At 73.5% G+C, this 55,924-nt stretch carries 53 protein-coding genes (2 of these 53 running past the window's edge); 29 read left to right on the top strand and 24 right to left on the bottom strand.

The window, feature by feature from the left end:
• Positions 1-613: the 3' portion of a DUF6159 family protein gene (locus tag KB893_RS12985; protein WP_211925986.1), read on the top strand. 224 nt of this gene lie to the left of the window's left edge; only the last 613 of its 837 coding nucleotides appear in the window; the start codon falls outside the window, past its left edge; it ends in the stop codon at positions 611-613.
• 1 nt (position 614) lies between these two features.
• On the opposite strand, the gene KB893_RS12980 is transcribed toward KB893_RS12985, so the two are convergent.
• The gene (locus KB893_RS12980; protein WP_211925985.1) at positions 615-1,283 is read right to left on the bottom strand and encodes a hypothetical protein; all 669 of its coding nucleotides are present in this window, start codon (positions 1,281-1,283) and stop codon (positions 615-617) included.
• 120 nt (positions 1,284-1,403) lie between these two features.
• Between KB893_RS12980 and KB893_RS12975 the strand changes: the two genes are divergently transcribed.
• Together KB893_RS12975 and KB893_RS12970 are read left to right on the top strand one after the other, a co-directional pair.
• Positions 1,404-2,585, top strand: a complete 1,182-nt coding sequence (locus KB893_RS12975; RefSeq protein WP_211925984.1) for a class I SAM-dependent methyltransferase — start codon at positions 1,404-1,406, stop codon at positions 2,583-2,585.
• Positions 2,585-2,974, top strand: a complete 390-nt coding sequence (locus KB893_RS12970) for a VanZ family protein (RefSeq protein WP_211925983.1) — start codon at positions 2,585-2,587, stop codon at positions 2,972-2,974. Before KB893_RS12975 ends, KB893_RS12970 begins: the two co-directional genes overlap by 1 nt.
• 1 nt (position 2,975) lies before the next feature.
• Here KB893_RS12970 and KB893_RS12965 read toward each other — a convergent pair whose 3' ends face one another.
• The 4 genes from KB893_RS12965 to KB893_RS12950 form a co-directional block, all read right to left on the bottom strand.
• Positions 2,976-4,205 (bottom strand): multifunctional CCA addition/repair protein, encoded by a 1,230-nt coding sequence (locus KB893_RS12965; RefSeq protein WP_211925982.1) that lies wholly within the window; start codon positions 4,203-4,205, stop codon positions 2,976-2,978.
• 5 nt (positions 4,206-4,210) lie between these two features.
• A complete protein-coding gene (locus tag KB893_RS12960) occupies positions 4,211-4,597 on the bottom strand; it encodes a hypothetical protein (RefSeq protein WP_211925981.1) in 387 nt (128 codons plus the stop codon).
• Between the two features lie 23 nt (positions 4,598-4,620).
• Complete coding sequence (locus tag KB893_RS12955; protein ID WP_211925980.1) at positions 4,621-5,577, bottom strand: complex I NDUFA9 subunit family protein; 957 nt, start codon at positions 5,575-5,577, stop codon at positions 4,621-4,623.
• Positions 5,578-5,649: 72 nt separating this feature from the next.
• Complete coding sequence (locus KB893_RS12950) at positions 5,650-7,623, bottom strand: lytic transglycosylase domain-containing protein (protein WP_246505638.1); 1,974 nt, start codon at positions 7,621-7,623, stop codon at positions 5,650-5,652.
• 60 nt (positions 7,624-7,683) lie between these two features.
• Here KB893_RS12950 and KB893_RS12945 point away from each other — a divergent pair, with 60 nt between their 5' ends.
• Together KB893_RS12945 and KB893_RS12940 are read left to right on the top strand one after the other, a co-directional pair.
• Positions 7,684-8,481 (top strand): sulfite exporter TauE/SafE family protein, encoded by a 798-nt coding sequence (locus tag KB893_RS12945; RefSeq protein WP_338026950.1) that lies wholly within the window; start codon positions 7,684-7,686, stop codon positions 8,479-8,481.
• 119 nt (positions 8,482-8,600) lie between these two features.
• A complete protein-coding gene (locus KB893_RS12940; protein ID WP_211925977.1) occupies positions 8,601-11,525 on the top strand; it encodes a TonB-dependent receptor plug domain-containing protein in 2,925 nt (974 codons plus the stop codon).
• A gap of 34 nt (positions 11,526-11,559) precedes the next feature.
• Here the strand turns inward: KB893_RS12940 and KB893_RS12935 are convergent, their stop codons facing one another.
• The 4 genes from KB893_RS12935 to KB893_RS12920 all read right to left on the bottom strand — a co-directional run bounded on the left by KB893_RS12935 (position 11,560) and on the right by KB893_RS12920 (position 14,976).
• On the bottom strand, positions 11,560-11,922 hold the full coding sequence (locus KB893_RS12935; protein ID WP_211925976.1) for a helix-turn-helix transcriptional regulator: 363 nt from the start codon (positions 11,920-11,922) through the stop codon (positions 11,560-11,562).
• Positions 11,923-12,008: 86 nt separating this feature from the next.
• Complete coding sequence (locus KB893_RS12930) at positions 12,009-12,836, bottom strand: endonuclease/exonuclease/phosphatase family protein (RefSeq protein ID WP_211925975.1); 828 nt, start codon at positions 12,834-12,836, stop codon at positions 12,009-12,011.
• Between the two features lie 204 nt (positions 12,837-13,040).
• Entirely contained in the window at positions 13,041-13,874 is an 834-nt protein-coding gene (locus KB893_RS12925) for a thiol:disulfide interchange protein DsbA/DsbL (protein ID WP_213173776.1), read from the bottom strand.
• A gap of 46 nt (positions 13,875-13,920) precedes the next feature.
• The gene (locus KB893_RS12920) at positions 13,921-14,976 is read right to left on the bottom strand and encodes a c-type cytochrome (RefSeq protein ID WP_246505637.1); all 1,056 of its coding nucleotides are present in this window, start codon (positions 14,974-14,976) and stop codon (positions 13,921-13,923) included.
• Positions 14,977-15,157: 181 nt separating this feature from the next.
• Here KB893_RS12920 and yihA point away from each other — a divergent pair, with 181 nt between their 5' ends.
• From yihA to KB893_RS12905, 3 genes are all read left to right on the top strand, one after another.
• The gene (yihA, locus tag KB893_RS12915) at positions 15,158-15,787 is read left to right on the top strand and encodes a ribosome biogenesis GTP-binding protein YihA/YsxC (RefSeq protein ID WP_211927836.1); all 630 of its coding nucleotides are present in this window, start codon (positions 15,158-15,160) and stop codon (positions 15,785-15,787) included.
• A 115-nt stretch (positions 15,788-15,902) separates the two neighbouring features.
• Complete coding sequence (locus KB893_RS12910; protein WP_211927837.1) at positions 15,903-17,267, top strand: glutamate--cysteine ligase; 1,365 nt, start codon at positions 15,903-15,905, stop codon at positions 17,265-17,267.
• Between the two features lie 10 nt (positions 17,268-17,277).
• Positions 17,278-18,063 carry a UPF0149 family protein gene (locus KB893_RS12905; RefSeq protein WP_211927835.1) on the top strand — a complete coding sequence of 262 codons (786 nt, stop codon included), beginning with the start codon at positions 17,278-17,280 and terminating at the stop codon, positions 18,061-18,063.
• A gap of 23 nt (positions 18,064-18,086) precedes the next feature.
• Here the strand turns inward: KB893_RS12905 and KB893_RS12900 are convergent, their stop codons facing one another.
• Positions 18,087-19,817, bottom strand: coding sequence for a hypothetical protein (locus KB893_RS12900; protein ID WP_213173775.1), 1,731 nt, complete (start codon positions 19,815-19,817; stop codon positions 18,087-18,089).
• A gap of 159 nt (positions 19,818-19,976) precedes the next feature.
• On the opposite strand from KB893_RS12900, the gene ppc reads away from it, so the two are divergent.
• A complete protein-coding gene (ppc, locus tag KB893_RS12895) occupies positions 19,977-22,715 on the top strand; it encodes a phosphoenolpyruvate carboxylase (RefSeq protein WP_211927847.1) in 2,739 nt (912 codons plus the stop codon).
• 81 nt (positions 22,716-22,796) lie between these two features.
• On the top strand, positions 22,797-23,921 hold the full coding sequence (locus KB893_RS12890) for a glycerophosphodiester phosphodiesterase (protein WP_213173774.1): 1,125 nt from the start codon (positions 22,797-22,799) through the stop codon (positions 23,919-23,921).
• Here KB893_RS12890 and KB893_RS12885 read toward each other — a convergent pair whose 3' ends face one another.
• Positions 23,922-24,266 carry a hypothetical protein gene (locus tag KB893_RS12885; RefSeq protein WP_213173773.1) on the bottom strand — a complete coding sequence of 115 codons (345 nt, stop codon included), beginning with the start codon at positions 24,264-24,266 and terminating at the stop codon, positions 23,922-23,924.
• 75 nt (positions 24,267-24,341) lie between these two features.
• Positions 24,342-26,516 carry a malate synthase G gene (locus tag KB893_RS12880; protein ID WP_211927781.1) on the bottom strand — a complete coding sequence of 725 codons (2,175 nt, stop codon included), beginning with the start codon at positions 26,514-26,516 and terminating at the stop codon, positions 24,342-24,344.
• A gap of 216 nt (positions 26,517-26,732) precedes the next feature.
• On the opposite strand from KB893_RS12880, the gene KB893_RS12875 reads away from it, so the two are divergent.
• The gene (locus KB893_RS12875; RefSeq protein ID WP_211927782.1) at positions 26,733-27,260 is read left to right on the top strand and encodes a DUF3887 domain-containing protein; all 528 of its coding nucleotides are present in this window, start codon (positions 26,733-26,735) and stop codon (positions 27,258-27,260) included.
• A 7-nt stretch (positions 27,261-27,267) separates the two neighbouring features.
• On the opposite strand, the gene KB893_RS12870 is transcribed toward KB893_RS12875, so the two are convergent.
• From KB893_RS12870 to KB893_RS12840, 7 genes are all read right to left on the bottom strand, one after another.
• The gene (locus KB893_RS12870; RefSeq protein ID WP_211927783.1) at positions 27,268-27,903 is read right to left on the bottom strand and encodes a 2-hydroxychromene-2-carboxylate isomerase; all 636 of its coding nucleotides are present in this window, start codon (positions 27,901-27,903) and stop codon (positions 27,268-27,270) included.
• Positions 27,904-27,966: 63 nt separating this feature from the next.
• Positions 27,967-28,470, bottom strand: a complete 504-nt coding sequence (locus KB893_RS12865; protein WP_211927784.1) for a periplasmic heavy metal sensor — start codon at positions 28,468-28,470, stop codon at positions 27,967-27,969.
• Positions 28,467-28,910, bottom strand: coding sequence for a hypothetical protein (locus tag KB893_RS12860; protein ID WP_211927785.1), 444 nt, complete (start codon positions 28,908-28,910; stop codon positions 28,467-28,469). The genes KB893_RS12865 and KB893_RS12860 overlap by 4 nt, the downstream gene beginning before the upstream one ends.
• Complete coding sequence (locus KB893_RS12855) at positions 28,907-29,500, bottom strand: RNA polymerase sigma factor (protein WP_211927786.1); 594 nt, start codon at positions 29,498-29,500, stop codon at positions 28,907-28,909. Before KB893_RS12855 ends, KB893_RS12860 begins: the two co-directional genes overlap by 4 nt.
• A 47-nt stretch (positions 29,501-29,547) precedes the next feature.
• Positions 29,548-29,994, bottom strand: coding sequence for an EF-hand domain-containing protein (locus KB893_RS12850; protein WP_213173772.1), 447 nt, complete (start codon positions 29,992-29,994; stop codon positions 29,548-29,550).
• 287 nt (positions 29,995-30,281) lie between these two features.
• Entirely contained in the window at positions 30,282-31,583 is a 1,302-nt protein-coding gene (locus KB893_RS12845) for an amidohydrolase family protein (RefSeq protein ID WP_211926278.1), read from the bottom strand.
• Positions 31,580-32,953 carry an amidohydrolase gene (locus KB893_RS12840; RefSeq protein WP_211926277.1) on the bottom strand — a complete coding sequence of 458 codons (1,374 nt, stop codon included), beginning with the start codon at positions 32,951-32,953 and terminating at the stop codon, positions 31,580-31,582. Before KB893_RS12840 ends, KB893_RS12845 begins: the two co-directional genes overlap by 4 nt.
• Positions 32,954-33,170: 217 nt before the next feature.
• Between KB893_RS12840 and KB893_RS12835 the strand changes: the two genes are divergently transcribed.
• The 8 genes from KB893_RS12835 to KB893_RS12800 all read left to right on the top strand — a co-directional run bounded on the left by KB893_RS12835 (position 33,171) and on the right by KB893_RS12800 (position 41,412).
• Positions 33,171-33,947, top strand: a complete 777-nt coding sequence (locus KB893_RS12835; RefSeq protein WP_211926276.1) for an AMP nucleosidase — start codon at positions 33,171-33,173, stop codon at positions 33,945-33,947.
• Between the two features lie 56 nt (positions 33,948-34,003).
• Entirely contained in the window at positions 34,004-34,447 is a 444-nt protein-coding gene (locus KB893_RS12830) for a DMT family transporter (protein ID WP_211926275.1), read from the top strand.
• 169 nt (positions 34,448-34,616) lie between these two features.
• Positions 34,617-35,141 (top strand): type IV pilus modification protein PilV, encoded by a 525-nt coding sequence (pilV, locus tag KB893_RS12825; RefSeq protein ID WP_211926274.1) that lies wholly within the window; start codon positions 34,617-34,619, stop codon positions 35,139-35,141.
• The gene (locus KB893_RS12820; RefSeq protein WP_338026949.1) at positions 35,138-35,692 is read left to right on the top strand and encodes a GspH/FimT family pseudopilin; all 555 of its coding nucleotides are present in this window, start codon (positions 35,138-35,140) and stop codon (positions 35,690-35,692) included. The genes pilV and KB893_RS12820 overlap by 4 nt, the downstream gene beginning before the upstream one ends.
• Positions 35,689-36,678 (top strand): PilW family protein, encoded by a 990-nt coding sequence (locus KB893_RS12815; protein ID WP_338026948.1) that lies wholly within the window; start codon positions 35,689-35,691, stop codon positions 36,676-36,678. The genes KB893_RS12820 and KB893_RS12815 overlap by 4 nt, the downstream gene beginning before the upstream one ends.
• Positions 36,675-37,205, top strand: a complete 531-nt coding sequence (locus tag KB893_RS12810; RefSeq protein WP_211926273.1) for a pilus assembly PilX family protein — start codon at positions 36,675-36,677, stop codon at positions 37,203-37,205. Before KB893_RS12815 ends, KB893_RS12810 begins: the two co-directional genes overlap by 4 nt.
• A 2-nt stretch (positions 37,206-37,207) precedes the next feature.
• Positions 37,208-40,996 (top strand): PilC/PilY family type IV pilus protein, encoded by a 3,789-nt coding sequence (locus KB893_RS12805; RefSeq protein WP_213173771.1) that lies wholly within the window; start codon positions 37,208-37,210, stop codon positions 40,994-40,996.
• A 2-nt stretch (positions 40,997-40,998) separates the two neighbouring features.
• Positions 40,999-41,412 carry a type IV pilin protein gene (locus KB893_RS12800; protein WP_211926280.1) on the top strand — a complete coding sequence of 138 codons (414 nt, stop codon included), beginning with the start codon at positions 40,999-41,001 and terminating at the stop codon, positions 41,410-41,412.
• 1 nt (position 41,413) lies between these two features.
• Here the strand turns inward: KB893_RS12800 and dinB are convergent, their stop codons facing one another.
• Positions 41,414-42,484 (bottom strand): DNA polymerase IV, encoded by a 1,071-nt coding sequence (gene dinB / locus KB893_RS12795; RefSeq protein ID WP_211926272.1) that lies wholly within the window; start codon positions 42,482-42,484, stop codon positions 41,414-41,416.
• 167 nt (positions 42,485-42,651) lie between these two features.
• Between dinB and KB893_RS12790 the strand changes: the two genes are divergently transcribed.
• The 4 genes from KB893_RS12790 (at position 42,652) to KB893_RS12775 (ending at position 45,021) form a co-directional block, all read left to right on the top strand.
• Entirely contained in the window at positions 42,652-43,089 is a 438-nt protein-coding gene (locus KB893_RS12790; RefSeq protein ID WP_211926271.1) for a PepSY domain-containing protein, read from the top strand.
• A gap of 116 nt (positions 43,090-43,205) precedes the next feature.
• Positions 43,206-43,616 (top strand): VOC family protein, encoded by a 411-nt coding sequence (locus KB893_RS12785; protein ID WP_213173770.1) that lies wholly within the window; start codon positions 43,206-43,208, stop codon positions 43,614-43,616.
• Positions 43,613-44,245, top strand: a complete 633-nt coding sequence (locus KB893_RS12780; RefSeq protein ID WP_211926269.1) for a DUF924 family protein — start codon at positions 43,613-43,615, stop codon at positions 44,243-44,245. The genes KB893_RS12785 and KB893_RS12780 overlap by 4 nt, the downstream gene beginning before the upstream one ends.
• A gap of 5 nt (positions 44,246-44,250) precedes the next feature.
• The gene (locus KB893_RS12775; RefSeq protein ID WP_211926268.1) at positions 44,251-45,021 is read left to right on the top strand and encodes an NRDE family protein; all 771 of its coding nucleotides are present in this window, start codon (positions 44,251-44,253) and stop codon (positions 45,019-45,021) included.
• A gap of 54 nt (positions 45,022-45,075) precedes the next feature.
• Here KB893_RS12775 and KB893_RS12770 read toward each other — a convergent pair whose 3' ends face one another.
• Positions 45,076-45,888, bottom strand: coding sequence for a hypothetical protein (locus tag KB893_RS12770; RefSeq protein ID WP_211926267.1), 813 nt, complete (start codon positions 45,886-45,888; stop codon positions 45,076-45,078).
• 46 nt (positions 45,889-45,934) lie between these two features.
• Here KB893_RS12770 and KB893_RS12765 point away from each other — a divergent pair, with 46 nt between their 5' ends.
• Positions 45,935-46,381, top strand: coding sequence for a hypothetical protein (locus KB893_RS12765; protein WP_211926266.1), 447 nt, complete (start codon positions 45,935-45,937; stop codon positions 46,379-46,381).
• 4 nt (positions 46,382-46,385) lie between these two features.
• Here the strand turns inward: KB893_RS12765 and KB893_RS12760 are convergent, their stop codons facing one another.
• Entirely contained in the window at positions 46,386-47,144 is a 759-nt protein-coding gene (locus KB893_RS12760; RefSeq protein ID WP_211926265.1) for a hypothetical protein, read from the bottom strand.
• A 141-nt stretch (positions 47,145-47,285) separates the two neighbouring features.
• Here KB893_RS12760 and KB893_RS12755 point away from each other — a divergent pair, with 141 nt between their 5' ends.
• Complete coding sequence (locus KB893_RS12755; protein WP_211926264.1) at positions 47,286-48,059, top strand: DUF2884 family protein; 774 nt, start codon at positions 47,286-47,288, stop codon at positions 48,057-48,059.
• Between the two features lie 76 nt (positions 48,060-48,135).
• Here the strand turns inward: KB893_RS12755 and KB893_RS12750 are convergent, their stop codons facing one another.
• The gene (locus KB893_RS12750; protein ID WP_211926263.1) at positions 48,136-48,789 is read right to left on the bottom strand and encodes an OmpW/AlkL family protein; all 654 of its coding nucleotides are present in this window, start codon (positions 48,787-48,789) and stop codon (positions 48,136-48,138) included.
• Between the two features lie 281 nt (positions 48,790-49,070).
• On the opposite strand from KB893_RS12750, the gene KB893_RS12745 reads away from it, so the two are divergent.
• From KB893_RS12745 to lpdA, 4 genes are all read left to right on the top strand, one after another.
• Positions 49,071-49,862, top strand: coding sequence for a DUF2884 family protein (locus KB893_RS12745; protein WP_211926262.1), 792 nt, complete (start codon positions 49,071-49,073; stop codon positions 49,860-49,862).
• 142 nt (positions 49,863-50,004) lie between these two features.
• Positions 50,005-51,708 carry a dihydrolipoyllysine-residue acetyltransferase gene (gene aceF / locus KB893_RS12740; RefSeq protein ID WP_213173769.1) on the top strand — a complete coding sequence of 568 codons (1,704 nt, stop codon included), beginning with the start codon at positions 50,005-50,007 and terminating at the stop codon, positions 51,706-51,708.
• A 70-nt stretch (positions 51,709-51,778) separates the two neighbouring features.
• Complete coding sequence (locus tag KB893_RS12735) at positions 51,779-53,362, top strand: bifunctional GNAT family N-acetyltransferase/carbon-nitrogen hydrolase family protein (protein WP_213173768.1); 1,584 nt, start codon at positions 51,779-51,781, stop codon at positions 53,360-53,362.
• Between the two features lie 65 nt (positions 53,363-53,427).
• The gene (gene lpdA, locus KB893_RS12730; RefSeq protein WP_213173767.1) at positions 53,428-55,233 is read left to right on the top strand and encodes a dihydrolipoyl dehydrogenase; all 1,806 of its coding nucleotides are present in this window, start codon (positions 53,428-53,430) and stop codon (positions 55,231-55,233) included.
• 101 nt (positions 55,234-55,334) lie between these two features.
• Here the strand turns inward: lpdA and KB893_RS12725 are convergent, their stop codons facing one another.
• Positions 55,335-55,924, bottom strand: the 3' portion of a protein-coding gene (locus KB893_RS12725; protein WP_211928153.1) for a TonB-dependent receptor. Its footprint extends 373 nt past the window's final position; only the last 590 of its 963 coding nucleotides appear in the window; its start codon lies off the right edge, out of view — the gene reads right to left on this strand; it ends in the stop codon at positions 55,335-55,337.

Genomic DNA, 55,924 nt, shown 5'->3' with positions numbered 1-55,924 from the left:
GTACTTCGTGATGTTCTTCTTCAACTGCGCGCTGGTGGGCGCGGCGATGATCCGTCTCGACGGCGGCGATCCGACCGTGCGCGACGGCCTGGCCATCGCCTGGAGCAGGGTCGGCGCGATCCTGGGCTACGCCGCGGTGGCGGCGACCGTCGGCCTGCTGCTGCGTGCGCTGGAGGAACGTCTCGGGCTCGTCGGGCGCATCGTCACCGGCCTGCTCGGCGCGGCGTGGACGGTGGCGACCTTCCTCACGGTGCCGGTCCTGGTCGCGCGCGACCTCGGCCCGCTGGACGCGATCCGCGAGAGCACGCAGCTGCTGCGCCGCAGCTGGGGCGAGAACCTGATCGGCAACGGCGGGATCGGCCTCGCCTTCGGCCTGCTCACGGTCCTGGCCGGCATCGGCCTGATCGGCGGCGGCGTGGTCCTGATGGCGTCGGTGTCGACCGGCGCGGGCCTCGCGCTGATCGTCCTCGGCGTCCTGGCGACGGGCCTGCTCGCCCTGGTGCAGACCGCGCTGTCGGGCATCTATTCCGCCGCGCTGTACCGCTTCGCCACCGGTGCGGAAGGGGGCGCCTTCGACGAGGCCCTGCTCGCCGACGCCTTCCGCGGGCGCTGAGTCAGCCGCCCTGCCCGTCGGCGAGGGCCTCGCGCTCCTCGTCGCCGGCCTGGGCGAACAGCTCCATCGCGGTGCGCGCGACCTCGCGCGTGTCGTACCAGGCGTAGGTGCCGACGCCGACCGCGCCGAGCACCGGCATCCAGCGCGAGACGCCGCGGGTCAGCGCGCGCCGCGACAGGTGCACGCCGACGTGGCGCACCGCGCGCGTCAGCACCTCCTGGGTAGCGCCCTGGACGAGCCAGCGCTGCCCGGCGCGCACGGCGAAGTCGCGGAACGCCTGCGCCGCGGTGTGGCGGAACAGGCAGAACAGCATCTGCTCGCGACCCAGGCGCCAGTGCTGGCCGTAGGTCGCGGCGATGTCGGCGACCATCTGCGCCTGGATGGTCCAGATCGCGTAGAGCTCGGGCAGCACCGTCATCCAGCCCAGCGGGCCCGGCGGCAGCGCCAGCGAGCCGGCGACCACGCCGGCGCGGCGCGCGGCGGCGTCGGCGATCTCCTGCGCGCGCAGGTGCGGCGTCGGGCTGCGGTCCTCGTCGCTGCCGGGCGTGCGCCCGAGCAGGCCGCTGACCGCGTCGGTGATGCGGGTGGACAGGTCGCTCCCGCTGCGCAGGCGGCGGGCCTGGATCTCGATCGGCAGCCCGCGCAGGCGGCGGGTGGGCGGCTTGCTCATGGCGACGACTCTCGACGGGCGACGGTGAACCGCGGGCGAAGCCTGCGCGTGCGCTGCGCTGGAGGAGGCGGGGTCCCGCGGCGGCCGCTGCTATCCTGCCCGGTCCAGCGCGAGGATCCGATGACAGTCTCCCTGCCCGAACCCGATGCCGACCAGCGTGCGCACAGCGAGCGCCTGGCGGCGCTGATCCGCGCACAGATCGCCGAGGCCGGCGGCAGCATCCCGTTCTCGCGCTACATGGAGCTGGCGTTGTACGCGCCGGGGCTGGGCTACTACAGCGCCGGCTCCAGCAAGCTCGGCGCCGAGGGCGACTTCGTCACCGCACCGGAGCTGGGGCCGACCTTCGCCCGCTGCACCGCCAACGCGCTCGCGCCGGTGTTGCGGGAGATCGGGCCGCAGGCGCAGTTCGTCGAGCTGGGCGGCGGCACCGGCGCCTTCGCCTTCGACGCGCTGCTGCGCCTGGCCGAACTCGACGCCCTGCCCGCGCACTACGCGCTCCTGGAGCCGAGCGCCGACTTGCGCGAGCGCCAGCGCGCGCGTCTGGCCGAGCTGCCCGCCGGCATCGCCGCGCGCCTGCGCTGGCTGGATGCGCCGCCGCAGGCGCCGTGGCAGGGCGTGCTGTTCGCCAACGAGGTGCTCGACGCGCTGCCGACCACCCGCTTCGAGGTCCGCGGCGGCGAGGCCTGGGAGCAGCACGTGGTGGTCGACGCACACGGGCGCTTCGCGTTCGAGGCGCGGCCGGCCGACGCGCTGGTCGCCGGCGCGGTCGCGCACCTGCAGCGCCGGCTGGACGCGCCGCTACCCGAGGGCTACGCCTCGGAGACGCTGCCGCAGCTGCCGTACTGGATCCAGGCGGTGGCGGGCACGCTCGGGCGCGGCGCGATGCTGTTCGTCGACTACGGCTATCCGCGCCGCGAGTACTACCTGCCCGAGCGCGGCGACGGCACCCTGGTCTGCCATTACCGGCATCGTGCGCACGCCGATCCCTTCCACCTGCCCGGGCTGCAGGACCTGACCGCCTTCGTCGACTTCACCGCGCTGGTGGAGAGCGGCACCCACGCCGGCTTCGACTTCGCCGGCTACTGCTCGCAGGCCTCGTTCCTGATCGGCAACGGGCTGGCCGGCGAGCTGGCCGCGATCGAGCGCATCGAGGACGTGGTCCTGCGCCAGCGCCGGCTGCAGCAGGTCAAGCGCCTGACCCTGCCGGGCGAGATGGGCGAACGCTTCCAGGCCATGGGCTTCGTCCGCGAGGTCGACCTCGAGCACGCCTTCGCCGAGGGCGACCTGAGCCGCCGGCTCTGATGCGCGATTTCGCGCATCCGCGGCTGTGGCTGGCGGTCTGGATCGCGGGGCTGGCCGGCACCGTCGCCGTCTGCCTGCTGCCGGCGCCGTACATGGCGCAGACGCCCAGCGGCACCGACAAGGTCGTGCATGCGGCCGGCTACGCGCTGCTCGCGGTCTGGGCGGTCTGGCTGTTCGCGACCCGCCGGGCGCAGTGGCGCGCGGTGGCGGGACTCGTGGCGCTGGGCGTCGCGATCGAGATCCTGCAGGGCAGCCTGGTGCCGGAGACGCGGTCGATGGACGCACGCGACGTCGTGGCCAACACGCTCGGCGCCCTCGCCGGCGCCTGCGTGCGCTTCACTCCGCTGGCCGGCCTGCTGCAGCAGGTCGACCGCCTGCTGGCGCGCTGAGTCAGCAGGCGGCGTCGCGCGCGGCGGCGATCGCGGCGATGCGCGCGCGGCGGATGCGTTCGCCGACGGCGGGGCCGGCAAGGCCTTCGAGATCGAGATCGCGCGGCTTCACCGCCAGCGCCGCGGCGTGCAGGCGCCCGAGCAGGGCGCGCTGCGGGTAGTCGGCCTCGGCGTGGCCACCGCGGCCGCGCGCGTCGGCCTCGCAGACCAGGCCGAGCCAGGCGATGCGCTCCGGCTTGCGGAAGCCGTCGCAGCGGGCGATGAGGTCGTGCACGGTCGCCGCCTTGAGCTCGCGCAGGCGGTGCACGTTGAGGTGTTCGCGGCAGCAGACCTCGGCCAGCTGGCGATGTTCGCCCGGCACCTTCAGCCGCTCGCACAGCGCGGCCAGCGGCGCCAGCCCGGCGTGCTCGTGGCCGATGTGGCGCGGCAGCATCTCGGCGGGGGTGCGTGCCTTGCCGAGGTCGTGGGTCAGCGCGGCGAAGCCGATCCGCGCGTCTCCCGACGCCAGCCGTGCGGCCATGTCGCAGACCAGCTCCAGGTGCCGACCGCAGTCGACCTCCGGATGATGGTCGGCGCGCTGCGGCACGCCGTAGAGCGCATCCACCTCCGGCAGCACGCGCGCGAGCGCGCCGCAGGCGCGCAGGGTGGCGACGAAGGCCGACGGCTGCGGTTCGGCGAGCGCACGCACCAGCTCCTGCCAGACCCGCTCGGGCACGAGGTGGTCGGCCTCGCCGTCGTCGACCATGGCCCGCATCAGCGCCATCGTCTCCCCGGCGACGCGGAAGCCCAGCGGGGCGAAGCGCGCCATGAAGCGCGCCGCGCGCAGGATCCGCACCGGGTCCTCGGCGAAGGCCGGCGACACGTGGCGCAGCAGGCGGCGTTCGAGGTCGGCGGCACCGCCGTAGGGATCGACCAGCGCCCCGGCTTCGTCCTGCGCCATCGCGTTGATGGTGAAGTCGCGGCGGCGCAGGTCGTCCTCCAGCGTCACCGTGGGATCGGCATCGACCACGAAGCCGCGGTAACCGCGGCCGGACTTGCGCTCGGTGCGTGCGAGCGCGTGCTCCTCGTGCGTCTCCGGATGCAGGAACACCGGGAAGTCGCGACCGACCGGGCGGAAGCCCGCGGCCTCCATCTCCGCCTGGGTCGCGCCGACCACCACCCAGTCGCGGTCGCCGTGGCCGCGGCCGAGCAGCGCATCGCGGACCGCCCCGCCGACCAGATAGACGCGCATGCGCCTCAGTCGATGCAGAGGCTGGGGCCGGCCACGCCGTCGGTCACCCGCGTGTGGCAGCCGAACAGCTTGTCGCTGGCATGGCAGGTGCCGGCGGTCGGCGTGCCGTCCTCGACGCCCTCCGGAGCGATGCAGGCGGTCTCGCAGTCGCTGCCGTCGCGGCACATGCGGCCGGCGTCCGCGGTCGGCCGCGCGCAGCTCATGACCGCGAGGCGGCCGTGCTGCGCCCAGGTGCCGCCGTCGGCCAGGCAGGCGGCTTCGCTGTCGGCGCCGCCGGCAGCGGGGGCGGCGTCCGGCGACGGCTCGTCGCGCGCCTCCGGTGCGGAACAGGCGGCCAGGGCGAGCAGCAGCGATGCGCCCAGGGCGCGCAGGAGATCGTGGGAGCGGATCACATCGGGTCCTTATCGGGGGGGGATCAGCGGGTGCGGTAGCGTTGCAGCCGTTCGTTGCGGCTGTCGACGCCCTCGAACAGGCGCGGCAGCACCGCGTCGATCGGCGTGGCCTCGATGCCGAGGCGGTGCAGTCCGTCGACGCCGCCGACCGAGTCGATGGCCAGCGAGCGGAAGTTGTCGCGCGAGATCGGCTTGCCCGGCAGCCATTCGCCGACCTCGGCCTGCACCCGCCCGAGCGCGTCCGGCAGCGGCACGAGCAGCCGCCTCAATCCCAGCGTGCGCGCGGTGCGGCGCACGATCTCCGCCAGCGTGACCACCTCCGGCCCGTACAGCTCGTAGGTCTGGCGCCGCGTGCGCGGATCGCCCAGCGCGCGGCGGAAGGCCTCGACCACGTCGCCCACGTACACCGGCGCGAACTTGGCGTCGGCGCGCCCCAGCGGCAGCACCGGGGACGCCTGCAGCAGGCGCGCGAAGCGGCAGAACAGGCCGTCGCCGCGGCCGAACACCACCGACGGCTGGAACAGCGTCCACGCCAGCGGCGACGCCTTGACGATGGCCTCGGCCTCGCCGCGGCTGGCGAGGTAGTGGCTCTGCCTGCGACCGGCGTTGAGCGCGCTCATCTGCAGCAGGCGGCGCGCGCCGGCCTCGGCGCAGGCCTCGACCACCCGCCGCGTCAGCTCCACGTGCGCGCGGGAGAAGCCGCGGCCGGAATCGCGCTCGAGCGGGCCGCCGAACTCGTTCAGCACGCCCACCAGGTTGACCACCGCATCGGCACCGGCGAAGCGGCGCACCAGCGCCTGCGCGTCGTACACGTCGCAGCGCTGCAGCGACACGCCGGGTGGGATGTGGCGGTCGGGATGCGCCGCCGGGTTGCGGCTCAGCACGACCACGCCGTGGCCATCCGCGGCGAGGCGCGCGACCAGGTGGCGGCCGATGAATCCGGTGCCGCCGAGGATGACGATGCGCAGGGATCGGCTCATGCGGGTCGGCGCTCCTTTGCGTGGCGGCATGCTCGGCACCGCCGGGTTAAGCCGGCGAGACCGTCGCCGCGCTCAGCGCGCCTGCACCGCCGGGCAGGCGAAGGGCCGGGTGCGCGCGGTGGGCGCCATCGTCGAGCGCATGCGCTCGGTCACCGACACCGCACGCCCTTCCAGCCGCCAGTCGTAGATCACGCTGAAGGCCAGCACGCGGGCGACGTAGTCGCGGGTCTCGCGGTAGGTCATGGTCTCGATCCAGAAATCGGGATCGAATCCCGGCCGCTGCGCGTTCCAGCGCGCCACCGGACCGGGTCCGGCATTGTAGGCGGCGATGGCCATGTAGGGCAGGCCCTGCTTGTCGAGCTCGTAGCGCAGGTGGGCGGTGCCGAGGGTGAGGTTGGTGTCGGGATCGAACAGGCTCTGGCGCCCGCGCCAGGGCAGGCCGATCCGCCGCGCGGTGGCCTCGGCGGTGGACGGCAGCAGCTGCATCAGGCCGAGCGCGTCGGCGCCGGAGCGCGCGCGCGGCATCCATGCGCTTTCGGCACGGATGTCGGCGGCCACCAGCGCCGGGTCGAGCCCGTTGCGCCTGGCCTGTTCGCGCAGGGTGCGCTCGTGGTGCAGCGGGAAGCGCAGCGAGTACAGGCGCAGGGCGTCGGGATGCTCGCCCAGCGAGAACACCGCACGGTCGTACCAGTCCGCATCGCGCTGGGCCAGCTCGATGGCGACGAAGCGGCGGGCGTCGTCGAAGCGCGCCATCGCGCCGCGCCACTCGCGCGTCGCCCAGGCGGTGCGGTCCATGCGGTAAAGGGCCAGCGCGCGCTGCAGGCCCGGATCGTTCTCCACCTCGTGGACCAGGGCCACGGGCGCCTCGGGTTCCCACGGGCACAGCGCATAGGGGGCGTCGATGCGGTCGGCGGCGAGGAAGCCGTGGAAGGTCGACGCGGTGGCGGCCCAGGCATAGGCCTCGCGCGCTTCGGCGGCGCGACCGAGCCGCTCCAGCAGCCGCGCCTGGAAGTAGCGCCAGCGCGAGTCGTCGCGCTGCGCCTGCGGCATCGCCGCGATCGCGGCCAGCGCGGCGCGGTCGTCGCCGCGCGCCAGCGCCTCGCGCACGCGCCATTCGTACAGGCGCTCGTCGTAGGCCGCGGCCGGTACCCGCGCGAGGCGTTCGGCGGCGCCGGGGTGGTAGGACGCGACCGTCCACAACGCGATCTGGTACAGCGCCGGCGCCTGCTCGGGCTCGCTCATGCCCAGCGCGGCGGCGAGGCGGGCGAGGCGGGCCTCGGCCGCGTCCGGATCCTTGCGCGCCTGCAGCGCGAGCCCCTGCGCGGCGATGCGGCGGCTGCGTTCGCTGCGCGGCCAGCCGGCGGCGCGGTCGTGGGGCTCGGCGACGAAGGCCGCGTAGTCCTCGGCCAGTGCGCGGTCGGCGTCGGCGAGGCCGGCCGCGGCGGCCCGCATCACGCCGGGATTGCCGGCCTCGGCGGCGAGGTCGAGCCGCGCCCAGCGCAGCTCGGGGGTCAGGCGCCCCGCCGCGGCGGCGGTCGCGAACGGTCCGTCGCAGAGGTCGGGCATGGAGCGGCCGACCCGCCAGGCCGACTCGAGGTCGGCCCACCAGGCCGCGTCGAGGGTGCCGGTGGCCTGGCGGGCGACGAGGCTGGCACAGGCCAGGGTGTCGCTGGGGGCGGCGTCGGCGGGCGCCACGTAGAATGCCCGGAACGCGCTCCAGTCCCTGCGCCGGACCAGCTCGGCGACCCACGCATCGCGCAGCAGCTCGGCGACCGGCTCGCCCGGATGGCGCTCGAGGAAGGCGCCGATGCGCTCGGCCGTGGCGTGCCGCAGTTCGCGGCGCAGGGCGGCGTATTCGACCCAGCGATACAGCGGATGGTCGGCCAGCGACGCGGCGGTACGCACGTCGAGGGCGCCGCGCTCCGCCGCCTCGATGGCGGCGCGGACCTCGCCCTGGCGGGGGTCGACCGCGACGGCGGCCAGGGCGGTTCCGGAAAGGAGGAGAAGGATGCAGGCGACGAGGGCGGACAGGGGTCGGATCGGCATGCGCGGAGTCTATGCGATGGTCCGTCAGGCGTCGTTTCACGCCCCGGGAGGGACGCGACCGTGAGCGTCTGGGCGGCGCTGCCCGTGTTCCTCGTGCTCGGCCTGGCCGCGGGCGTCTTCGCCGGCCTGCTCGGCATCGGCGGCGGACTGGTGCTGGTCGCGGCGCTGGCCGCGCTGTTGCCGCACCTAGGGGTGCCGCCCGAGGCGGCCATGCACGCCGCGCTGGCGACCGCGCTGGCGACGGTGATGTTCACCGCGACCGCCTCGGCGCGTGCGCATCACCGGCGCGGCAGCGTGCTCTGGCCGGCGGTGCGGGTGCTGGTGCCGGGCATGGTCGCCGGCGGCATCGCCGGCAGCCTGATCGCCACCGCCGTGCCCGGCGAGGCGTTGCGCTGGTTCGTGGCCGGCTACTGCGTGCTGGCCGCGGCGCAGCTCACCTTCGGGCGGCAGAAGGTCGCCACCGGCGGCGACACCGTGCCGCGCGGGCCGCTGCTGTGGGTGGCCAGCGTGGTGATCGGCGCGGTCTCGGCGGTGGTCGGCATCGGCGGCGGCAGCATGACCGTGCCGCTGCTGGTCGGCCGCGGCGTCGCGCCGGTGCGCGCGGTGGGCACCTCCAGCGCCTGCGGCGTGTTCATCGGCATCAGCGCGGCTGCGGGCTATGCGCTCAACGGACCGGAGGGCGCGCTGCCGGCCGGCGGCATCGGCTACGTCTACCTGCCCGCGGCGGCCTGCATCGCCGCGGCCTCGGTGCTTGCGGCGCCCTGGGGCACGCGGCTGGCGCACCGCGTCAGCCCGCTGATGCTGCGCCGGATCTTCGCCGTGTTCCTGCTGCTGGTGGCGGTGTCGCTGGCGGTCTGAGCGGCGCGGCCGTCGGACCGGGCTTGCCGGCGCTTTACGTTTTCCTTACAACCGGCGCATTCCCACCGACGAACAGGGGCGGCGGCGGGTCCCCGTTGTCCACCAGCAGGGAATCGCGCATGACCACGTCCCGTTCCGGCCGGCCCGCGCCGGCTCCGCAGTCCGCTGTCGCCGTTCCGTCCCGTCTGCCGCAGGCCATCGGCCTGGCGGTGCTGTGCCTGGCCGCCCCGCACCAGGGCCGCGCGCAGGCCGCCGGCGACGATGCCACCCGCCTCGACCGCATCGAGGTCACCGGCACCCGCATCAAGCGCGCCGAGCTGGAGGACCAGGTCCCGGTACAGACGCTCAGCCGCGAGGACATCGAGCGCACCGGCCTGACCTCGATCAGCGACGTGGTGCAGCAGATCACCGCGTCCGGCTCGGCGCTCAACACCAGGTTCAACTCGTCGGGCAACTTCGGCTTCCCGCCCGACGGCAGCGGCGTCGGCGCCGGTTCGGCGACCGTGGACCTGCGCCACCTCGGCTCCAAGCGCGTGCTGGTGCTGGTCGACGGCCTGCGCTGGGTCAACGAGGCCTCGGCCTCCGGCGTCGGCGCGGCCACCGACCTCAACACCATCCCGCTGGCGATCGTCGAGCGCATCGACATCCTCGAGGACGGCGCGTCGTCCCTCTACGGCTCCGACGCGATCGCCGGCGTGGTCAACATCATCACCCGCAAGGAGTTCGACGGCGCGCGCGTCACCGTCGACTACGGCGAGTACGAGGAGGGCGACGGCGCGTCGAGGAAGGTCGACTTCGCCTGGGGCGGGCGCAGCGAGCGCGCGCGCTGGTTCCTCGGTGCGAGCTGGACCGACCAGGACGGGATCGGCGCCGGCAGCCGAGAACTCTCGCGCCTGCCGACGCCCGGCACTGGGCTGGCCTTCGGCAGCTCGGGCACGCCGGACGGGCGCTTCATCTTCGTTGACCCCAACACCGGCATCACCCAGGACATCACGCCCAACGCCGGCGACGGCGCGGGCCTTCCCGCCTACGACGGCAGCGACGCGTGCGCGCGCAGCGACGACTACCACTGCTTCGCCACGCCCGACCGCTTCAACTTCGCGCCCTACAACCTCCTGCTGACGCCGTCCGAGCGCAAGGGCCTGTTCGGCCAGTTCCGCTTCGACATCAGCCCGTCGACGACCTGGTACGCGAAGGCGCTCTACAACCGCCGCGAGTCCGCCAACCGCGCCGCGCCCGAGCCGATCTTCCTCGGCCCCGATGCCGGCACCGGCAATCCGCAGGCGGACAACATCTTCATTTCCGGCGCCAATCCCTACAACCCGTTCGGCTTCGACCTCGACTCGGCCTCCAACCTGATCCTCATCGGCCGGCGCCCGGTCGAGGGCGGGCCGCGGCTGTACGAGCAGGAGGTCGACACCTGGTACGTGGCCACCGGGCTCGAGGGCGCCTTCGACCTCGGCGACCGTGGCTGGTTCTGGGACCTGAACCTGGTGCGCAGCGAGAACGAGGCCGAGCAGGTCAACACCGGCAGCTACAACATCCGCCACATCGCCAACGCGCTGGGCGATCCGGCCGTCTGCGCGACCATCGCCGGCTGCGTGCCGCTGGACATCTTCGGCGGCGCCGGCTCCATCACCCCGGAGATGCTGGCCTACATCCAGCCGGTGGTCCGCGACCGCAGCGACAACACGCTGAGCCTGGCCTCGGCCAACGCCTCGGGCGACCTGTTCGACCTGCCGGCCGGGCCGCTGTCGATGGCCGCCGGCTACGAGTACCGCAAGTACGAGGGGAGCTACCAGCCCGACGCGCTCACCGTCGCCGGCGACTACAACGGCGTGCCCTCGCTGCCCACCTCGGGCGAGTACGACGTCAACGAAGTGTTCGCCGAGTTCAGCGTGCCGCTGCTGTCCGACTCCCCCTGGGCCGAGGCGCTCGACCTCAGCATCGCCGGGCGCTACTCCGACTACTCCACCTTCGGCGGCGAATTCACCCCGAAGTACGGCCTGCGCTGGCAGCTGGTCGACGAGTTCCTGATCCGCGCGACCTTCGCCGAGGGCTTCCGCGCGCCCTCGATCGGCGAACTCTACGGCTCGGCCAGCCGCTTCGACGCCACGCTCAGCGATCCCTGCTCGACCGGGCCCAACGGCGAACCGCCGCGCGGCGCGGCAGGCAACTGCGCCGCGCTCGGCGTGCCGGCCGGCTACCAGCAGCCCAACCCGCAGATCTCGGTCACCACCGGCGGCAACGAGGCGCTGGATCCGGAGACCTCCGACAGCTTCAGCGCCGGCTTCGTGTGGAGCCCGTCGTTCCTCGAGAACTCGGCGGTGGCCGAGCGGGTGGACCTGGAGGTGACCTTCTACAGGCACGAGGTCGAGGGCGCGATCCAGGCCATCGACGCACAGACCCAGCTCGACCTCTGCGTCGACACCCTCGATCCGACCTACTGCGACGGCATCACCCGCGCCTCCACCGGCGGCATCAACGGCTTCAACAACCGCCTCACCAACCTCGGCGTGATCAAGACCGACGGCTGGGACGCCGACCTCTTCTGGACCCTGCGCGAGACCGATGCCGGCCGGTTCGCGATCACCTGGCGCAACACCTGGGTCGGCCGCTACGAGGCGATCGGCGCCGACGGTGCGCTGCAGCCGCGCCAGGTCGGCGTGGAGGTGAACGACGGCGCGATCCCGCAGTGGACCTCCAACCTCGCCCTCGACTGGCGGCGCGGACCGTGGTCGGCGAGCTGGACCCTGCGCTTCATCGACGAGCTGGTGGAGGAGTGCGGCGACGCCACCGGCTTCGCGATCTGCAGCGATCCGGAGGAGGGCACCAACCGCCTGCCGAGCACCACCTACCACGACGCGCAGCTGGCCTACCGGCTGGACGTGCTCGACGGCCTCGAGCTGGCTGCCGGCGGCATCAACGTGTTCGGCAAGGAGCCGCCGGCCTGCCTGTCGTGCTCGCTCAACGGCTACGACCCCTCGACCTACGACATTCCGGGCGGGGCGTACTGGTACGTGCGTGCGGACCTGAGCTTCTGAGGCGCGGACGGGGCGGCCGCGCACGGCGGCCGCCCTAGCGCCGGGTGAGGATTTCGATCATCGACACCAGCGGCTCGCGCTGGCGCCGCGGGACCTTGCGGAAGGCCTCGAGCAGGCGCGCCTCGAGGTGGTCGTGGGCATAGTCCTCGAGCACCACCGCCGCCGTCGCCTCGGCCGGGTCGATGCGGACCGGTCCGCGGCCGGTGGCCAGCCATTCGAAGCAGGCGCCGGTGACCACCGCGATGCGCAGCATGTGCTTGACGCTCGGCGCGGTGCCGTCCTCCTGTTCCCATTGCGCAACGGCGCTGCGCTGCACGCCGACCTGGCGCGCCAGCTCCGCCTGCGTCATCGGCCCGAAGCCGCGCGCCTGGCGGATGCGATTGGACAGCGAATACAACGGCGGAGCCTCCGTGACGATCCGCGCGGGCGGACCCGCACGTTAGTCGCCGCGGCGGTCGCTGTCGATCACGGAACCTTCGCGGCTCAGCCGGCGGCGTTGGCCGCGACGCGCTGCGGACCCAACGCCGCTTCCGGCACGTCCAGGTCGATCGCGATGGCGAGATGGTCGGAACGGCCGGCAATGAGTGTGCGCAGGCCGGCGCATTCGATGCCGCCGATGAGGATGTGGTCGATGCAGCGTGCCGGGCGCCAGCTCGGGAAGGTCAGGTGGGTGCAGGTCGGCGGCTGCAGCCGCGTGCGCCGGTAGAGCACCTGCATCTCCGGCGCGTCGTGCGGCGTGTTGAAGTCGCCCATCAGCACCGCGTGCCGCGCGTCGCCGAGCAGTTCGGCGACGAAGGCCAGCTGCGCCTTGCGCGATTGCGCGCCGAGGGACAGGTGCGCGACCGCCACCGTGAGTCCGTCGTCGCCGCCGTAGCGCGCCATCAGCACGCCGCGGCCGGGGATGCGCCCCGGCAGCGGGTAGTCGAGCACCTCGGTCGGCGGCAGTCGGCTCAGCAGCCCGTTGGCGCTGCCGGCAACGCGGGCGACGCTGCGGTTGGGCTGGTGGCTCCAGTACGGGAAGCCCGCCGCGTCGGCTACCACGCGCGTCTGGTTGTTGAAGCCGGAGCGCAGGCTGCCCGGGTCGGATTCCTGCAGCCCCACGATGTCGAAGGGCTGCACCGCCTGGGCGATCGCGGCCAGGTTGTCGCGCTTGCCGACCGGCAGCACGTGCGACCAGCTGCGCCAGATGTACTCGCGATAGGCCTGGGTGCTGGAGCCGGCCTGGATGTTGGCGCTGAGCACCGACAGCCGGCGGGTCGCGGCGGGGGGAGAGGAGGCTCGATCCACGCGGGCGATGGTGGCGGAAGACATCTGACCTGGGACTGACACCGCGTCGCTACGGCGGCGCAGACGCTGCACGAGGCGCCGTCACGTGCGCGTGGTCGCCGGTGGCGTGAGCACCGCGTCAGCGCGGCGGCGACGGCCGGGCGTTCGTCGGTCGCGGTCGCGTGCGGTGGCGTTGCACCACGGAAAAGGGCCGCACCGCGGCCCTCGTTCCGACGCAGCGCGGCGGGCTCACTCGCCCGCGCGGCGCTCCTGGTCGATCAGGTAGTCGACCGTCTGCAGCATGCGCTCGAAGCCTTCGCGCGTGGTCATCACGCGGTACTTGCCATCGACCACGATCGACGGGGTGCCCTCGATGCCCCACTGCTGCGCGAGCTGGTTGGAGCGCGCGAGCTTGGCGTTGATGGCGAAGGAGTCCATGGTCGAGGCGAAGGCCTCGGCATCGGCGCCGTGCTGGCCGTACCACTCGGCGATCTGCGGAGCGGCCTGCGGGCTCACCGGCAGCGCGCGCTCGACGTGGATCGCCTGGAACATCGCGTTGTGGGTCGCGTCCACCAGGCCCAGGGTCTCGGCGGCGAAGAAGGCGCGGGCGTAAGGCACCCAGTAGCCGCCGAAGGCCGCCGGCAGGTAGCGGAACTCGACGTCGGCCGGCAGGTCGGCCTTCCAGTTGTCGAGCACCGGCTCCAGCGCCGCGCAGTGCGGACAGGTATAGCCGAACATCTCGACCACCTCGATCTTGCCCGGGGTCGGTGCGAGCTCGACCGGCTGCGCGATGCGCACGTAGTGCGTGCCCTCGACCGGCACCGGGCCATCGTAGGGCGCGGCCTCGACCTGCGGCGCCGCCTCGGCGGCGTCGGCAGTGCCGCTACCGGCCGCATCCGCGGACTGTTCCGTGACGGGCGTATCGCCGGGCCCCGGGGCCGCGGCGGCGGCCGTCTCGTCCGCCGGCTGCGCCGGTGCCGTCGCCGCCTGGGGTGCCGCGGGGTCCCCGTTCTGCTCGGCGTTGCAGGCCATCATCGGGAGGGTCGTGCACAGCAGCACGGCGAGGAGGCGGGGCTTGAGCATGGTCACTCCGGGGCTGGGGACGGCTGGGGGCGTGGCGCTGGCGCGATCAGTTGCCTTCCGGACCCGGCTCGGCGTCCTCGGCGTCCTCGCGCGCCTCTTCCTGGTTCTCGCGGACTTCCTCGGCGGCGGCGTCGCTGGTCTGCGCACCGGTGAAGTCGGTCTCTGGGGTGGCTTCGCTGATGCCGGTGCCGCCGGCCGGCGCGGCGGCGGCCTCGATCTGCGGCTCGTCGCTCGCCGGCGCCTCGTCGGCCACCGCATGCAGGCCCTCGACGTAGGTCGCCAGCGACTGGATCTCCTCGTCGGTGAGGTTGGCGGCGACCTGGACCATCACCAGGTTCTCGCTCTCGCCTTCGCCGTAGCCGTCGCCGTCGCGGAACATCTGCAGCTTGGTCGCGGTGTACTGGGCGTGCTGGCCAGCCAGCGACGGATACGCGGGGCCGGGGTTGCCGGCGCCGTCGGGGCCGTGGCAGGCCATGCAGGCGGGGATGCCGCGGGTGCGGTCGCCGGCGCGGAACAGCGTCTCGCCGACCTCGTAGAACCTCGCGCCCTCGTTCGGGCCGTCGGCGATCGCGGTGTCGTCGGCCACGCCCGGCAGCGCCTGCTGCGAGGCGAAGAAGGCGCCGATGTCTCGCATGTCCTGCGCCGAGAGCGGCGCCGCGAAGCTCTGCATGATCGGGTTGGGACGCTCGCCGGTCTTGAACAGCGCGAGCTGGCGCGCGATGTAGCGCTCCGGCATGCCGGCGAGCTTGGGGTACTGCGGATCGATGGAGTTGCCGTCGGCGCCGTGGCAGGCCGCGCACACCGCGGCCTTGCCCTGGCCGGCACTGACGTCGCCCGGATGCACCTCGACGTTGGGATCGTCCAGCGCGCTCACCGGCGCCGGCTCCTCGTCGGCCAGCGGCTGCGCCGTGGTGGCGCGGGACTCGGTGGTCACCGGCTCGGAACTGCCCGACTGCGGCTCCTCGACCACTTCCGGCCGCTTCTCCGGCTGGGGCATCGCGGCGGCGGGATCCGGATCCGGACGTTCTGCATCCTGGGTCTGGGCGAGCGCGGTGGCGGCGAACAGAAGGCCGACCAGGCCGAGGCTGCGCGGGAAGGGCATGGGCTGACTCCGGAACTCTCGAGGGCTGAAGCGGCGATGACTACGCCGCCGTGGCGCGGAACCGCGAGATTATCGCGGTGCACCGGAAGGCGGTCAACGAAGCCGGGGACGGGGCGGGCGCGCCCGGCGGACGCGCGGCCGGGATGCTATCGTCGCCGGCGCTCCTTCCCGCGGTCGCTCCATGTCCAATCCCCTCGCCAGCGCGCAGTACGTGCTCGCCGCGCACCTGCCGCGCCAGCTTCCCGCCGACGGCGGTCGCGAGGTCGCCTTCGCCGGCCGTTCCAACGCCGGCAAGTCCAGCGCGCTCAATGCGATGACCGGGCAGAACAAGCTCGCGCGCACCTCGAAGACGCCCGGGCGTACGCAGCAGCTGGTGTACTTCGGCGTGCAGCCCGATCGCTGGCTGGTCGACCTGCCGGGCTACGGCTACGCGAAGGTCCCGCCCGACCTGCGCGAGCACTGGAAGACCTTCATCAACGGTTATTTCCGCGAGCGGCAGGCGCTGGCCGGACTGGTGGTGGTGATGGACATCCGCCATCCGCTGCGCGAGTTCGACCAGCAGATGCTGGCCTACGCCGCGGCGCGCGGCCTGCCGGCGCACTGCCTGCTGACCAAGGCCGACAAGCTCTCGCGCGGCGCGCAGGGCACCACGCTGCTGCAGGTGCGTCGCGAGGTGCACGCCGAGTACGGCGAGGCGACCAGCGTGCAGCTGTTCTCGGCGCCGTCGCGGATCGGCGTCGACGAACTGCGCGGCGTGGTCGCGGGCTGGCTCGAACTCGGCGCGCCGGTCGCTCCCACCGCGCCGGCCTGACCGACCCGGTGGCACGGCGCGTCGCGCCGCGCCGCGCCCGAGTGTTCCGCCGGTCGTCTTTGCCTGCCGGCGCTTCGCGGCCATCATGGCCGCCCCCCAACGCAAGGCGGCGCGCGTGTCCGGCCCCAGCCAAGAATCAGAGATCGCGGTCACCGACCGCCGCCAGCTCGTCGACTACCTCGCCTCGGGCTGCAAGCCCCGCTCCGCCTGGCGCATCGGCACCGAGCACGAGAAGTTCGGCTTCCGCCTCGACGACCTCGCCCCGCCGCCCTACGAGGGCGATGCCGGGATCCGCGCCATGCTCGAGGGCCTGACCCGCTTCGGCTGGGAGCGCGTGGTCGAGGACGGGCGCCTGATCGCGCTGACCCGCGAGGGCGCCTCGGTGAGCCTGGAGCCCGCCGGCCAGCTCGAACTCTCCGGCGCGCCGCTGGAGACCCTGCACCAGACCTGCTCGGAGGCCGAGACCCACCTGCGCGAGGTCAAGGCCGTGGCCGGCGAGCTCGGCCTCGGCTTCCTCGGCATGGGCTTCCAGCCGAAGTGGGCGCGCGCGGACATGCCGTGGATGCCCAAGGGGCGCTACGGGATCATGCGCGCCTACATGCCGAAGGTCGGCGACCTCGGGCTGGACATGATGACCCGCACCTGCACGGTGCAGGTCAACCTCGACTTCGCCGACGAGGCGGACATGGTGAAGAAGTTCCGTGTCGCCCTCGCCCTGCAGCCGGTGGCGACCGCCCTGTTCGCCGATTCGCCGTTCACCGAGGGCCGCCCGAACGGCTACCTCAGCTACCGCTCGCACATCTGGACCGACACCGACCCGGACCGCACCGGCATGCTCGACTTCGTGTTCGAGGACGGCTTCGGCTTCGAGCGCTACGTCGACTACATGCTCGGCGTGCCGATGTACTTCGCCTACCGCGACGGGCGCTACGTCGACTGCGCCGGCCTCGACTTCCGCGACTTCCTCGCCGGCCGCCTCGCGCCCCTGCCCGGGGCGACGCCGACACTGCGCGACTGGTCGGACCATCTCACCACGGCGTTCCCCGAGGTCCGGCTGAAGAAGTTCCTGGAGATGCGCGGCGCCGACGGCGGCCCGTGGAAGCGGCTGTGCGCGCTGCCGGCGTTCTGGATCGGTCTGCTCTACGACGACGCGGCGCTCGACGCGGCCTGGGACCTGGTCAAGGACTTCAGCCGCGAGGAGCGTCACGCCCTGCGCGACGGCGTGCCGGAGCGGGCGCTGGGACTGCCGTTCCGCGGCGGCCGCGTGCAGGACCTGGCGCTGGCGGCGCTGGAGATCGCCGCCGCCGGCCTGAGCCGGCGCGCGCGGCTCAACGCCTCGGGCGACAACGAGAGCGGCTTCCTGGAGCCGCTGCTGGAGGTCGCGCGCAGCGGCCGCACCGCCGCGGACATCAAGCTCGAGCTGTTCCACGGCCGGTGGCAGGGGTCGGTGGATCCGGTGTTCCGCGAATTCGCCTACTGAGAGTGCCCGCATGAATCCCACACCCGACCTCAACGCCGCGCCGCTCGACGACGACGACCTCGACCGCCTCGACCTGCTGCTGCAGCGCTGCGCCGATCCGGAGGACGGCATCCCGGACCTGGAGATGCTCGACGGTTTCCTCTCGGCGGTGCTGGTGGGGCCGGCCGAGCTCGCGCCGGAGAGCTGGCTGCCGGCGATCTGGGGCAGCGAAGGGGCGCGCCGCGACGCGCGCCAGATGGCCGAGGCGCAAGGCCTGATCGCTCGGCTCGCGGCGCAGATCCTGCGGCGCGTGTCGATCGATCCCGACGAGCGCCCGGGCGGCCGCGACAGCGCCTTTCCGCTGCTGGGCATGCCGGCCGAGGACGAGGACGCGTCCGGGGAGGCGGGTGCCGCGGGCGCGGAGGCCGGGGAGGACGCGGCCGGCTTCCCCTTCGCCGCGGCCTGGGCGCTGGGCTTCATGCGCGCTGCGGCGCTGGACGAGGCTGCCTGGGACGGCTGGGCCGAGGACCACGAGGACATCGCCAGCGACCTGGCGGTGGTGATGCAGCTGGCCATCGTCGACGCCGAGCAGGCGCGCGATGCCGGGCTGGAGGTCGACAGCCTGCTGACCGAGGACGAACGCTTCGACCTCGCCTACGACCTGCCCGATCTGCTGCACGGCATGTTCCTGCAGCGCCTGCACGACCGCCGCCCGGCGCCCGCACGGCGCGAGGCGCTGCCCGGGCGCAACGATCCCTGCCACTGCGGCAGCGGCCGCAAGTTCAAGAAGTGCTGCGGAGCGACGGCGGCGTCCTGAGCCGGCTGGGCGGGTGAGCCGGCTCAGCGTCGCCGGTTCGTCCCGCGGCGGCGCGTGAGGCGGTGCGTCACCCACCAGGCCGCGACCGCTGCGGCCAGCCCGACCAGCAGGCTGGCGCCGCCGCCGGTGGCCGCCGCCGGCGCCAGGCCGCCCTCGCGCAGCGCCGGCAGCAGCATCAGCAGCGACAGCGCCAGGCAGCCGTAGGCGACCAGCGCCAGCACCCAGAACACCTGCTGCAGGGCGCGCTGGCGCTCGCGTTCGGGGTCGGCGTCGCGGACCAGGATCTGCGGACCGGCCAGGCCCAGCGTCACCAGCAGCCGGGTCATGGCGCCGGGCACTGTGCGCAGGCGCTGGCGCAGGCTGCGTCGCATCGGACCGTCGGCGGTGTAGGCCACCCCCGGTGGGGGCTCGCGCACCGGCGCGCGGAGGTCCGCGGTGGTCCCCTGTGCGAGCCGCGCGTCGGCGGCCCGGTCGCCTGCGGCGGGCGCGCCCGAGGCGAGCACCGTCGCGCCCGCCGCGGCCGGTGCCGCCAGGGCGGCGGACGTCGCCGTGTTGCCGGCCGCCGATGCCGACGGCTGCGCCGCCGCGTCGTGCGGAGGAGCGGGAACCTCGCCCGCACTGCGCACCGCCTGTGCCGGCACCTCGGGACGCGGGATCTGCACCGGTGGCGCCTGCTCGGCTTGCGCCGCCGCCGCGGTCGCCTGTGGCTGCGCCGCCGTCGTCTGCGGGGCGGCCATCGTCGCCGCGGTCGTCGGTGGGGTGGGTGGATGCGCGCCGGCGACCGGCTGGCGTCCCGGCGCGGCGGGATCGGCCGCGGGCGGGGCGGCGGCAGTCTGTGCCGGCGACGCCGCGACCTGCGCCTGCTGCGGCACGGCAGCCTGCGAGGCGGTGGGCGCTCCTGCGGGCGTGCCCACGGCCGACGCCAACGGCGTGGCAGCGGGCTGGGTCGCGGTGCGATCGGCGCGCGTCAACCCGAGCAGACTCCCCACCGCGTCGCCGATCGAGCGCGCGGCGCCCGCGAGCGGCCCCGGCAGGGTGGCGCCCGGCGCCGCGGCGGTCGCGACGGGCGAAGGACCCGCCGCGATGGGTGACGCCGGAGGCGCGAAGCCGGGGGCATTCCCGGTGGCGCCATTGCCTGGGATTGCGGACGCGCCCGGCGTCGCGACGCTCTGTTGTGCCTGGCCGGTCGCGGCCGGGAGCGTGGCCCCGGGTGCACCGGGCACCAGGACCGGCGACGCGGACGCGCCGCGCCCGCCGAGCAGGCCGTGCACGGCCTGGCCCAGCGACTGCAGCGCGCCGGCGACCGGGCCCGGTGTGGGTCCCGGCAGCGGCAGCGCAGGGCCGGGCGGGACAGTGGCGGTCGCCACCGCCGGGCTGCCGGGATGGGTCGCCGCCGTGTGGGGTGGCGCGACTCCTGCCGCGACGGGGATGCCGCCGCCGAGGTGCCGGGCCAGCGCCAGCCCGGGCGTGGGTGGCGCCAGTAGCGACGGAGCGCCGGCCGACGGCGCCGTCCCCGGTCCGGTCGCCACCGATGTCGGCGTGTCGGTCGGGCCCGGCGCTGCCGGCGTGGTGTAGCCGGCGCGGGTCAGCGCATCGGCGAGGTGGCTGCCGCCGAGCGCCTGCGGCCCGCCGAACTGGCGCGACAGCCCGCCCGGCAGCGGCATCTCCGCGCCACCGCGCCCCCCGCCGCGCCCGAACAGGCCGAGCGGATCGGGCAGTCCCTTGCCTCCGAGCAGCTTGTCGAGCAGCGGCATGGGCGACTCCTGCATGTGGCCCCGGCCCGCCAGCGTAGGGGCGGCGGGTGTGGAGGGAAGCTGGGGTCGACCCCAGGGTCGGCGATCCTGCTGCGCCACCCCGGTGCGTACCTCAATGCGGGTCGGCTCGTCGCCGCGACGCCCTGCTAGGCTGGCCCGATGAATGCGACCGCCTCCCCTCTCGACGCGCCGCTGCGCGAAGTCCAGCTTCCCGACACCGACCGCCCGTTGCGCGAGGACGTCAACCGCCTCGGCGCCCTGGTCGGCGAGATCCTCGCCGAGCAGGTCGGCGCCGACTTCCTCGCCGACGTCGAGGCGGTGCGCGTCGCCGCGATCCGCCGCCGCGAGTCCGGCGCCGCGGTCGACGTCCTCGCCGATCTCCTGCACGACATCCCGCTGGAGCGCGCGGAGGCGCTGGTGCGGGCCTTCGCGACCTATTTCCAGGCGGTCAACCTGGCCGAGCGTGTGCACCGCATCCGCCGCCGCCGCGACTACGAACGCGCCGAGGCCGACCCGCAGCCGGGCTCGCTGCGCCAGGTGATGCAGACGCTGCAGGCCGACGGCGTCGGCCTGGACGAGATCGCCGCGCTGCTGCCGCGGCTGCGCATCGAGCCGGTGTTCACCGCGCACCCGACCGAGGCCGTGCGCCGCGCGCTGCTGGAGAAGGAGCAGGACATCGTGCGCTGCCTGGTCGACGACCTCGACCGCAGCCTGACCCCGCCCGAGCGCGCGGTGCGCGTGGAACGCATGCGCACCGCGCTCACCGCCGGCTGGCAGACCGCGGAGACGCCGGCGCACAAGCCGAGCGTGGCCGACGAGTTCGAGCACGTGAGCTTCTATCTGTCCGACGTGCTGTACAAGGTCGCGCCGGTGTTCCAGGAGGCCTTCGTCGACGCCATGGCCGCGACCTGGGGCGAGGAGGCGCGCGCGCTGGAGCCGCAGGTGCTCGCCTTCGGCTCCTGGGTCGGCGGCGACATGGACGGCAATCCCAACGTCGGCGCGGACACCGTGGCCGCCACCCTGGCCGGGCAGCGCGAGCAGGCGCTCGCCGCCTACCGCCGCGATCTGCGCCATCTCGCCGGGCTGCTGACCCAGTCGCTGTCGCGCGTGGACGTCGATCCGCGCGTGCTCGAGCGCATCGCCGCCTATCGGCGCCTGCTGCCCAGGACCGCATCGCGGATCAAGCAGCGCTACGACGACACGCCCTACCGCGTGCTGCTGCTGCTGATGGCCGGGCGCCTCTCGGCCACCGCCGACGAGCGCACCCAGGGCTATCCCTCGGTGCGCGACTTCGTCGACGACCTCGCCCTGGTCGAGTCCAGCCTGCTCGCCCACGGCGGCGCGCACGCCGGCGCCTTCGCGCTCAGGCGCGTGCTGCGGCGGGCGCGGACCTTCGGCTTCCACCTCGCCACGCTGGACCTGCGCCAGGATTCCGGTACCCACGATGCCGCGCTCGCGGCGCTGCTCGAGGACGAGGGCTGGGCGCAGCGCCCGGTCGCCGAGCGCACGGCGCGACTGGAGCGCCTGCTCGACGGCAGCGCACCGGCACCGGCGCCGCATGCGCCCGCCGCCGCGGCGACGCTGGAGGTCCTGCGTACCGTGCACGACGCGCGCGGGCGCTACGGCGCGGCGGCGTTCGGCCCCTACATCATCAGCATGAGCCGCAGCCAGGCCGATGCCCTGGCCGTGCTGGCGCTGGCGCGGACCGCCGGCTGCGTCGAGGACGACGTGGTGCCGCTGGACGTGGCGCCGCTGTTCGAGACGGTCGACGACCTCGACGCCGCGCGCGGCGTGATGCAGGCGCTGTTCGACGACCCGCGCTACCGCGCGCACCTCGCCGCGCGCGGCGACCGCCAGATCGTGATGCTGGGCTATTCCGACAGCGCCAAGGACGGCGGCATCGTCGCCTCGCGCTGGGCGCTGCAGCGCACCCAGGTCGAGCTCACCGAACTCGCCCACGCCGCCGGCATCCGCATCGTGTTCTTCCACGGCCGCGGCGGCTCGGCCAGCCGCGGCGGCGGCAAGACCGAGCGCGCGGTGATCGCGGCGCCGCGCGGTTCGGTCGACGGCGTGCTGCGGCTGACCGAGCAGGGCGAGGTGATCCACCGCAAGTACGGCCTGCGCGCGATCGCGCTGCGCAACTTGGAGCAGGCGACCGGCGCGGTACTGCGCGCGACCCTGCGTCCGCGCCCGGCCGACGAGCGCGAGGCCGGCTGGAAGGCGATCGCCGCCGAGCTCGCCGCCGATGCCCGCGCCGCCTACCGCGCGCTGGTGCACGAGCGCAGCGACTTCCCCGAGTACTTCCGCGCGGCCACGCCGATCGACGTGATCGAGCGCCTGCGCATCGGCTCGCGCCCAAGCAAGCGCGGCGGTGCCGGCGGGGTCGAGAGCCTGCGCGCGATCCCCTGGGTGTTCGCCTGGTCCCAGAACCGCGCCGGGCTCACCGCCTGGTACGGCGTCGGCACCGCCCTGGCCGCCGCGCGCGCGCGCCACGGCGATGCGGCGCTGGCGGAGATGGCCGGCGCGTGGCCGTTCTTCGGCACCCTGCTGGAGGACGTGGAGATGGTGCTGGCGAAGTCGGACCTCGCCATCTTCGAACGCTATTCGCGCCTTGCCGGCACGCTGCACGAGGCCTACTTCGCCGACATCGAGGCGGAGTTCACGCGCACCCGCGACGGCATCCTTGCGATCCGCGGCGCCGACGAGGTGCTCGCCGCTGATGCGCGCCTGCGGCAGTCGATCCGGCTGCGCAATCCCTACGTCGACCCGATCAGCCTGCTGCAGGTCGACCTGCTGGCGCGCTGGCGCGCCGCCGACCGGCCGGAGGACGGCGACCTGTTCGAGGCGCTGGTGGCCACGGTCAACGGCATCGCCGCGGGCGTGCAGAACACCGGCTGAGGCCGGCATGCGTCCGCGGACGTCATGCGCGTGTCAGGCGCGGCAGGTGCAATCGGCGCATCACACGGGAATGGACAGGCCATGCCGCAGCACCGCTTCGCCCTCCTGCCGCGCCTCGGCGCGGCACTGTCGCTGACCGTGGCGGCCGTGTCGGGCGCCTTCGCCGCCGATGCCGCCTCCGTCGCCACGCTCACCGGCGCGCGGCCGCTGGTGGTCGCCCACCGCGGTGCGTCGGCGCAGCGTCCCGAGCACACGCTGGCGGCATACGCGCTGGCGATCGAGCAGGGCGCGGACGTGATCGAGCCGGACCTGGTGATGACCGCAGACGGCGTGCTCGTCGCCCGCCACGAGAACGAGATCGGCGACACCACCGACGTCGCCGCGCATCCCGCATTCGCCGCGCGCCGCACCACCCGCACGATCGACGGCAGCGAGGTCAGCGGCTGGTTCACCGAGGACTTCAGTCTCGCCGAACTCAGGACCCTGCGCGCGCGCGAGCGGCTGCCCGGGCTGCGCGGCAGCGCCCACGACGGCACGGAGAGCATTCCCACCTTCGCCGAGATCGTCGAGCTGGTGGCGCGCGAGGCGGCAGCGCGCGGCCGCACGATCGGCCTCATCCCCGAGATCAAGCACGGCCACTACTTCGCCGCGCGCGGCCTGGCCATGGAGGCGCCGCTGCTGGAGGCGCTCGCCGCGCACGCCTACACCCGGCAGGCGCCGGTGTGGATCCAGTCCTTCGAGGTCGCCAACCTCAAGGCGCTGCGCCGCGCACTCGGCGACGCGCGCGGCAACGTGCGCCTGCTGCAGCTCGTCGGCGATCCGGCGACGCAGCCGGCCGACGTCGCCGCGGCCGGCGGTGCGCTCACCTATGCGCGGATGCTGACGCCGGACGGCCTGCGCGAGGTGGCCGGCTACGCGGATGCGCTGGGCCCACCGACCCGGGTGCTGATGCCGCTCGCCGCCGACGGCGGCTTCGCCGCGCCGACCGGGGTGGTGCGCGATGCGCACGCGGCGGGGCTGACGGTGATGCCCTGGACCTTCCGCCCCGAGAACGCCTTCCTGCCGCCGGCGCTGCGCCGCGGCGGCGAGGGCGAGCGCAACCCGGCCGGCGCCATCGCCGAGATGCGCGCCTACCTCGCGCTCGGCATCAACGGGCTCTTCAGCGACGACACCGCGCTGGCGCGGCGCGCCGTCGACGACGGCTGATCAGGCCGCGCGCACGTCGCGCAGCTCCCAGCCGCTGCCGGCGAGCCAGCGCAGGCGCTGCTTGATGATGTCGCCGGGCAGGTCGGTGCGGATGTCGAGGTCGATGCGCAGGTCGCGCTGCGAGCCGGCCACGGTCGCATCGGCATCGGTGGCGCCCAGCGCCGGGTTCACCTCGTCGGGTTCGGGCTGCATCTGCCGCCAGCGCTCGAACAGCGCCGGCGCGCGCAGCGCGGCCTGGAGTTCCTCGGCGAAGCCTTCGGCGCTGACCGCGCTGAACGACAGCGCCGGATCGGGACCGCGCGCGGCCTCGGGGTTGGGGAGCGACACCATGAAGCGGGTGGCCATGCGGGGCTTCCGTGTGTGGATCGGAAGCGCAGCATCGCCGACGGGCGGTGGATGCGGAATGATCCGGCGCCGCGCTCAGGCGCCGCCCTTGGCCTTCAGCCGCCACGCGTGCAGCAGCGGTTCGGTGTAGCCGCTGGGCTGGGTGCGGCCCTCGAACACCAGCGCGCGCGCGGCCTGGAATGCGAGCGAGCCGGCGAAGTCGGGGCTCATCGGCCGGTACAGGCCGTCGCCGGCGTTCTGCTGGTCGACCACCGCCGCCATGCGCTCCAGGGTCTGCTGCACCTGTGCGGCGTCGACCACGCCGTGGCGCAGCCAGTTGGCGATGTGCTGGCTCGAGATGCGCAGGGTCGCGCGGTCCTCCATCAGGCCGACGTCGTGGATGTCCGGCACCTTGGAGCAGCCGACGCCCTGCGCCACCCAGCGCACCACGTAGCCGAGGATGCCCTGGCAGTTGTTGTCGAGTTCCTGCTGCACGGCGTCCGTCGGCCAGTCGGCCTCCGCGACCACGGGGACCGTCAGCAGGTCGGCCAGCAGGGCGTCGCGGCGCGCGGCCACGTCGACCGTCTCTAGCTCGGCCTGCACCGCGGCGACGTCGACCTGGTGGTAGTGCAGCGCGTGCAGCGTCGCCGCGGTGGGCGAGGGCACCCAGGCGGTGGTCGCGCCGGCGCGCGGGTGCGCGATCTTCTGCTCCAGCATCTCGGCCATGCGGTCGGGCATCGCCCACATGCCCTTGCCGATCTGCGCCCGCCCGCGCAGCCCGCAGGCGAGGCCGACCAGCACGTTGTTGTCCTCGTAGGCGCGGATCCACGGCGTGGACTTCATCTCGCCCTTGCGCAGCATCGGGCCGGCCTCCATCGCGGTGTGGATCTCGTCGCCGGTGCGGTCGAGGAAGCCGGTGTTGATGAAGGCCACGCGCGCGGCCGCCGCCTGGATGCAGGCGGCGAGGTTGAGCGAGGTGCGTCGTTCCTCGTCCATGATCCCCATCTTCAGCGTGTGCCGCGGCAGGCCGTAGAGGTCCTCCACGCGGGCGAACAGCGCGTCGGCGAAGGCGACCTCCTCCGGCCCGTGCATCTTCGGCTTGACGATGTAGATCGCGCCGGTGCGCGAGTTGCCGCGGCGGATGCGGTCGTGCAGGGCGCACAGCGTGGTCACCACCCCGTCCATGATCCCTTCGGGCATCTCGCTGCCGTCGCCGAGCAGGATCGCAGGGCTGGTCATCAGGTGGCCGACGTTGCGCGCGAACAGCAGCGCGCGTCCGTGCAGGGTCAGGGTGTCGCCGGCGGGCGTGGTGTAGCTGCGGTCGGGCGCCATGCGCCGGGTGAAGCTGCGACCGCCCTTGCTGACCTCTTCGGCCAGGTCCCCCTTCTGCAGGCCGAGCCAGTTGCGGTAGGCCAGCACCTTGTCGTCGGCATCGACCGCGGCGACCGAGTCCTCGAAGTCCATGATCGTCGACAGCGCGGCCTCGACCAGCACGTCCCTGACCCCGGCCGGGTCGTCGCGACCGATCGCGCTGTCGCGGTCGATCTGGATCTCCAGGTGCAGGCCGTTGTTCCTCAGCAGCACCGCCGAGGGCGCCGCGGCGTCGCCGCGCCAGCCGACGCACTGCGCACGGTCGGCGAGTGCGGTGGCGCCGTCGCGGGTCGCCACGCGCAGCACGCCGTCGACGACGCTGTAGCCGGTGGCGTCGGCGTGCGAACCCGTGACCAGGGGCGCCGCGGCGTCGAGCACCCGCCGCGCGTAGGCGATGACCCGCGCGCCGCGCCTGGGGTCGTAGCCGCTGCCGGCCTCGGCGCCGTCCTCGGCGGGAATGGCATCGGTACCGTAGAGCGCGTCGTAGAGGCTGCCCCAGCGCGCGTTGGCGGCGTTGAGCGCGTAGCGCGCGTTCATCACCGGCACCACCAGCTGCGGCCCGGCCTGCGCGGCGATCTCGCCGTCGATGCCGGTGGTGGTCGCGCGCACGTCCGCCGGCTGCGGCAGCAGGTAGCCGATCTCCTCCAGGAAGCCGCGATACGCCGCCGCGTCGCGGATCGGACCGGGATGCTCGCGATGCCAGGCGTCGATCGCCGCCTGCAGGCGCTCGCGCTCGGCCAGCAGCGCGCGGTTGCGTGGCGCCAGGTCGTGGGCGAGGGCGTCGAAGCCCGCCCAGAACGCGTCCGCCTCGATTCCGCTGCCGGGCAGCGCCTCCTGCTCGATGAAGGCGGCGAGCGGCTGGGCGACCTGCAGACGATGGCGGGCGATGCGTCGGCTCATGGAAGCGTCTCCGGATGGCGGTGGCAGTCGGCGGCGGTGCGGGGGCGGCCGTGCGGACAGGGTGGCCGCCCGTACGTCATGCCGCCATGCAGGACCGTATGGTGCGGGGATCATGGTCGCCCGCCACGACCGCTGTCCATTGCACGGACGTCGAAGCCGCCGCGCCGGCCGCGGGCCGCGGCTACACTCGGGCGCCCCCTTTTAGGAAAGCGTCCGATGCGTCCGACCGTGCCGTTCCGCCTGCTGTCCCTCGCCGTCCTCGCCGCGGCCGCGTTCGCGGTGCAGGCCCAGCAGTCCGCGCCGGCGCAGCCGTCCGCGCGCCAGGGCGAGCCGCGCGTGCAGGGCACGCTCGATCCGCAGACGCTGTCGGAAGGGCGCGCGCTGACCCAGCAGTTCGCCGGCGGCGACCTGGACGCGCTGTACGCGCGGTTCGATCCTTCGATGACCGCCAACCTCAGCCGCGACCAGCTCGGCGCCCTGCGCGCCCAGGTGCGCGAACAGTTGGGGCCGGAGGTGGCGGTGATCGGCGAGAAGACCGCGACGCAGCAGGACGCGCGCATCTACGTGCGCGTGTCGCGCTACGAGAAGGCGCAGGCGCCGGCGGAGACGGCGTGGGCGGTCCGTCCCGACGGACAGATCAGCGGCTTCTACATCCGGCCGGCGCAGCCGATCGACGCGCCGCCCGCACCGCCGCAGGCGCCGCAGCCTCCGGCGGCGCCCGCGGCGCCGCGTCCGCAGGGCTGAGCGCGGCTCAGTTGCGCACGGCGGCTTCGGGCAGGGTCCTGAGCCGCCGCATCTCGTGCGACTCCAGCAGGGTCGGATCGTCGATCACGGCTTCGGCGAGCCCGTGGGCGTCGTCGCCCCAGAACAGCTCGCCGCCGACCGCGAGCGTGGGCACGCCGAACACGCCGGCGGCGACCGCCGCCTCGTAATGGGTGCGCAGGGCGGCCTTGACCTCGGGCGCCGCGATCGCCGCCTCCACGTCGTCGATGCCCAGTCGTGCCGCCACCGGCGCCAGCGCCAGCGCGGTGTCGCCGGCGTGGCCGTCGCGCCAGATCCAGTCGAAGATCGCGTCGATCGCCTCGGCCGTGGTGCCGGCGGCGATGCACAGGCGCAGCGCGGCGATCGGGTTGAAGGGGTGGCCGGGGGGGAAGCGCAGCGGCCGTTTCGCCTGCTGCGCGCGCCACTGCACGAGGCGGTAGGTGAAGAGGCGCTTGCCCGGGATCTCGGCGGGCCCCTTGATGCCGAGGTGGTTGAGCACGCCGGCGAACAGCACCGGGCGCAGGGTCACCGGCGCGCGCGCTGCGAGCGCGCGCACGCGCGGCCACTGCAGGTACGCGAACGGCGAAACGAAATCGAAGAACCAGACGACGCGGGTATCGGACACGATACGCTCCCAGCGGAGGACCGCCCGATCATCCCCGATGTCGCGCCCGCGTCGCGTGCAGGATCAGCGGCGCGCCCCGTTCTCATCGCGCCGCTCGCCACCGCGCTCCTCGTCGCGCTCGTGCCCGCGCGGCTCGGGCGGGGTCATCACCTCGGCCAGATGGGCGCGGCCCTCGTCGTCGAGGCTGGCGGCGAAGTCGACCATTGCCGCCTGCGCGGCCGCCGCGGTCCGCGACTCGGCACGGCGCAGGCGGGCGAATCCGTGCTCCAGCGCGGTCGCCTCGAACGGGCGCTGGCGCAGGATCCGCGGGATCGCCGCGCGCGCGTCGTGCATGTCGCGCCAGCGCGCGCGGATGTCGTTGCGGTGCGTCTCCCAGGCCCGGCGCAGCAGCGGGCGCTGCCCGCTGCCCAGCGCCTCGACGATTTCGCGCGGATGCGGCATGCCGCCGGGCCCGGGCGGACGCGGCGGACCATCGTCGCCGCGGAGGGCGAAGGTTGCCAGCGCCGCCGCCAGCAGCACGTTGACCAGCAGCGAGGCGATGAGCAGGGTTCGCGCGGTCGGCGTCACGGCGAGAACTCCGCGTAGCGGTCGTCGAGCTGGGCGTACTGCACCAGCGCCTCGCCCGGCGCCAGGCTGTCGTCCTTGGGCATCAGCGCCCCGAAGGCCACGCCGAGGGCGAGGCTGGCGGCGAAGGCCGGGCCGGCCATGCGCCAGCCGCCGAACGGTTCGAACAGCGTGCGCAGGCGCTCGCCCAGCGTCGGCCGCGGCGCCGGGATGGTCGCCAGCACGCGCTGCCGCAGCCGTGGCGAGGCATCGGCCTGCGGCAGCGCGATCAGGGCGTCGAATCCGGCCGCGGCCTCGGTGCGCGCACGCGCCACCGGATCGGCCGCGAGCAGGGCGAGGGCAGCGGCGCGTTCGCGTTCCGGCCAGCGGGCCGGATCGCCGCCATAGGCATCGAGCAGCCGCTCGAGCCGGGACGGATCCATGGGGGGCGGGCGGGGCGTCATGACGCGTCTCCGATGAGGCTGCGGCGCAGGGCGCGGCGGCCACGGGCGAGCAGGGATTCCAGGGCTTCCTCGGACACCTCGAGCGCGGCGGCGGCTTCGCGCTGGCTGAGTCCTTCATAGTGGCAGAGCGCGATCGCGGCGTGCTGGCGCTCCGGGAGCGCCTCGAGCGCGGCGGCGACGCGCGCCTCGCGCTCGGCGGCGTCGGCGATGCGCTCGGGGCTGTCGCCGCCACTGACGTGGTCGGCGGCCTCCATCGGTTCGTGCTCGCGCCGGCGGCGCAGGCGGTCGTAGCAGACGTTGGTGGTGACCCGGTACAGCCAGGTCGAGAAGCGGGCGTTGCCCGGCGTCCAGCGCGCGGCCTGCTGCCAGACGCGGATGAACACCTCCTGCGCGGCCTCCTCGGCGTCCTCGCGGTTGCCGGTGAGGCGCGTGGCCAGGCGCTGCACGCGGTCGAGGTAGCGGTCGACGAACTGCGTACACGCGAGCCGGTCGCCACGCCCGATCCGGAGCACCAGCTCCAGATCGGGATCGTGGCCGGCCTCGACCGACCCGGTGTCGGCGGGCGCGCGGCCCGCCGGAGGCATGTCCATCAAGAGCATTGATGCGTGACCGGACGCCGGATCATCGCATGGACCGTTCAGCGCGCGGCGTCGTCGGCCGGCGGGGCCGGGGGCGCGCCATCGAAGCCATGCGGCCCGCGGTGATGACGGCCATGGCGACGGAACTCGCCGCGTTCGATGCTGCCGTCGCCGTCGGCATCCATGCGCGCGATGCGCTCGAACTGGGCGTTCTCGAAGTCGGCCACGCTGATGCGGCCGTCGCTGCCGCCCATGCGCTCCAGGCGGCGGGCTGCGCGCTCCAGGCGCTGCGCGTCTTCCCACGCGACCATCTCCTGCGCGGTGATGCTGCCGTCGCGGTTGGCGTCGATGGCGGCGGCGCGCTCGCGGGCGTGCTGCTCGAGGCTGGCGACGTCGCGCGGCGGCGGCGCCGGACGCTCGCCCTTGGCGGGGGCCTGGGCGAACGCGGCCACGGCCATCGTGGACAGGCCGAGGGTCAGGGCGATGCGGAACGGGGTGCGGTTCATGGCGATTCCTCGCGTTGTGGAGTGGAGACCGCGTTGGCCTCGGGACTTACAACGGGGGAATGCGGTGGGTCCGTCGCTGCGAGGGCGTGATGCGCGGCGGGCGGTTCAGCTTTGGGGGAGGGAAGCGGGAATCGGGAATGGTGAGGGTGCGGTATCCCGCCAGGCGCGGTTCCGGTGCGTCCGCCATGAATCGCCGACCGCGATTGCGCCCCTGCGGAGGAGGGAAGGTCGGACCGCGACGCCCCCGCCCTTCCCGATTCCCGAATCCCTCTTCCCGCTTCACCCGCTCACTTCACATACCCCCGCGGCCACCCGCCCGTCTCGCCCAGGTACCGGTCGCGCAGCTCGGTCTGGCGCGAGCGCATCGGGTCGGGTCGGCCGGCGATCCAGACCTGGTCGGCGCCGGTGGTGACCTCCAGCGGGTCGCCGCTCCACAGCACCAGGTCGGCGCGCTGGCCGACGGCGATGCGGCCGACCCGGTCGCCGACGCCGAAGGCCTGCGCCGGCACCGAGGTGATGCCGGCGAGCGCGGCCTCCCACGGCAGGCCGTTGGCCGCGGCGACGCCGGCGAGCTGGCGGATCTTGCGTGCGTTGTGGGTGGCGTCGCCGGACTGGGTGAAGCCCACCGGCACTCCCGCGGCGTGCAGGCGCGCGGCGTTGTCCAGGCGCGCGCCCAGGTGCTCGAAGTCGCTCGGCAGGTTCGCCAGCGCATCGACCAGCACCGGGACCCCGCGCGTGGCGAGCAGGTCGGCGACCTCCCAGGCCTCGGCGCCGCCGGCGATGATCGGCTCGAAGCCGTGCCGTTCGGCGAGCTTCAGCGCCTGCACGATGTCGGCGGCCCGGTCGACGTAGAACACCACGCGGCCGCCGTCGAGGTAGCGCGCGAAGGTCTCGCGCCCGGCCGGGGTCAGCAGCCCGCGGCCGGCGTCGGCCAGGGTCAACGCGGTGCCGGTCCTCGCGGCCTCGGCGATGGCCTGCTCCAGCAGCATGTACAGCGCCGCGCGGCTGCCGCCGGCCTGCCGCACCGCGCCGCCGCCGAGATCGACGAACAACGTGCGGCTGCCGTCGAGCGTGGCGTCGAAGCGGCCGTCCAGGCGCACCGCCTCGCCCTGGCCGGTGACGAAGCTGCCGCCGCCCATGCTGCCGGGCGCGAGCATGGTGAAGGTCAGGCCCTCGACCCGGTTGACGGCGATCGCGGCCGAGCGCGGGTTGTAGGCCGGCACCGGGTCGAACTCCGGACGCCATTGCGCATCGACGGTGGCGACCTGGCTGAAGTCGATGGCGTGGTCGACCGTGTCGCGCTCGCCGGAGATCTCTTCCAGGCCGAGCGCGGTGAGGCCGGCGAAGAGGCCGGGCGTCAGCGGACGGCCGCCTGCCTCGACCACCTCGATCCCGGCCGGCGCGGCGAGCCCAGGACCGACCCCGCGGATCACGCCGCCCTGGACCAGCACGTCGGCATCCGCCAGCGTGCCCCGGTCCGTGGCGGTGTGGACCTTCGCGCGGCGGATGAGGACGTCCTGCGCGGCGGCGGGAAGGATCGAGGCCAGACACAGCAGCGCGGTGGCGGCGAGGGTAGTGGTGCGGATCATCGGACGCCCTCCTGGCCGAGCATGAAGTCGGAGACCGGCTGGCGTGCCGGGTCGTCGCGGTCGTAGAGCAGGGCGCCGTCGACGAACACCTTCTCGGCGTGCGCGTAGACGCTGAAGGGATCGCGGTCCCACACCACCACGTCGCCCATCTTGCCGGCCTCCAGCGTGCCGGTGCGGTCGTCGATGCCCAGCGACCGCGCCGCGTTGAGCGTCAGCCACTGGATCGCGTGCTCCGGCGTCACCGGCATCCCGATGCGCGCGGCGCGGCCCATGACCTTGCCGGCCTCCTGGTTGAGGCGCTGGATGCCCTCCTCGGAATCCGAATGCACGATCGCGCAGCCGTTCGGCGGGCGATCCACCAGGGCGATGTTCTCCTGGATGCCGTCGTAGGCCTCCATCTTGAAGCCCCACCAGTCGGCCCACAGCGCGCCGCAGATGCGCTCCTGCGCCAGGCGGTCGGCGAGCTTGTAGGCCTCGACGCCGTGGTGGAAGGCGGCGATCTGGAAGCCGAACTCCTTCGACAGATCGATCATCGTCGCCATCTCGTCGGCGCGGTAGCAGTGGATGTGCACGCGGATGTCGCCGTCGAGGACGCCGGCGAGGGTGTCCATCTGCAGGTCGCGCTCGGGCGGGTCCTTGTCGTCGTCGCCGTTGCCGGCGGCTGCGTCGCGCTTGCGCTTGTACGCGGCGGCCTTGGCGAAGGCGGCGCGATAGCCGGCGACGTTGCCCATGCGCGTCATCGGCGCCTGGCCCTTGCCCTCGCCGTAGACGCGCTTGGGGTTCTCGCCGCAGGCCATCTTCAGGCCCTGCTGCGCGTCGGGGAACTTCATGCCCTGGTAGGTCACCGCCGGCACGTTCTTCAGCACCACGCTGCGGCCGCCGAAGAGGTTGGCCGAGCCCGGCAGGATCTGCAGCGTGGTGACGCCGCCGGCGCGCGCGGTGTTGAAGCCGGGATCCTGCGGCCAGACCGAGTGCTCGGCCCAGACCTGCGCGGTGTCCGGCGCGCTCATCTCGTTGCCGTCGGCCAGGGAGTCCAGTCCGGGGCTGGGATACACGCCGAGGTGCGAATGCACGTCGATGATGCCGGGCGTGACCCACTTGCCGGCACCGTCGATCTCGCGCGCGCCGGCAGGCGCGCGCAGCCCGCGGCCGAGCTCGGCGATGCGACCGTCGACGATCAGGACGTCGGCGCCGTCGAGGCGCGTACCGGTGCCGGTGAGCACCGTCGCGCCGCGGATCAGGGTCGGCGCCGCGGCGATCGGGGCATAGGTGCTGGGATAGGCGTCGGCGTCCGCGCGCGCCTGCCGGTCGGCGGCCGCGGCCGTGCTGCAGGCGAGCACGGCGAGGCCGGCCAGGGCCAGTCGTTTCATGTCGGTCGATCCCCAGTGGTGAACCGACCGCACCCTAGCCGGCGCGCGCGCGCGCTGCCAAGCGCCGGGGGCGGCTGTGCGCGGATGCGGCCGCTATCCTTGGCCGGCGAGGCGGCGTCTGCGGCGGAGGCGCGCGTCCGGGCGGTCGGGTGCGGCCGCGCGTGCGCTCCATGCCGCGTGCCTCGTGCCATGTCGATCCCCAACAGGACCCGCACCCATGAAAGAGAAGGAAGACATCGTCGCCAACTGGCTGCCGCGCTACACCGGCGTGCCGCTGGAGGCGTTCGGCGAGCACATCCTGCTGACCAACTTCGCCGGCTATCTCGGCCATTTCTCGCGCCTGACCGGCGCCGAGATCGTCGGCATCGACCGGCCCATGCCCAGCGCCACCGCCGACGGCATCACCATGATCAACTTCGGCATGGGCAGCCCCAACGCGGCGACGCTGATGGACCTGCTCTCGGCGATCATGCCCAAGGCGGTGCTGTTCCTCGGCAAGTGCGGCGGACTCAAGAGGAAGAACCAGCTCGGCGACCTGATCCTGCCGATCGCCGCGATCCGCGGCGAGGGCACGTCCAACGACTACCTGCCGCCCGAGGTGCCCGCGCTGCCGGCCTTCGCCCTGCAGCGCGCGGTGTCGACCATGATCCGCGACCTCGGCCACGACTACTGGACCGGCACCGTCTACACCACCAACCGCCGCGTCTGGGAGCACGACGCGCGCTTCAAGGACTACCTGCGCACGCTGCGCTGCATGGCCATCGACATGGAGACGGCGACGGTGTTCGCGGCCGGCTTCGCCAACCACATCCCGACCGGCGCACTGCTGCTGGTGTCCGACCAGCCGATGATCCCGGACGGGGTCAAGACCGAGGCCAGCGACGCGCGCGTGTCGAGCGAGTTCGTCGAGAGCCACATCAATGTCGGTATCGAGGCGCTGAAGCTGATCCGCCGCCACGGCAAGTCGGTCAAGCACCTGCGCTTCGACGAGTAGGCGCGGGATCACGGCGGCGGCTGCTAGCCTGCCGGCCCCCGTCCGCCGCCGCCGCCATGCATGCACTCCCGATCCTCGCCGCCGTCCTCATCGGCCTGCTGCTGCCGCTGCAGGCGTTGATCAACGCGCGCCTGGGCGCGCTGACCTGGGGCGCGCTGTTCGCGGCGTTCGCCTCGTTCCTGGTCGGCACCGCGGCGCTTGCCTGCGCGCTCGCGGTGATGCGTCCGGCGCCGCTCGGGCCGGGCCTGGGTGCGGTGCCGTGGTGGGGCTGGTGCGGCGGGCTGATCGGCGCGCTGTTCGTGTTCGCGGGCACGGCGCTGGTGCCGCGCCTGGGCGCCGGGGGTCTGATCTGCCTGATCGTGTTCGGGCAGATGGTGGGCGCACTGCTGCTCGACCACTTCGGCGTGCTCGGCCAGGTGCGCGCGGTCGATCCGCTGCGCGTGGTCGGCGCGGCGCTGGTCGCGGTCGGCGCGCTGCTGGTGGTGAAACCCTGGCGCTAGGCGCGGTCCCCGTCTAGCCGGCGCCCCACGCGCGGCCCGCCCGTGCGCCGGCGTCGTCGCGCGACCATCACGTCAATTCAGAGTCCTCCGATTGTCGAGGTCTCCGGGCTCGGCCAGCGTTGGCGAAGCCGTGTGCCTGCCCGAATCCGCCAGCGCCGACCGCCGCGCCATGCTCCCGTCGCCCCGACACGGGAGCGGTCCCTCCGCAACGTCCGTCAGAAGGGCGGCCGCCGCACGCGGGCCGGGCCGCGCCGGCCAGCGCGGCGTCGGCCTGATCGAGGTGCTCATCGCGGTGCTGGTCCTGGGCGTCGGGCTGCTCGGCATCGCCGCGCTGCAGGCGCTGGCGCTGCGCAACAACCAGGACGCGCTGGCGCGCAGCCAGGCGGTGATCCAGACCTATGCGATCCTCGACCTGATGCGCGCCGACCGCGAGGCCGCGCTGGCGGGCGCCTACAACATCGGCAGCACCTGCAGCGCGCCGGCGGGCGAGGGCGGCAGCGCCGACGCGGTCGCCACATGGATCCAGACCCTGCACCAGGACGTCGACCCCGAGGCCTGCGGGTCGATCCGGTGCGGCGCCACGCGCTGCGAGGTCACCGTACGCTGGGACGAGGGCGGCGGCGTGGCCACCGCGGGACGCGGCGCCAGCGACGCCCCGGGCCTGCAGTCGTTCGCGATGGAGACGCGGCTGTGAGCGGGCGCGGGTTCACGCTGATCGAACTGATGGTCACGGTGGCGGTGCTCGCCATCACCGTGACCGTGGCCGTGCCTGCGTTCAACGGGCTCGTCAACGGCAACCGCCTGACCACCGGCGCCAACGAACTGCTGGCGACGCTGCAGTTCGCCCGCTCCGAGGCGATCCGCCGCAACGCGACCCTGCGTGTGTGTCCGAGCAGCGACGGCAGCAGCTGCGGCGGCGACTGGCGGCGCTGGATCGTGGCGGTCAAGTCGAGCGGCGAGGTGGTACGCACCGGCAGCGTCGATGCGCCCGTGCAGGTGGACGCAAGCGCGTCGATCCGCTCGGCCGGCGCGGTCGAGTTCCGCAGCGATGGCCTCGCCCGTGCCGCCGACGGCAGTCTGCTCGCGGGTGCGCTGGCGGCCTGCCTGCCCACGCGCCAGCCGGCGCAGAACCTGCGCTACGTCGCGATCGCCTCGGGCGGCGGGCGCATGGTGGTCTCGCGCGGATCCAGCCCGGAGGAGTGCAGCCGTCCGCCGGACGCGCCGGCCCTGGAGCAGCGCACGTGAGCCCGGCACCGCGCCGCCTGCGCCTGCGCCTGCGCGGCATGAGCCTGATCGAGCTCATGATCGCGATGGCGCTCGGACTCGTGGTCGTGGGCGCGGCGATCGGCATCTTCCTGAGCAACGCGCGGACCTATCGCGCCACCGAGAGCCTCGGCCGGGTGCAGGAGAACGTGCGCATCGCCTTCGAGCTGATGGCCCGCGACCTGCGCGAGGCCGGCGGCAATCCCTGCTCCAGCGAAGTGCCGCTGGCCAACGTCGCCAGCGAGGCCGGAACCGCGTGGTGGGCCGGGCCCGGGAGCTGGGGCGGCGGCCTGCGTGGCTTCGAGGGCGCCTTCCCGGACGCTGCGCCGGCCTTCGGCACGGGCAGCGGCGCGCGTATCGCCGGCACCGATGCGGTGCAGGTCGTGCAGGGCGGCTACGAGGTCAGCACGGTGGCGGCGCACGACGTCGCCAGCGGACGCTTCACCCTCAACACGCCGCAGCCACGCATCGCCGCCGGCGACCTGGTGCTGGTCTGCGATGCGCGCCAGGCGTCGATCTTCCGTGCAGGCAGCGTCGCCGGCACCGCCGTCACCGTGGCCGAGGGCGGCAACTGCAGCCGCAACCTGGGGATGCCCGCGTGCTCGGGCGCGCCGCTGCAGTACAGCGGCGGGAACGCCGTGCTGACCCGCGTGCACGCCACGCGCTGGTTCGTCGGCGTGAATGCGCGCGGTGCGCCGGCCCTGTTCCAGGCGCGTGCACGCGTCCAGGCCGGCGGAATCGCGGTCCGCAGCGACGAAATCCTCGAGGGCGTGACGCAGATGCAGCTCGCCTACCAGCTCACCGACGGCGATGCCTTCCTCCCGGCCAGCGCGGTGCCGGACTGGAGCGAAGTCGCGGCCGTGCGCGTAGAACTCACCATCGAAGGCGACGAGCGCGTGGGCGCAGCCGGTGAGCCGATCGTGCGCACGCTCTCCCACGTCGTCGCGCTGCGGAACCGCAACGCATGAGCCGGCCGGCGCCCGTCCCGGACACCGCGCGCGGCGTGGCGCTGATCACGGTGCTGATCCTGCTGCTGGTCATGACCCTGCTCGGGCTCACGGTGCTGCGCACGACGCTCCTGCAGGAGCGGATGGCGTCCAACCTCGTCGACCGCAGCGTCGCCTTCCAGGCGACCGAGGCGGCGCTGCGCGAGGGCGAGGCGCTCGCCGCCGGGCGTCCCACCGTCCCGGAGAGCGGCTGCGCGCAGGGCGTGTGCGCCGCGCCGCGTCCGGGCGATGCCGACCGCTGGCTGAGCCCCGGCTTCGGCGGGTGGCGTGCCGCCGGGGCCGCCGCCGACGGTGCGCCGGCGCCGCAGTTCATCGTCGAGTACATGGGCGACGCGCCGACGTGGCCCGGCTGCGACCGCATGGCGCCCCTGCCGGCGCTGTGCCTCGCCCCGCGCTATCGCGTCACCGCACGCAGCCACGACCCGGGCACCGTGGACGCCGGCGCGCGCGCCGAGGTCCTCCTGCAGACGAACTACGTGGTCGAGTAGCCATGGACAGCATCCGCCGCCCCCGGTCCATCCGCCGCGCCAGCTGGCGCTCCAGCCTGTTGGTCGGTGCCTGCGCCTGCCTGGCGACGCTGCTGGCCTTCCCCGCGGCCGCGGGCATCTCGATTCCCAACGATCCGCTCACCACCGCGAGCCGGGTTCCGCCGAACGTGCTGTTCATCATCGACGACTCGGGTTCGATGCTGTGGCAGTACATGTACAACCCGCAGGTCGCGCAGATCGCCGGCGGCGGCATCAGCAGCGGCCCGACCGGCGACAACACCGGCCGCGACGCCACCTATGGCAGCGACGCCACCACGGCGCAGGCGATGTACGACCAGAGCGCGGCCACCAACACGCTCTACTACAACCCCGCGATCACCTACGAGCCATGGACCACGGCCGACGGGGCAACCCTGGCCGGGGGCACCGCCTACGGCCAGGCCTTCGCGAACGACGCCTTCGTCACCCACTCCGGCAGCGGCACCAGCTCGGCCACGGTCAACCTGGCCGGCAGCACGCGCACCTTCTACGTGCCCATGCCCGGCGCCACCGATCCGGCGGACGCGACCCAGTACTACCGCTACCAGATCCTCCCCAGCGGCCGCATCGTGCGTTCGCGGCGCGCGCTCGGCAGCGGCGGCAGGGACGCGTTCGCCGGCACGCTGTCGACGAGCCAGTCGGCGTCGTCGGGGAACTGGGCCGGCACCTTCCAGATCAACGTGCCGGCCGGCGCCAGCAACCTCGTGATTTCCTCCTCCGGCGGCAGCTGCGGGTTCCTGTTCTTCCAGTTCGGCTGCGCCGACCTGTACGTGCGTCTCGGGGCGACGCCGACCACGAGCAGCTACACCTGCCGCAGCACCGGGACCGGCAACGACGAGACCTGCCTGATCGCGGCGCCCGCGGCCGGCACCTACCAGGTGCGGCTGTACGGCGCGACGAGCTTCTCGGGCGTCTCGCTGTCCTACAGCTTCGACGTCGTCAGCAGCAACACCGGCGAGAGCGACGTCGGCTGCGATACCTCGACCACCGGCTGGGGCTGGCGCGAGTGCACCTACGCGACGCCGACCGGGCGCAGCGAAGCGGCGGAGCGCGCCAACTTCGCGACCTGGTACTCCTACCACCGCACCCGCCTGAAGGCGGCCAAGGCGGCCGCGGCCAGCGCCTTCGGCGAACTCGGCACCGACATCCGCGTGGGCTTCCGCACCATCTGGGGCCGCGGCGGCACGGCGGCCACGCCGGCCAGCAACCTGCCGACGCATGCGATCCCGATCCCGGTCAACTTCAACGACGGCCTGTTCGCCGACACCGGCGGCGACGACAACCGCACCCAGTGGTACAACCGCCTCTACGCCACCAACGCCGCCAACGGCACGCCGCTGCACAGCGCGCTCAGGCTCGCCGGCGACTACTTCAGCAGCCCCTCGCCCTATGGGCCCTACGGCCCGGAATCCGGCGCCGACCAGTACGCCTGCCGGCAGAACTTCTCGATCCTCACCACCGATGGACACTGGAACGAGATCCGCAGCGCGGTCAACGGCTCGACCGGCTCGACCATCGACGTGGGCCAGCAGGACAACGCCACTGGCCGGCAGATCGGCAGCCCGGACGGCGCCAGCTACCGCTACGAACCGACTGCCCCCTACGCCGACGCATACTCCAACACCCTGGCCGACGTGGCGATGGCGTACTGGAAGAGCGACCTGCGCCCGGACCTCGCCAACATCGTCCCCGTCACCGGCGGCAATTCCGCGTTCTGGCAACACATGGTGACCTTCGGCCTCTCCATCGGCCTCACCGGCACCACCGGCTTCCGCAGCGTCGCCGAAGTGCCCTCGAACTTCGCGGCGTGGCCGGACCCGACCAGCAACAGCCTCGACGGGCGCAAGATCGACGACCTTCTGCACGCCGCGGTCAACGGCCGCGGCACCTTCGTCGCCGCCGCCGACCCCGACGCCTTCACCCGTGGCCTGGATGCGGCGCTGTCGGCGATCACCGAACGCACCGGCTCGTTCTCCAACGTCGCCGCGTCCTCCCAGCAGGTCACCAGCGACACGCAGATCTTCAACGCCACGTTCGTGTCCGGCGTGTGGTCGGGCGAGGTGCTGGCCTGTCCCGCGGAAGAGACCGCCAGCTGCACGGCGGCCAATGCCCGCTGGCGCGCGTCCGAGGGCATTCCCGGCGTCGGCAACCGGCGGGTCTACACCTGGTCCGGCAGCGCGGGCGCCGCATTCCCGACCGCGGCCCAGCGCGACGCCCTGGCGCGTACCGGCTTTCCGTCGGCGAGCGCGGCGCAGAACGTGGCCTACCTGCTCGGCGACCGCAGCCTGGAGCTGCGCAACGGCGGCGCCCTGCGCAACCGCAACGGTCCACTCGGCGACATCGTGCACAGCACGCCGGCCTACGTGGAGGACACCGCGACCCTGTTCGTCGGCGCCAACGACGGGATGCTGCACGCCTTCGACGCCCGCACCGGCGCCGAGCGCTTCGCCTACGTGCCGGCGAGCCTCGACTTCGCCGCGCTCGCGACCCTGAGCGATCCCGCCTACGCGCATCGCTACTTCGTCGACGGCCCCGTGGTCGTGTCCCCGCGCGCGCTCACCGGCGGGCGCGACATCCTGGTCGGCAGCCTGGGCCGCGGCGGCAGGGGACTGTTCGCGCTGGACGTGACCCGGCCGGGCAGCTTCGGCTCCTCGGACGTGCTGTGGGAGGCCAACGGGGCCGCCAATCCGGCGCTCGGACTGGTGACCGGCGCGCCGCTGGTCGCGCGGCTGAACTCCGGAGCGACGGTCGCGATCGTCGGCAACGGCATCAACAGCAGCAGCGAGCGTGCGCAGCTCCTGGTCTACGACCTCGCCAGCGGCACCCTGCTGCGGACGCTCGACACCGGGCAGGGCAGTGCCGCACAGCCGAACGGGCTGTCGGCGCCGACGGGCTGGAACGTGGACGGCGGCGTCGATGCCGACGGCGTCGGCACGGTCGAGCACGTCTACGCCGGCGACATGCAGGGCAACCTGTGGAAGTTCGACCTGTCATCGGCGAACCCGAACACCTGGTCGATCGCCAACCGCGGCGCGCCGCTGTTCGTCGCCACTGACGCCGGCGGCAGCCGCCAGCCGATCACCGCGCGGCCGGCGGTGGCGATGGAGCCCGGCACCTACCGCACCTGGGTGTTCGTCGGCACCGGGCGCTTCATGACCGTGGGCGACATCAACAGCACCGCCGTACAGAGCCTCTACGGCATCGTCGACGCGGGACGCGCGGTCACCCGCGACCGTCTCACGCAGCGCCGGATCCAGGTAGTGGGCTCCGCCGGCGGCTATGCGGTGCGCGGCTTCGAGGACGCCTCGGCGCTGCCGCCCGACGCGGCCGGCTGGTTCATCGACCTGCTGACGCCGCCCGAGCGCGTGCCGGAGGGCGAGCGCATCGTCGGCGACGCGCAGGTCTACGGCGGCACGCTCGTGGTCAGCAGCATCCTGCCCACGGCAGGCGCCTGCCAGTCGGACGGCGACGGCTATCTCAACGCGCTGGACGCGTTCACCGGCACCAGCCTGGACACCTCGTTCTTCGACCTCGACGGCGACGGCGGTTTCGCCGACGAGGTGATCGGTGGCGGCGCCGGCGGCTCGGCGCCGGTGGGCTCGGTCAACCTGCGGGTCGGCATGACCGGGCTGCCCGTGCTGTTGGCCGGGCGGCTGGTCACCGGCGGTTCGTCCGGCAACGTCGCCGATCTCGGCATCGCCGAACCGCGCCGGCTCGGACGGGTGTCCTGGCGGGAAGTGATCAGGGAGTAGCCATGCATGCGATGCAGGGGCGCCGGCCGGCGCCTGGATTCACGCTGATCGAGGTGATGATCACGGTGGCGATCGTCGCCATCCTCGCCACCATCGCCACCGTCAGCTACCAGGGCGCGGTGATCAAGACCCGGCGCTCGGCCGCGGCCGCCTGCCTGGAGGAGCGCGCGCAGGCGCTGGAGCGGCACTACACGATCAACATGACCTACGTCGGCGCGCCGATGGATCCCAGCTGCGGCGCCGACCTCGAGGCCTTCTACACCGTCGGCTTCGTCGGCGCGCCGGCTGCGCGGCGCTTCACCATCGCCGCCACGCCCAGGGGCGCGCAGGCGCGCGACACCACCTGCGGGATCCTGCGGCTCGACAGCACCGGCGCACGCAGCGCGTCGCTGGGCAGCGAGGCCGAGTGCTGGTGAGTCAGGCCGGCAGGTCGAGGCTCGCCTGCAGCATCGCCGGGTCGTCGGCGTCGACGAAATTGCCGAGGCCGACGCCGACCAGGCGATAGCGGGTCGACGGCGGCAGGTCGACGCGCGCGCGCAGATCGAGCGCAATGGCGGCGAAGCACGCCAGGTCGCGCGGCGGTCGCGGCGGCGACAGGCTGCGGGTCAGGATGCGGAAGTCGCGGGTCTTGAGCTTCAGCACCACGGTGCGGCCGATGCGGCCGGCGCGGCGCGAGGCCTCCCACGCCCGCGCCGCCATGCGCTCGATCGCCGGCGCGAGCTCCTCGAGCGTCAGGTCGGTCTCGAAGGTGTCTTCCGCCGACACCTGCAGCGACGGCCGGCTCGGACGCACCGGGCTGTCGTCGATCCCGTGGGCGAGCTGGTGCAGGCGTCGTCCCCAGCGCCCGAAGCGCGCTTCCAGCGCCTCGACCGACAGCGTCCGGAGCGCGCCGACGGTACCGATGCCGAGTTCGTCCAGTCTCGCCTCCATCACCCGGCCGACCCCGGGCAGGCGCCCCACCGGCAGCGGCGTGAGGAAGTCCAGCGCGCGCTCCGGGCGCACCACGAACTGGCCGTCGGGCTTGCGCCAGTCGGAGGCGATCTTGGCCAGGAACTTGTTCGGCGCGATGCCGGCCGAGGCGGTGAGTGCGGTGGTCGCCAGGATTTCGGCGCGGATCGCGCTGGCCACCGCGGTGGCGGTCGGCAGGCGCTGGCGGTTCTCGGTGACGTCGAGGTAGGCCTCGTCCAGCGACAGCGGTTCGACCAGCTCGGTATGGGCCAGGAAGATCTCGCGGATCTGCCGCGACACCGCGCGGTAGCGCGGGAAGTCCGGGGGCACGAACACCGCGTCCGGACACAGCCGCCGCGCACGGGTGCCGGGCATCGCCGAGCGCACGCCGAAGCGGCGCGCCTCGTAGCTCGCCGCGCACACCACCGAACGCGGGCCGCTGCCACCCACCACCACCGGCCGCCCGCGCAGCGCCGGATCGTCGCGCTGCTCGACGCTGGCGTAGAAGGCGTCCATGTCGATGTGCACGATCTTGCGCATGCGGCGTCCGGTCGACGGTCGCGCAGGAGCGCGACGCGCGGTGCGCCATTCTAGGTGGCGGTCGCACACGCCGGCCTCGCGAAGATGAACGCAGCGCGCGGACGTTCACCCGCCGCTGTACGGGCGGGTACCGAGAATCGCCGCACCTTCCACCCGGAGATATCGCCATGCGCAAGCGCATCCTGACTTCGCTCGTGATCGGCGGCGCCCTGCTCGGCGGCAGCGCGGTCGCGCAGACCACCGACAGCGGCAGCCTCACCGAGGCCGAAGTCCGCCAGGCGCTGACCGACGCCGGCTACCGCGACGTCAACGACCTCGAGTTCGAGGACGGCATGTGGGAGGCCGATGCCACCAGCGGCGACGGCCGCAACGTCGACGTGCGCGTGGATCCCGCCAGCGGCAACGTCTACGGCGACGACGCCACCTCGCGGCTCAGCGAGGAGGAGGTCAAGGCCGCGCTGTCCACCGAGGGCTACTCCAACGTGCACGACATCGAGTTCGACGACGGCGTGTGGACCGCCGAGGCCGAGCGCGCCGACGGCGGCAACGTCGAGATCCGCGTGGACCCGACCACCGGCGCCGTGATCTCGGTCAACAAGGACTGACGGCCTCCGCCCGCGCGCCGCGGGCGGGTTCCCACCCGCCCGTCCGCGGCCCGCGGCACGGCCTCTCCTACAATCGGACCCACCACGCCCGGGCGGGCGGCATCCGCGGAGCAGGCATGGCGCAGGTCCTCATCAACATCGACGTGGCCGACCTTGACCAGGCGGTCGCGTTCTACACCCAGGCGTTCGATCTCGCCCCGGCCCGTCGTCTCGGCGCGGCCGGGATCGAGCTGCTCGGCGCCGAGGCGCCGATCTACCTGCTCTGCCAGCCGCCCGGAAGCCGCACCGCGGGCACGGCGCTGCGCGACTACGCCAGACACTGGACGCCGGTGCACCTGGACTTCGCGGTCGACGCCCTCGAGCCGGCGCTCGCGCGCGTGCTGCGGGCCGGCGGCGTGCAGGAGGGCTCCGTGCGCGAGGCGGAGTGGGGGCGCATCGCCACCTGCGCCGACCCCTTCGGCAACGGCCTGTGCCTGATCGAGTTCAGCGCCCGCGGTTACGACGCCATCGCGGGAGACGCCGCATGAGCGCCGCCACCGGCGATGCCGGCGACTCCGCCGCGCAGGAGGAGCTCCTCGGTTTCTGGTTCGGCGCGCGCGAGGAATGGCAGGACGGCCTGCCGCCCGAGCCGCTGCGCCGGCGCTGGTTCGCGCCGGAGCCGATGTTCGACGCCGAGATCGACCGCCGCTTCGGCGCCCTGGTGCTGCGCGCCCTGCACGGCCGGCTCGATGCCTGGTGCGCGACGCCGCGCGGCTGGCTCGCGCTGATCCTTCTGCTCGACCAGTGCCCGCGCAACATCTATCGCGGCGACCCGCGCGCCTGGGTCGGCGATCCGCGCGCGCAGGCGCTGGCGCTGGGCGGCATCGCCCACGGCAGCGACCGCCTGCTCGCGCCGATAGAGCGCGCCTTCGTCTACCTGCCGCTGGAGCACGCCGAGGATCCGGCGCTGCAGGTGCGCAGCGTCGCGCTGTTCGAAGCGCTCGTCGGGGATGCCGCGCCGGCCGCCCGCGGCGTGTTCGAGGACATGGCCGACTACGCGCGCCGGCACCGCGAGGTGATCGAGCGCTTCGGGCGCTTCCCGCACCGCAACGCTGTGCTCGGTCGCGCCGACGCCGCAGGCGAGCGCGCCTGGCTCGACGCCGGCGGAGGCTTCTGACGCCCATGTGCCTGATCGTGATCGCGCAGGGCCTGCACCCGCAGTGGCCGCTGGTGGTGGCGGCCAACCGCGACGAGTTCCATGCGCGCGCCACCGCGCCATCCGGCCCGGATCCGCTGCGGACCGGGGCGTTCGGCGGCCGCGACCTCGTCCGCGGGGGAAGCTGGATGCAGGTCGATACGCGCGGGCGGTTCGCCGCGGTCACCAACGTGCGCTCCGCTCCGGCGGAGACGGAGCGTCCGCGTTCCCGCGGCGACCTGGTCGGCGACTTCATGGCCGGGGCGATGCCGGCCGGTCCGCATCTCGACGAGCTGACGCATACCGCGCACGAGTACGGGCGCTTCAACCTGCTGCTGTGGGACGGCGCACGGCTGCGCTTCGCGAGCAACCACCCGCAGTGGACGCAGCGCGTCCTGGAGCCGGGCCTGCACGCGATGTCCAACGGCGCGCTCGACGCCGACTGGCCGAAGAGCCGACGCGTGGTCGACGTGCTGCGGCGCTGGATCGCCAGCGGCCGCGGCAGCCTGGCGCCGCTGTTCGAGGCGCTGGTGGACAGGTCGCTGGCGCCCGACGGCGAGCTGCCCAGCACCGGCCTGCCGATCGAGGCAGAGCGCGCGCTGTCGCCGCCGTTCGTCCGCGATCCGGTGTACGGGACCCGCAGCAGCACGGTGCTGCTGGCGGGGGCGGACCGTGCGCGCTGGGTCGAGCAGCGCTTCGACAGCAATGGTCGACGCGTTGGCGGCACCGACGCGCGCATCGCGTTCGCATCGCGTTGAACTTGGCTCGGTGACGCTGCGTTCCGGTCGCGTCGTGCGATCGCACGCAGGAGATCACAGCATGGCTGTCAAACGTCCGGCCCGCGGCACGTCCAAGGCCGCCGGCTCGCGCACCGCCGCCAAGCGCGGCACGACCGGCGCCGCGTCCGGCGCCGGATCCTCGACCAGGAAGACGTCTGCCGTGCGCAAGGCCGGTGCCGCGCTGGCGCGCACCGCGAACGGCGCCAAGGCCGCCGGCAGGAAGGTCGCCGCCGGCAAGACCGCTGCCGGCACCCGCACGTCCAGTGCCGGCACGTCGTCCGGACGCGGTGCGGCCGCCAGGCGCGCGACCGCGAAGAAGACGGTCGCGAAGAAGACGGTCGCGAAGAAGGCGGCGGCGGGCCGCAGGAGCGCTGCGAGCGGCAGGGTCGCGGCGAAGAAGGCCGCCGTAAAGAAGACGGCAGCGAAGAAGGCCGCCGCAAAGAAGACCGCAGCGAAGAAGGCTGCCGTGAAGAAGGCCGCCGTGAAGAAGGTTGCCGCGAAGAAGGTTGCCGCGAAGAAGACTGCAACGAGGAAGGCCGCAACGAAGAAGGCAGCGACAAAGAAGACCGTTGCGAAGAAGACCGCGGCGAAGAAGCTCGGGACCAAGGCGGGCATAGCGGGGAAGACGGCGGCGAAGAAGGCGGCGAAGGCGCCTGCAAGCACGACGAAGGTCGCCGGGAAGGCGGCCGCCAAGACCCCCGCCCGGAAGACCGGCGCGGCGCGGAGCGCGCCCGGGACCCCGCCGGTGAAGCAGTCGGCGCCACGCAACGCGACCGGCAAGGCCGCGGGCACGGCAGGGGCCGGCACCGCTGCCGGCAGCCGCGCCGGAACGGCGGCGTCCGCCACGCCTCGTCCCGCCGCCACGCGCAAGCGTCCGGCGCGGCCGCCCGAGGTGGAGACGCGCAGTGGCCCGACCTCGGCGACGCCCGCCGCGGCCGCCACCAGCAAGCGTCCGTCGACATCGCGCCCGGAGGTCCGCTCCGGTGCCGAGGCTCCCGGGCCGACACCGGCGCCGGACGCCAGCCGGAGCGCCCCCGAGACCGCCGACGGATCCGCCCGCGGCGGCGACAGCGGCGGGCAGGGCATCACGCCGGAGCAGGCGCTCGCCAACACGCGGGCCCTGCTCGAGCAGAAGCATGCCGCCGCCGACGGCAGCAATCCCTATCCCGGCGCTCCGCAGAACGACGCCGGTGCGCACGGTTCGCCCGCCGCCGCGATCGCCGAGAGCAGCGAGGGCGGTGCGCCGCCATCGGCCGGGGAGCAGGGCGGCGGCCGTGCCGACGACCACGTCGGACCGGCCAGCCGCGGCCGCACCTTGAACCGCCGCGAGCCGGAGTAGCCGGTCAGGACACCGACTGCGCCTGCCGCGCGTGCAGGCGCAGTCGCAGGCTCTGGCTCAGCACCGCAGCGGCCACGACCAGCGGCACCAGGGCCGGCAGCGTCCATGGATCGCCGGTGCGCTGCGCCTGCTCCACCGAGATCGCGACGAGTGCCCAGCCCAGCCCGATCGCGTAGCCCCACGGTGCGCCGAGGATCGGGTTCAGCCCCAGCGCGAGCGCGCCGCTCATCACCAGGAACAGCGTCGCCAGCAGCGGCGCGCCGAGTCCCCCGTCGAGGCCGTGCGCGAACACCGCCTGCGCCACCGATAGGGTCGCGGCCGCATGGATCCACCCCAGGAACAGCGCGAAGCCGACACGGCCCAGCCGCGGCAGTCCGTGCACGCCGCTGTTCCGCTGCAGGCGGGCGACCACGAACACGAGCGCGGCGAAGTCGACGACGATCGCTGCCAGCGCCGGTACCACGCCGACCAGGACGAACAGCGGCGGCCATGCCGCGGTGGCCGCGAAGGCCAGCGCCAGCGGCGTGCGCACGCCACGCAGCAGCGGCGATCTCGCCTGCCCCGGCAGCGCCTGCCACACGGCGAAGGCGAGCGAGAGCAGGTACAGCACGGCCCAGATCGAGAAGGCGTAGCCGGCAGCATCGACCGGCGTCGGCGTGCGTCGGGCGACGGTGCCGATGTCGGCGCCGGGCCAGCCGGCCTGCACCGCCGCCGCGGTGGCGATCTGGGCGATGGCGAGGAGGAGGACGAGCAGGCGCGGCATGGACGGACGAGGTGGGTTCCGCGCGGAAGGATGCGCGCTTTTGCAGGCGGGCGGCTATCGCGCGCTGCGCATGATGCGTTCATGAGGCATTGGCGGCCTCGCCGCGATGGTGCGGCGATCCGCCTCTTCGAGTCAGCGCCGATGTCCAAGCCCGCCGTCCTTCCGCTGGCCCTCGCCCTCGCCGCCGCGCCGGTGGCAGGTGCGCAGGTCGCTCCCGATCCCGAGGCGCTGTGCGGCGCCAGCAGCAGCTACGACCTGACCGTGGGCGAGGATGCGCTGCTGTTCGAACGCACTGCGCCCGCGCCGGCGCGGGTGCGCATCGCCCGCGACGGCAGCCTGGGGCTGGACGGCGTCGCTGCCGACCTGCGGCTCGAGGACCAAGACCGCCTCGCCCTGATCGCGGCCGAGGTCGATGCGCTGGTCCCGGAGGTGCGCGCGCTCGGCCATCGCGCGGCGGATGCCGCGGTCGCGGCGGTGCGCGCGCAGGCGCAGCAGAGCGCCGGTCGCGTCGATCCCGAACTCGAGCGGCGGCTCGAGGACCGACGCCGGCAGCTGCACGCGCGCATCGACGCCAGCCGCAGCACGCGCGACTGGCAGGGCGACGCCTTCGACGGTTACGTGCGCGAACTGGTCGCCGACATCGCGCCGCTGCTGGCCGCCGGGCTGGGCGAGCGGGCGCTGGCGGCGGCGATGGCCGGCGACATGGCCGCCGCGGGTGCGCTGCGCGACGAGGTCGCGGGGCTGCAGGGGACGTTCGAAGCACGCCTGCGGGCCGCGCTGGCGCCGCTCGAACCGCAGGCGCGTGCGCTGTGTCCGCGCCTGCAGCGGATCGATCGGCTCGAGGCGGGGCTGGCGGTACGTGCGGCCGGCGCGCCCCTGGACCTGATCACGATCGACCCCGGCGCCGTGCGCTGAGGTCTTCGCAACGACGAAGGGCCCGCTCGCGCGGGCCCTTCGGGTACTGCTCCGGTACTGCCGGTGGTGCGACGGATCAGAAGCGCGCGCCGATGCCCACGCTGTAGATCCACGGGTCGACGTGCGCGTCGCTCGCGACCTGCACACCGTCAACGGCGACGTCCGAGCGCGAGCGCAGGTAGCGTGCGTCGGTGCGCACGAACCAGGTGTCGTTGACGTGCATGTCGACGCCGACCGTGCCCATCACGCCCTGGCCGTCGCTCAGGCCGATGCGGCTGCCGGCGAGCGCGCCGGTGCCTTCCTCGTTGTCGTAGTTGGTCTGGTGGTAGCCGACGCCGACGAAGGGCGAGAACACCTCGTTGACCGGGTAGTGGAACTGCGCCGACAGCGCCAGCGGCTGCGAGTCGAGAGTGGCGGCCTTCTGGCCGTCGAGCTCGACGTCGTGGCCGAACTTGTCGGCCGCGCCCCAGAGCTCGAGGGCGAGGTAGTCGTTGAAGAACCAGCTGAAGCTGGCGGTGGCCGCGCCGTCGCCGTCGACATCGGCCTGGCTGCCGGCGACCGCGCCGATGTCCGACTTCGGATCCATGTGCGCGAAGCTGCCGACCACGGCGAAGTGCTTGCCGCTGCCGGCGCCGTAGCTCCACATGTCGCTGCGGTCCTGGGCGGAGGCGAGCGCCGGGGCGACCAGGGCAGCGGCGGCGGCGAGGGCGAGAATCTTGGGGGCTTTCATGGGTACTCCTTCCTGCTTGTCTTGTTCTTGATTTCGCCCGTCGGGGGAGGCGGGCGAGGCAAGACGGTAGGCGTCGGGCGATGAATCGATGCCCGCTTGGCCCGGGCTGGGTTCAGGGCGGGCTCACCAGCGGCTTGTAACGCGTTCTTAATGTTGTGCTTCACCCTTCGTGCGCAGTCCTCATGCCAGGTCGGGCTGCCGGAAGTCACCCTCCCTTCCGTCAGTCCCGGGGATCTGCGAGCGGTGCCATGCTCGGCGCTCCATCACACCGAGAGCCCGCCATGCGCCCGTTCCCCGCATCCCTTCCGCTCGGCCTGCTCGCCGCGCTGGCGGCGGTTCCCGCCTCGGCGGCGGATGACGCGCATCTCGAAGTCGGCGACTGCGACGTCCACAGCGACTACGCCATGCGCACCCAGGGCAAGGCCTTCGTGTTCTCGCGCGAGGACGGCGCAGGGCCGCACGAGGTCGCCCTCGGCGGCGGGCGGATCTGGCTGGACGGCGAGGAGCTCGAGGTGTCGGCCGCGGACCACCGCCGCCTGCGCACGTTCGAGCGCGAGCTCGGCGAGGCCCTGCCCGAGGTGCGGGCGATCGCGGTCGAGGCGACGGACATCGCCTTCACCGCGCTGGGCGAGGTCGCCAGGGGCTTCGGCGCCTCGGACGATCTGGCGCAGAAGCTCGACGTGGGGCGCGAGCGCATCCGCGCCCGCCTCGACGAGGCGGCGACGTGGTTCGGCCCGGACGGCATCACCGTGGACGATGCCGATGCGCGCGCGCTGGCGAGCGGATTCATAGAGCCGGTGATGACCGAGTTCCTCCCGCAGCTGATCGGCACCGCGGTCCGCGAGTCGCTGGCGATGGCGCTGTCGGGCGACGCCGCGGCCAGCGCCGACTTCGAGGCGCGCATGGAGCGGATGGGCAAGGAGATCGAGGCCAGGGTCGAGGACCGCGCCGAGGCGCTGGAGCCGATGGCCGACGCGCTGTGCGAGCGCGCGCGGCGGATGGAGGCGGTCCAGTCGGAGCTCGAGCTGCGCACCGCGGACGGCGCGCCGCTGCGGCTGTTCACGGTCGACTGAAGGGCCCGGGACGGGCGTCCGGGACGCTCCGTCCCGGGGCGCCGCGACGCGCATTCTGCGGCGTATGGCGATCCGCGCCTTGGCGCCGGGGGCGTGGAGGGCGACAATGCCCGTTCCGTCCATTGAATCAGGTGCGCAGCGAATGGCCGCGACGAAGGAAGCCAAGGTCCCCGATATCGGCGATTTCGACGGCGTACCCGTGATCGAGGTGCTGGTCCAGGTCGGCGACACGGTCGCCAAGGACCAGGGCCTGGTCACGCTGGAATCCGACAAGGCGACGATGGAGGTACCGGCGCCGTTCGCCGGCACCGTCAGGGAGATCAAGGTCAAGGTCGGCGACAGCGTCGCCGAGGGCGTGGTCGTCGCCCTGATCGATGAGGAGGGCGGCGACGCCGCGCCCGCTCAGGCCGAGACGCCCGCGAAGCCGAAGACCGAGGAGCCGGCGAAGGCCGAGCCGGCTCGGCCCGCCGCCACGCAGGCGGCCGGCGGCGGCGTGCAGGAAGCCAAGGTTCCCGACATTGGCGACTTCGACAAGGTGCCGGTGATCGAGGTGCTGGTCGCCGTCGGCGACGCGGTCGCCAAGGACCAGGGGCTGGTCACGCTGGAGTCCGACAAGGCGACGATGGAAGTGCCGGCGCCGTTCGCGGGCACGGTCAGGGAGATCAAGGTCAAGGTCGGCGACGAGATCGGCGAGGGCGTGGTGGTCGCGCTGATCGCCGCCGAGGGCGCTGCGGACGTGTCCACCCCGGCCGTCGACGCCACCGCGTCGCAGGCGCCCGCGGCCGAGACCAAGGCCGCCGCGGAGGCGCAGGCCGAGCGCGGCGAGTCCAACGCGCAGCCGAAGGCGCCGCCGGTCGCGTCGCGACCGTCCGATCCGAAGACCCCGCCGGTGGCCTTCGACGCCGACGAACTGCTGCCGGAGAAGGTGCCCTATGCCAGCCCCGCGGTGCGCCTGTTCGCACGCGAGCTGGGCGTCGACCTGAGGCAGGTGAAGGGCTCGGCGCGCAGCGGTCGCATCGTGCGCGAGGACGTGCAGAACTTCGTCAAGCAGGCGCTGGCCGGCGGCGGCGCGGCGCCGGCGGCCGCCGCGGGAGGCGGTGGCGGCGGGCTCAACCTGCTGGCCTGGCCGAAGGTCGACTTCTCCAAATTCGGCGAGGTCGAGACCCAGCCGCTGTCGCGGATCAAGAAGCTCTCCGGCGCCAACCTCGCCCGCAACTGGGCGATGATCCCGCACGTCACCCAGTTCGACCAGGCCGACATCAGCGACCTCGAAGAGCTGCGCAAGACGCTCAACAAGGAGAACGAGAAGGCCGGCATCAAGCTGACCATGCTCGCCTTCCTGCTCAAGGCCTCGGCCGCGCTGCTGAAGAAGTACCCCGAGTTCAACGCCTCGCTGGACGCCAGCGGCGAGACGCTGACGCTGAAGAAGTACTTCCACATCGGCTTCGCCGCGGACACGCCCAACGGCCTGGTCGTGCCGGTGGTGCGCGACGTCGACCGCAAGGGCGTCATCGAGCTCGCGCAGGAGACCGCGACGCTGGCGAAGAAGGCGCGCGACGGCAAGCTGACCTCGGCCGACATGTCCGGCGGCTGCTTCTCGATCAGCTCGCTCGGCGGCATCGGCGGCACCGCGTTCACGCCGATCGTCAATGCGCCGGAGGTGGCGATCCTGGGCGTGTCGAAGTCGTCGATCCAGCCGGTGTGGGACGGCAAGGCCTTTCAGCCGCGGCTGATGCTGCCGCTGTCGCTGTCCTACGACCACCGCGTCATCGACGGTGCGCTGGCCGCGCGCTTCACCGCCGACCTGGCGCGCATCCTCGGCGACATGCGCCGCGTGCTGCTCTGAGCCCGATGGCGGACTGGCCGCGCCAGCAGCGCCCGGTCCCGTGCGTGCGCCTGCGCGGGCGGCGCGCGCGATGAGTGCCGGCGGCAACGGCGCCGGCACGCGCGAGAAGGCGCGCCTGGCGGTGCGCAGCGCGGGCGTCGCCGACATCCCCGCAATCGTCGCGCTGACCGAGCGCGTCTACGGCGTCGACCACGGCTATACCGTGGAAATGGTCACCGGGCAGATCGCGCAGTTCCCGCAGGGCACCTTCGTCGCCCTGTACGAGGGCGAGGTGGTCGGCTACTGCGCGACCTTCCGCATCGACGAGGCGAGCGCGATGGCGCCGCACCGCTGGATGCAGATCACCGGCGGCGGCTACGGCGCGCGCCACCTCACCACCGGCGACTGGCTGTACGGCATGGAGGTCTGCGTGGACCCGCGCTGGCGCGGCCTGCGCATCGGGCGCCGCCTCTACGAGCAGCGCAAGCGCCTGTGCCAGGAGCTGGGACTCAAGGGCATCGTGTTCGGCGGGCGCCTGCCCGGCTTCGGCCGCCGCGCCCGTCGCTATGCCGACGACGCCGCAGCCTATGTCGAGGACGTGCGCGCCGGGCGCGCGCGCGACCGCGCGCTGAGCTTCCAGCTGCGCAACGGTTTCGAGGTGATCGGCGTGCTGCCGAACTACCTGCCGTCGGACCAGGAGTCGCGCGGCTATGCCGCGCACCTGGTCTGGCGCAACCCGAAGATCGACCCGCACGCGCACACCCGCGGCACCGCGCGTCCGCTGCCGGAGTCGGTCCGCGTGGCCACGGTGCAATACCAGCAGCGGCGGGTGGCGTCGTTCGAGGAGTTCGCGACCCAGGTCGAGTATTTCGTCGACATCGCCGCCGACTACCGCGCCGACTTCGTCGTGTTCCCGGAGCTCTTCACCCTGCAGCTTCTGTCGGTGGAAAACGCGCCGCTGTCGCCGGTGGACTCGCTGCTGGCCCTGACCGGCTACACCGAGCGCTTCGCGGCGCTGCTGTCGGAGCTCGCGGTCCGCCACAACATCAACATCATCGGCGGCTCGCACCCGACCCGTATCACCGTCGGCGAGGACGTGCAGGTGCGCAACATCTGCTACGTGGCGCTGCGCGACGGTTCGCTGCACACCCGCGACAAGCTGCACCCTACCCCGAACGAACGCACCTGGTGGGGCATCGGCGGCGGCTCGACCGCGCGCGCGATCATGACCGACTGCGGACCGATCGGGGTCATGATCTGCTACGACTCCGAGTTCCCCGAGCTCGGCCGGCACCTGGTCGACCAGGGCGCGATGATCCTGTTCGTGCCGTTCTGCACCGACACCCGCGAAGGCTACCTGCGGGTGCGCTACTGCTCGCAGGCGCGCGCGGTCGAGAACCAGTGCTACGTGGTGCTGTCGGGCAACGTCGGCAACCTGCCGGGCGTGAACAACTTCGACATCCAGTACGCGCAGAGCTGCATCCTGACGCCCTGCGACTTCCCGTTCGCGCGCGACGGCGTGGCCGCCGATACCACGCCCAACGTCGAGCAGGTGGCCTTCGCCGACCTGCGCCTGAGCGACCTCACCGTCGCCCGCAACGACGGCACCGTGCAGAACCTCAACGACCGGCGGCACGACCTCTACACCCTCAGCTGGGCCAAGCAGCGCGGCTGAGCACACGCGAACCCGCGCCGGCTGCGACCGGCGCAGAAGACATCACGATCCAGCGGAGCAAGGCGATGGCGAGCACACAGGAAATCAAGGTCCCCGACATCGGCGACTTCGACAAGGTCCCGGTGATCGAGGTCCTGGTCGCGGTCGGCGACAGCGTCGCCAAGGACCAGGGCCTGGTCACGCTGGAATCGGACAAGGCGACGATGGAAGTGCCGTCGTCGGCCGCCGGCGTCATCAAGGAGATCAAGGTCAAGGTCGGCGACGAGGTCGGCGAGGGCGCGGTCATCGCCATCGTCGAGGCCGAGGGCGCCGATGCGCCGGCCGTCGGCGGCGCGCAGGGCAGCGAATCGCCGCGCGCCGAGCCGGGCGGCTCGCCGCCGGTGTCGCCGTCGCCGGCGGCGCCGAAGGAGCCGGCCCGGAGCGCGCCGCGGGCGGCCCAGGCCAGCGGCCGCAAGGCCGACGTCGAGTGCGGGATCGTGGTGCTCGGCTCCGGCCCGGGTGGCTACACCGCGGCCTTCCGCGCCGCCGACCTCGGCCTCGACACCGTGCTGGTCGAGCGCTACGAGACCCTCGGCGGCGTCTGCCTCAACGTCGGCTGCATCCCGTCCAAGGCGCTGCTGCATGCGGCCGAGGTCATCGACGCCGCCGCCCACGCCAAGGATTTCGGCGTGAGCTTCGGCGCGCCGAAGATCGAGCTCGACGCGCTGCGCGCCTACAAGGAGAAGGTGGTCGGGCAGCTGACCAAGGGCCTTTCCGGAATGGCGAAGCAGCGCAAGGTGCGGGTGGTCACCGGCACCGGCGCGTTCGTGTCGCCGCACGAAATCGAGGTGACCGCGGCCGACGGCGGCAGGACCCTGGTGAAGTTCGAACAGGCGATCATCGCCGCCGGTTCGCAGGCGCTGAAGCTGCCCGGCTTCCCCTGGGACGACCCGCGGGTGATGGATTCCACCGACGCCCTGGAACTCGCCGAGGTGCCGGCGAAGCTCCTGGTCGTCGGCGGCGGCATCATCGGCTTGGAGATGGCGACCGTGTACCGCGGCCTCGGCGCCGAGGTCACGGTGGTCGAGATGGCCGACCAGATCATGCCCGGCGCCGACAGGGACCTGGTCAAGCCGCTGGCCGACCGCCTGAAGAAGCAGGGCATCACCGTCCACCTGGAGACCAGGGCGGCCCGGGTCGAGCCGCAGAAGAAGGGCCTGAAGGTCGAGTTCGAGGGCGCCAACGCGCCGGAGGCCGGCGTCTACGACCGCATCCTCGTCGCCGTGGGTCGCGCGCCCAACGGCGGCAAGGTCGGTGCGGGCGAGGCCGGCGTCGAGGTCACCGAGCGCGGCTTCGTCCCGGTCGACCGGCAGATGCGCACCAACGTGCCGCACATCTTCGCCATCGGCGACCTGGTCGGGAATCCGATGCTTGCGCACAAGGCCACGCACGAGGCGCGGCTGGCGGCCGAGGTGGCCGCGGGCGAGAAGCGCGAATGGGTGGCGCGGGTGATCCCGTCGGTGGCCTACACCGATCCGGAGATCGCCTGGGCCGGCGTCACCGAGACCGAGGCCAGGGCCAAGGGGCTCAAGGTCGGCGTCGGCAAGTTCCCGTGGGCGGCGAGCGGCCGCGCCATCGGCCTGGGCCGCACCGAAGGCTTCACCAAGCTCGTGTTCGACGAGGCCACGCACCGGATCCTGGGCGCCGGCATCGTCGGCGTGCACGCCGGCGACCTGATCGCCGAGCTCGCGCTCGCCATCGAGATGGGCGCCGAGGCCGGCGACATCGCCGCCACCATCCATCCGCACCCGACGCTGTCGGAGTCGGTGGCGATGGCCAGCGAGGTCTACGAGGGCACCATCACCGACCTCTATATTCCGAAGAAGAAGTAGCCGCGCACGCAGCGGGCCCGGGGCCCGGGGCGGAGCGCCGGGAAAACGAGAAAGGCCGCGGATCGCTCCGCGGCCTTCTCATTGCCCCGACCCGGCGACGGTCAGAAGTTGTAGGTGATGCCGACGGTCGGGCCCTTGACCCGCAGCGTGCCGGTGCCACGCAGATCGTAGTTGGCGGTGACCGGGCCGTAGGTCTCGCCGTCGAGCTCCACCGGGCCGAAGGTGTCGGTGCCGACGAAGTCGTCGGACAGCTTCAGCTTGAACCAGTCGTAGCCCAGGTTGACGCCGAAGTTCTCGTTGAAGCGGTACTCGATGTTCGCCGACGCGCGGTAGAAGTGGCCGTCGAGATCGGTGAAGTTGCCCCACGAGGTGTCGAAGCCGCCGCCGAGCAGGGAGAACGACCACTGGTCGTTGGGCGCGTACTGCAGGCGCACCTGCGGCGCCGGCGAGACGCCGCGCTCGTTGAACAGGCGGGTGTCGTAGTCCTCGCCCTCGAAGCTGCCGTTCGCGTTGCCCTCCAGGCGCGCCCAGTAGGCGGCGAGGCCGAGGCCGAGCTGGAAGGTGTCGGTGTCGACCACCGCGAACTCGTAGGCCGCGCTGGCGAGCTTGAACTCCATGCCGGCGCTGACCTCGGTCCCCTCCGGGATCTCGTAGGAGCCGGCGGGGATGTCGACCGAATTGCCCTCGCCGT

This window comes from Coralloluteibacterium stylophorae, assembly GCF_018122625.2.
GTDB lineage: Bacteria > Pseudomonadota > Gammaproteobacteria > Xanthomonadales > Xanthomonadaceae > Coralloluteibacterium > Coralloluteibacterium stylophorae.
Note: the sequence above shows the minus strand (reverse complement) of the source record. Positions and strands in the feature narration are given on the sequence as shown.

Excerpts from the sequence above, each read along its gene's own strand:
- KB893_RS12905 (WP_211927835.1), top strand. The coding sequence starts at position 17,278 with ATGAATCCCACACCCGACCTCAACGCCGCGCCGCTCGACGACGACGAC.
- KB893_RS12950 (WP_246505638.1), bottom strand. The coding sequence starts at position 7,623 with ATGCCGATCCGACCCCTGTCCGCCCTCGTCGCCTGCATCCTTCTCCTC.
- KB893_RS12940 (WP_211925977.1), top strand. The coding sequence starts at position 8,601 with ATGACCACGTCCCGTTCCGGCCGGCCCGCGCCGGCTCCGCAGTCCGCT.
- KB893_RS12975 (WP_211925984.1), top strand. The coding sequence starts at position 1,404 with ATGACAGTCTCCCTGCCCGAACCCGATGCCGACCAGCGTGCGCACAGC.
- KB893_RS12800 (WP_211926280.1), top strand. The coding sequence starts at position 40,999 with ATGCATGCGATGCAGGGGCGCCGGCCGGCGCCTGGATTCACGCTGATC.
- KB893_RS12930 (WP_211925975.1), bottom strand. The coding sequence starts at position 12,836 with ATGTCTTCCGCCACCATCGCCCGCGTGGATCGAGCCTCCTCTCCCCCC.
- yihA (WP_211927836.1), top strand. The coding sequence starts at position 15,158 with ATGTCCAATCCCCTCGCCAGCGCGCAGTACGTGCTCGCCGCGCACCTG.
- KB893_RS12775 (WP_211926268.1), top strand. The coding sequence starts at position 44,251 with ATGTGCCTGATCGTGATCGCGCAGGGCCTGCACCCGCAGTGGCCGCTG.
- KB893_RS12840 (WP_211926277.1), bottom strand. The coding sequence starts at position 32,953 with ATGAAACGACTGGCCCTGGCCGGCCTCGCCGTGCTCGCCTGCAGCACG.
- KB893_RS12890 (WP_213173774.1), top strand. The coding sequence starts at position 22,797 with ATGCCGCAGCACCGCTTCGCCCTCCTGCCGCGCCTCGGCGCGGCACTG.
- KB893_RS12885 (WP_213173773.1), bottom strand. The coding sequence starts at position 24,266 with ATGGCCACCCGCTTCATGGTGTCGCTCCCCAACCCCGAGGCCGCGCGC.
- KB893_RS12920 (WP_246505637.1), bottom strand. The coding sequence starts at position 14,976 with ATGCCCTTCCCGCGCAGCCTCGGCCTGGTCGGCCTTCTGTTCGCCGCC.
- KB893_RS12785 (WP_213173770.1), top strand. The coding sequence starts at position 43,206 with ATGGCGCAGGTCCTCATCAACATCGACGTGGCCGACCTTGACCAGGCG.
- KB893_RS12755 (WP_211926264.1), top strand. The coding sequence starts at position 47,286 with ATGTCCAAGCCCGCCGTCCTTCCGCTGGCCCTCGCCCTCGCCGCCGCG.
- KB893_RS12735 (WP_213173768.1), top strand. The coding sequence starts at position 51,779 with ATGAGTGCCGGCGGCAACGGCGCCGGCACGCGCGAGAAGGCGCGCCTG.
- KB893_RS12810 (WP_211926273.1), top strand. The coding sequence starts at position 36,675 with ATGAGCCGGCCGGCGCCCGTCCCGGACACCGCGCGCGGCGTGGCGCTG.
- KB893_RS12900 (WP_213173775.1), bottom strand. The coding sequence starts at position 19,817 with ATGCCGCTGCTCGACAAGCTGCTCGGAGGCAAGGGACTGCCCGATCCG.
- KB893_RS12780 (WP_211926269.1), top strand. The coding sequence starts at position 43,613 with ATGAGCGCCGCCACCGGCGATGCCGGCGACTCCGCCGCGCAGGAGGAG.
- KB893_RS12845 (WP_211926278.1), bottom strand. The coding sequence starts at position 31,583 with ATGATCCGCACCACTACCCTCGCCGCCACCGCGCTGCTGTGTCTGGCC.
- KB893_RS12750 (WP_211926263.1), bottom strand. The coding sequence starts at position 48,789 with ATGAAAGCCCCCAAGATTCTCGCCCTCGCCGCCGCCGCTGCCCTGGTC.
- ppc (WP_211927847.1), top strand. The coding sequence starts at position 19,977 with ATGAATGCGACCGCCTCCCCTCTCGACGCGCCGCTGCGCGAAGTCCAG.
- KB893_RS12980 (WP_211925985.1), bottom strand. The coding sequence starts at position 1,283 with ATGAGCAAGCCGCCCACCCGCCGCCTGCGCGGGCTGCCGATCGAGATC.
- KB893_RS12970 (WP_211925983.1), top strand. The coding sequence starts at position 2,585 with ATGCGCGATTTCGCGCATCCGCGGCTGTGGCTGGCGGTCTGGATCGCG.
- dinB (WP_211926272.1), bottom strand. The coding sequence starts at position 42,484 with ATGCGCAAGATCGTGCACATCGACATGGACGCCTTCTACGCCAGCGTC.
- KB893_RS12745 (WP_211926262.1), top strand. The coding sequence starts at position 49,071 with ATGCGCCCGTTCCCCGCATCCCTTCCGCTCGGCCTGCTCGCCGCGCTG.
- KB893_RS12760 (WP_211926265.1), bottom strand. The coding sequence starts at position 47,144 with ATGCCGCGCCTGCTCGTCCTCCTCCTCGCCATCGCCCAGATCGCCACC.
- KB893_RS12875 (WP_211927782.1), top strand. The coding sequence starts at position 26,733 with ATGCGTCCGACCGTGCCGTTCCGCCTGCTGTCCCTCGCCGTCCTCGCC.
- KB893_RS12855 (WP_211927786.1), bottom strand. The coding sequence starts at position 29,500 with ATGGACATGCCTCCGGCGGGCCGCGCGCCCGCCGACACCGGGTCGGTC.
- KB893_RS12790 (WP_211926271.1), top strand. The coding sequence starts at position 42,652 with ATGCGCAAGCGCATCCTGACTTCGCTCGTGATCGGCGGCGCCCTGCTC.
- aceF (WP_213173769.1), top strand. The coding sequence starts at position 50,005 with ATGGCCGCGACGAAGGAAGCCAAGGTCCCCGATATCGGCGATTTCGAC.
- KB893_RS12805 (WP_213173771.1), top strand. The coding sequence starts at position 37,208 with ATGGACAGCATCCGCCGCCCCCGGTCCATCCGCCGCGCCAGCTGGCGC.
- lpdA (WP_213173767.1), top strand. The coding sequence starts at position 53,428 with ATGGCGAGCACACAGGAAATCAAGGTCCCCGACATCGGCGACTTCGAC.
- KB893_RS12850 (WP_213173772.1), bottom strand. The coding sequence starts at position 29,994 with ATGAACCGCACCCCGTTCCGCATCGCCCTGACCCTCGGCCTGTCCACG.
- KB893_RS12830 (WP_211926275.1), top strand. The coding sequence starts at position 34,004 with ATGCATGCACTCCCGATCCTCGCCGCCGTCCTCATCGGCCTGCTGCTG.
- KB893_RS12835 (WP_211926276.1), top strand. The coding sequence starts at position 33,171 with ATGAAAGAGAAGGAAGACATCGTCGCCAACTGGCTGCCGCGCTACACC.
- KB893_RS12965 (WP_211925982.1), bottom strand. The coding sequence starts at position 4,205 with ATGCGCGTCTATCTGGTCGGCGGGGCGGTCCGCGATGCGCTGCTCGGC.
- KB893_RS12860 (WP_211927785.1), bottom strand. The coding sequence starts at position 28,910 with ATGACGCCCCGCCCGCCCCCCATGGATCCGTCCCGGCTCGAGCGGCTG.
- KB893_RS12955 (WP_211925980.1), bottom strand. The coding sequence starts at position 5,577 with ATGAGCCGATCCCTGCGCATCGTCATCCTCGGCGGCACCGGATTCATC.
- KB893_RS12925 (WP_213173776.1), bottom strand. The coding sequence starts at position 13,874 with ATGCTCAAGCCCCGCCTCCTCGCCGTGCTGCTGTGCACGACCCTCCCG.
- pilV (WP_211926274.1), top strand. The coding sequence starts at position 34,617 with ATGCTCCCGTCGCCCCGACACGGGAGCGGTCCCTCCGCAACGTCCGTC.
- KB893_RS12880 (WP_211927781.1), bottom strand. The coding sequence starts at position 26,516 with ATGAGCCGACGCATCGCCCGCCATCGTCTGCAGGTCGCCCAGCCGCTC.